Consider the following 46,303-nt stretch of genomic DNA (forward strand, 5'->3'; position numbering starts at 1 on the left):
ACAGAAATCATTTCATATTGGTCACGTTTATCTTCAGCTTTATTTAACATAGAATCAACTCCTAAATAAAATTTCATCTATATTATAAAATGGTTTGTTAATATTTGGTGTTTTTTTAGCGCTGACTCCTGCGGGAACAGCATGATTCGAAGACTACAGGCTGAGAACATGCCCGCGGAAAGCATGCGCATAAAAAAATGCCGGCAAAGTCTAAGACTTTGTCGACACTCTGAAGCAAACCAAATGAAATCATTCATTTGGTTTGTTTTTTTATATTTATCAAAAGTGTAATTTTTAAATTTACGTTTCATTTTAGTACCTATTTAAGAACATTAAAAATATTTTGAACTATTCTTAATAACCTGAAAACTCAATGTTTTTAACAATTTAAAGATGTTTTTTCGTTTTTTTAAATATTTTTAAAATGTACACAAAAATTTAACAATTAGAAAAAAACGCGTCATATCAAAGTTAATTAAATACATCTTTATATTATAACGCTTACACCCTATTTTATAACCTTGTAAATATGTTTAAATCCTTTAAAATTAAGGTCTAGCCATATATATAGGTATATAGAAAATTGGGAGGTAAAAAACGTGGCAAAGTTAAAGTCAATACTTCTCATGTCAACATTAGGTATTTTACTTAGTGGTTGTTCAAATTTAGAAGTATTAAACCCCAAAGGCCCTATGGCTGAAGATCAACATTTCTTAATTATCTTTTCAATTATTATGATGGTCTTTATTGTTATAGTGGTCTCCGTTTTGTTTTTAATATTTATTATTAAATATAGAAAAACAAAAAATGAAACATCTGGTACGATGCATCACAACGTCGTTTTAGAAGTTGTATGGTTCATTATTCCAATCATCATACTTGTGATATTAGCCGTACCAACAATTAAATCATTGTACAATTATGAAGAAGCACCTAAGTCTGAAGAAGACCCAGTTGTTATTTATGCAACAAGTGCTGGCTTTAAATGGTTCTTTAGTTATCCTGATGAGAAAGTCGAAACTGTCAATCATGTAACGATTCCAGAAGGTCGACCAGTTCTATTTAAATTACAATCTATGGATACAATGACAAGTTTCTGGGTACCTCAATTAGGTGGACAGAAGTACGCTATGACTAGCATGACAATGGATTGGACATTGCAAGCTAATGAAACAGGTACATTCAAAGGAAGAAACTCTAACTTTAATGGTGAAGGGTTCTCTAGACAAACCTTTAATGTTAACGCTGTAAGCAACGAAGATTACGATAAATGGGTTTCTAAATCTCAAAAACGTAAAACAATTGATCAAGATACATTCGATCATCAAATTTTACCTACAACTAAGAATGAGGAACTTACTTTTAGTGGAACACACTTAGCATATGTAGATCCTGCTGCGGATCCTGAATACATTTTCCATGCTTATAAACGTTTCCGCTATGAACCAAAAGATCCAAACTTCTATGATGAAAGCGAAGGCGTAACTGAAAAACCAGTATTACCTGCACGTAAAGTGACTGTTACAAACCCTAACTATGAACGTCATGGAATGAAACCTATGATTCTTGAAAATAACGAAAAATATGACAGTGACTTCAAAAAAGAAGAAAAACATCATATGGACGAAATGGAAAAAATGCAAGAAGATGCAAAATCTGATGATGAAAAATCTTCAGAAAAGAACCATGGAGGTGACAAGTAATGAATTTTCCATGGAATGAATTTATCGTTCAAAGTGACTGGATGATAACAATGGCGCAAGTATTACTTGTATTAACAGGTATATGCGTTGTTGGTGGTCTAACATACTATAAAAAATGGAAATGGCTTTATACAGAGTGGTTAACTTCAGTTGACCATAAAAAAATCGGTGTAATGTATATTATATCTGCAATCATTATGTTCTTCCGTGGCGGTGTAGATGCACTTCTTATCCGTTTACAATTAATGACACCTGATAATACATTACTTAAATCTCAGCACTATAATGAAATCTTTACAACACATGGTGTAATCATGATTATCTTCATGGCAATGCCGTTCTTAATCGGTTTAATGAACGTTGTTGTTCCTTTACAATTAGGTGCTCGAGATGTTGCATTCCCTATGTTAAATAACTTAAGTTTCTGGTTATTTGCTGCCGGAATGGGATTATTTAATATTTCATTCGTACTTGGTGGTGCGCCAGCTGCTGGTTGGACAAACTATGCGCCACTTGCAACTGACTTCAGTCCAGGTACAGGTATTAACTATTATTTAATTGCAATTCAAATTTCTGGTATTGGTACGTTAATGACGGGTATTAACTTCTTCGTTACGATCTTAAAATTACGTACTAAATCAATGAAATTTATGCAAATCCCAATGTTCTCAATGACAACATTAATTACATCATTATTAATTATCTTAGCCTTCCCTATTTTAACTGTCGCACTTGCTTTAATGACTTTCGACCGTTTAATGGGAACAAGCTTCTTTGAAGTTGCTAATGGTGGTATGCCAATGTTATGGGCTAACTTCTTCTGGGTATGGGGTCACCCTGAAGTTTATATTTTAGTATTACCGGCATTCGGTATTTACTCTGAAATCATCCCTACTTTTGCTAGAAAAAGATTATTCGGACATCAAAGTATGGTTTGGGCAACTGGTGGTATTGCGTTCTTAAGCTTTATCGTTTGGGTTCACCATTTCTTCACTATGGGTAGTGGTGCATTAGTTAACTCATTCTTCTCAATATCAACTATGTTAATTGCCGTACCAACTGGTGTTAAAATATTCAACTGGCTATTAACCTTATATAAAGGTCGAATTACATTTGAATCACCTATGTTATTCGCATTAGCCTTTATTCCAAACTTCACATTAGGTGGGGTTACAGGTGTTATGCTTGCTATGGCAGCAGCGGACTATCAATATCACAATACTTATTTCTTAGTGGCACACTTCCACTACGTTATTATCGCTGGTGTTGTATTCGCATGTTTCGCAGGTTTAATATTCTGGTATCCAAAAATGTTTGGTCACAAATTAAATGAAAAGATTAATCAATGGTTATTCTGGACATTTACTTTAGGATTCAACTTATGTTTCTTACCACAATTCCTATTAGGTTTAGATGGAATGCCACGTCGTTTATATAAATACACTCAAGCAGATGGATGGTTCTCATTAAACTTCATCTCTACAATTGGTGCATTCTTGATGGGTATTGGTTTCTTAGCTCTAGTATGGAACGTCGTATACAGCTTTGGTAAAGCGAAACGTGAAGCAACTGGTGACAACTGGAATGGTTTAGGTAGAACATTAGAATGGGCTACTGCTTCAGCAATGCCACCACACTACAACTTCGCTATTACACCAAAATGGTATGATACTGAAACATTTGTAGAAATGAAACAAAATGGTAAACACTATCTTGACGATAGAGATTATAAAGATATTCATATGCCTAACAATACACATGTTGGATTCTGGATGGCAGTATGTTTCTTATTCGGTGGATTCTTCCTAGTATTTGAAACATATATACCAGCAATTATCTTTGGTATTGGCGTATTAGCATGTATGGTTTGGAGAAGTTTCGAAAAAGACTACGGCTACCATATTCATGCTGAAGAATTAGAAGAAAATGAAGCAAAATTACGCGAATTACGTGAACAAGAATTACAGGAAAAGGAGGACAATAAAGATGAGTAATGAACACCACAATACAATTGATACTGTTAATGAAACAGGACAATTAAATAAACTCGGATTTTGGGTCTTTCTTACTGCTGAGGTTGCGTTATTCGGTACATTATTTGCAACATTCTTAGTATTACAGAAAAGTGGTTCATACGGTGGTTTCACTACACCAGAATTATTTGAATTACCATTAGTTATGATTATGACATTCCTATTACTTGTAAGTAGTTACACTTGTGGTATCGGTGTTTACTACATGCGTAAAGAAAATGTCAAAATGATGATGGTATGGATGATTATTACACTTATCTTAGGTGCCGGATTCGTAGGATTTGAAATTTACGAATTTACTCACTATGTTCATGAAGGTGTTACACCTCAATTAGGATCATTCTGGTCTTCATTCTTTATACTTTTAGGAACACATGGTCTCCATGTTACTTTAGGTATATTCTGGATTTTAGGTGTATTAATCCAAATCCTTACACGTGGATTAAATGAACACAATGCACCTAAAGTATTTATCGGAAGTTTATACTGGCATTTCCTTGATGTTGTATGGATCTTTATCTTTACATTAGTTTATCTTGTAGGGATGGTGAGTGGATCATGAATAAAACAGTCGTTACACATACAGTCGGTTTAATATTCTCAATTGTATTAACATTAGTAGCTGTTTATGTCATGTTATACACTGGCATGTCACTACAAGTAAGAACATCAATCATTATTGGATTTGCTTTCTTACAAGCATTAGTTCAATTACTAATGTTCATGCATTTAACAGAAGGACCAGATGGACGCGCAACTGCATTCAAAGTACTCTTCGCAGTAATTATTACTTTATTAGTAATAATCGGTACTTATTGGGTTATGGTTGGCGGACACAGCGCCCATATGTAAAACCTATATATTTAAAGCTGTTATTAAAGTCAGAGACTTTAATAACAGCTTTTTTATTTTGAATAGAATTAATTAATGGTATGGAGAGTGAGTTGGTTGGTTAGATGGGGATTGGTCAGTATTGGTTGGATGGCTGGGGATTTGGGATTGTATTGAGGTTGCTATGTTGCTAGTTTGGTCAGTCTTGCAATATTCGGGGGCTCTATGTTGCTAGTCATGCCCCACTTGCAATGTTCAGACCCTCAATATTGCTAGTCATGCCCCACTTGCAATATTCAGACCTCCTATTTATCTAGTTTGATGAGTCTTGATAAATACAGAGCTCCTATTTATACTATGAAAACAAAATCAATTCTACTAATAAAAAAGTACCTTCCTCAAAATTATTTTCTGGAAGGTACTTTATATTATATCTACTTTACAGCTAAACTCTACAAGATCAGATTTTCAAAGTTACGACTGACTTGGGATACTTTTTCTTGGTTTCCGACTTCTCTATAATATAGGATTGCTTTTTGATACATTTCGATTGCTTTTTTTCTGTTTTTTTGTGATACGTATATTTCAGCAAATTTGTTAAATCCGTCTCCCATTATTTCAAAATCATATCTTACTACATTTGCTTCTAGATCTCTTAGTAACATCATTGCTTCTCGTTCATTACCTACTTCAATAAAATTGCTAACGCGTTCTATACTCTTTTTAATATACATCTTACAATTACTCCTTCTACCGTTACTATCTTAATTATATAATTGTAATCCCAATATTTACAAAACACAAGTTACTAAATATAATTGATGACTACTTCAAAACACATAAAAAAGGTCTTCCATGCCGAGGCATGGTAGACCTTCTGTTATTTTGTATCAACTTGAGTTATTGAATGCTCCAATGGTACAAATTGATTATAGACTTCGAGTAATTTTGATTTTTCATTATTCCAATTGTAGATTTCTTTAGCTTGTTTAGTGTTTTCACTTAATTGATTTCTTAAGCTTGTATCTTTTACAAGTTGATTCACTGCATTAGCTATTTCTGAAGCGTTATGTGAATCCACAACTAAACCGGTATTAGTTTCTTCAACTACTTTCTTAATTTCTGGGAAGTCACAACTGATAACTGGTACGTGAGCCATCATATATTCAAATAATTTATTTGAACTTGCTGAATAGTGATTGAAGCAAATGTTCTGTAACACTTGGAACCCAAGATATGCTTCACGCGTATATGATGGTAATTCTTGAAATGGTACTTTATCTAAGAAATGAATTCTATCAGCTTGTTTGGAAGCTTCGGCTTGTTTTTTTAAAGGTTGCGTTAACTTCCCTCCACCGATAAATAGTAAATGCCCTTCTTCAATTTCATCCATCGCTTCTATAAGCAATTCAAGTCCTCTTCCTTGTTGAAGTCCGCCTTGATAAAGTAAAATTTTCTCATCTTCATTGATGCCTATTTTCTTATGTAAATTGATTTGTGGCTTTTCTTCAATATTGTATTTCTCTGAGTAGTTATATAATGTTTTAGGATAGAATCCATATATATCTTCATTGTATTTTGCTCTTGTATGATTTTCTACAATCATTTGATCTACAAATTTTAACATAAACGACTCAATACGCTTAATTGTCTTTGGATTATAACCAGTTCTGTCAGATTGAACTTCATGACTATCATAAATTAAAAGTTTTGGTTTTAAGCGCAATTTAGAACATACGATAGCTTGAGGCAATGTATTTAAATCATTTGCATGATAAATATCAGCATTTTGTATATAACCTTTTACAATCATTCTCGTAATAATTGCACCATTTATAAACCATTTTCTTATTTTTTTAAACTTTATCATACCTGCAGCAACCACGAGTGATAACAGATAAGCTGCCATTAATGTGAAACTTATATAGAAAAGACTTGGTATAATAACAACTTGGACACCAGCTACAACTAATAAGAATTTCTTACCATGATCTTGATAAGCTTGCAATAACCATGGATATCTCTTCACTCTATGAACTTTAAATGTGTTAGATATTTCTTCATAAGCTGAAATAGCAGGATTTTTCGGATCATTTATCGCAATTAAATTTACATCATATCCATTATCCGCTAAAGTTGTACACTCTCTATTGACTCTTGCATCATTCGTAAAATGATTCCATACAAACATTGTGACCTTTTTCATTTGATAACCTCATTCCATGCAATTTATAGTATCCCTACTTGGAATAGTAGTATATATATCCATGCCACACTCATGATCCCAATCATCGCTAATAAACTTGTTGGTCTTTTTTCTTTTTGTATGACTGAATCATCAACTTCTTTATTACGTTGTTGTTGGATTTTAATACGTTTATATTCTAATTGTTCTTTTTTCGATTTCTTTTTTACTTTCTGAATGAGATTAACGTACCTCGCCACGATATCATTGACTTCACCATATGCAACCATCTCACCATAATGTATCCAAATCGCTTTTTTACACATTTTTTTAATTTGTCCTGCTGAATGAGATACAAAAAATATTGTTTTTCCTTGTTCTTGTAAATCATGCATTTTATCTATACATTTATTCGAAAATGTTTCATCACCTACTGACAATGCTTCATCGACAATAAGTATATCTGGATCTGTATGAATCGCAATTGCAAAGCCTAATCTTGATTTCATACCACTAGAATATGATTTTAAGGGTTGATAAATAAATTCATCAAGCTCACTAAACTGAACAATATCATCAAATTTTTCATTTATTTCTCGTTGCGACATACCGTGCATTAAACATTTATAATGAATATTTTCTTCACCTGTAAATTCAGGATTTAACCCTGCGCCAATCGCAATTAGCGACGGCTTACCATTTGTATAAACTGTTCCAGAAGAAGGTTCAACAACACCGCCTAGAATATTAGATAAAGTTGATTTACCTGAACCATTCAGTCCAATTATGCCTACAGAAGTCCCTTCTTCTACTTCAAATGAAATGTCATGTAAAGCATAATAAGGTTTAGATTTATAACTTAATCCAAAAGTAAATAAAGATAGCAGCTTATCTTTTCTGTTTACATTTAAGTCGTAAACTTTCGAGACATTTTCACATTTTATTTTATAAGTTTTTGTCATCTCTATCACCTTTTCTTAAAAATGTCATAAGCTTTTCAATATTATCTTCCCAAATAAGGTGTTCATCACGATATTCACGTGCATTCTTGGCTTTAATGGATAATGCTTGTTCATCATGTTTTAATGATTCAATTTCGTTTACGATTGTATCTATTGAAGCTTGTTTTCTTGCAAATCCTAGATTATATTTTTGAATAATGGCTTCAGTTGGACCACTAATATTAGATATAGGAGGTGTTCCAACACCAATAGCGTCAACAATTTTTCCAGGCATCACATTCATAAACACATCTGAAGATTCTAAAATTGAAAGTGAAATATGATGTTTAGATATTTCAGTTAAACAAGCTGTACGATCCATAGGCTTTTTCACTTGAATATACTTACAATCTCTCACAGCTTTTCTAAATTTGTCAGCTTGAACACCATAAACAATCGCTGTAACATTGATTTGTTTATCATTTAAAGCTAAGCATATAGAAATAAGTTTATCTACATCTTGGGCATATCCAATATTTCCTGTATAAATAACACTAAAATCATTATATTTTTCTTCACTTATCAGTTCATTTCTTGAAATGCCGTTTGGTAAATAAAATATAGGCACTTTTCGCTGTAATCGCTTCTGAATATGTGACCTAAATGCTTCATTATTAATGACAATTTTATCTGCAGAATTATACATTTTTTTCTCTAAATATTTTAACAGTGGCATAAATAAACTTATGTTAATATGCTTTAATCCATTTACACTGTCTGGCCATAAATCTCTAATTTCTAATACATATGTCGGATGTTTCGCACTTTTAAAAAATAGCGTCGCCCAAGCTAGAAATATATTTGGACTAGAAACATACACAATATCGTAATCGTCATTGTGCATTTTCAAGAAGACTCTTAATCTAACATATTGTTCTATATAATAGACTAACCTCATGATAAAATTACTATTTTGCTTATTACCATGCATTTTCATTCGAATAATTTTCTTCTTTTCTAATTTATTTAAAGATTCATCTGTAAAATAAGATTGGTCTTCAAATAAACTTTGGTTAGGATATGTTGGCTCAGTTGTTAACATTGTCGGGTCTGAACCACTTGAACGAAAAGCTTTGAACATCATTTTCATTCGATTTGCGGCTGACCCAAGTTCTGGATAAAAATTTTGTGAAATCATTAATAATTTCTTTGTCATATTATGAACACCCTATAAGTAGTCTAGTAATTTCCGTTTAAACCTTGAATGAACCAATGAACCTATTAATAATAATATAATTGTTAAAAGCCAAAAATATAAATGATCATGCCATTGTCCGTACACAGATACGTTATCATGCACAAATGCCGTACGATAAACACCTACTAAATATGCAAATGGATTTAGACTTGCTAACCTTTGTAAAATACCATGTGCTTCTTCCATCGCCCAAAAGATAGGTGTCATAAAGAATAGCATTCTTATAACATTTTGTAATAAATTTTTAGTATCGCGAATAACAATAATTAATGTACTCATAATTAATGAAATACCGAAAATAATTGCATAAGATGCGACTAAAAAGTATATAAACCAAAAGTAATGCCACCAAGGTACATAGCCATTAATAACAGATATGACAAATAAAATGGCTGATGTAATCATTAAATTAATCATATTATTTGTTAAAGCTATAGAAATAAATATTGAAGATGGGAACTTCATTTTTGATAAGAGTCCTACATTGCCTTGAATTGCAGATGCACCTGTATTGATCCCTTGTGATATAAATAACCAAGGAAACAAACCTGAAATAAGATGTACTAAAAATGGTACGCCTACTACTTGTGCACTCGCATCTCCTCTTAAACCTAAACCAAACACAAGATAATATACAGCAACTTGTAAGATGGGTTGTAATATATTCCAAAATACACCAAGATAATGATTGGCATATTGACTTTTCATATTATAAATTGCAAGTTTAAAAATTTTAGGTAAATTATTAAATTGTTCTTTAAAGATTTCAGTAACTATCTTCATATATAACGACCTACTTGATTTTTATTTTTCAATAAGTTCAAATTGTGAAGCGCTGATCCATGATGTTTTCTCAATTTTTTTACTTGCGTAGACAGAAATTGTAATTGATGATTGTGGTTCTATCATCAATTCCAAATTGTTTTTACTCAAATCTACTAAGTCGATTGGCTCACTTTCAATATCAAAGTACACCGTATTTCTGCCATTTTTATTATGATAAAATGTTCTCAACTCAAGTGTAATCGTGTTATCCTGCGTATTCGTTAAAATCATTTTCTTTTGATTTTCATTACTAAATTTAGGTGTTAATGCACGAAATAACTTTTTTTCATTTTGTATGACTTGATAGAAATCTTCAGTTTGAATCATTACATGAGCCAAACTCTCAACATCTCTATTTGTGTCTTCTTCTAATTGAATTATTCTATACTCTAATGTGTTCATGTCATTGATTTGAAAATAATTTAAAATTGGCCAATGATGTTTAATCATCAATTTATGTAACATTTGGTTTTGCTTATCTTCCTGCTCAATACTCATAAATTCGAATAAGATATGCCTCGTATTGATTAAGCTAAACACGTCTAAATAATCATCACTTTCTTGAACAATACAGCTATGCCAACCGTTCATTCTAGATTCGTAATACAACGTTTCGTAAGGATGATAACCTAATTCAATCGTCTTATAGAGCTCATTTCTATTAATAAATTCTATTAAATAATCGTGAGATAATTGATCTAGCGGAAAATCTTTAGCCCATTTTTTGATTGCATTTTCATACGGTAAAAATGAGTCTGTTCGTTGTATCCGCTTCGGAATAATGTTTTTAGCAAGTTCAAAGATAGTAGACTTTAAATGTATACAATGATTAAACGACCTATTCTCATGATAATAATTAATTAAATGAATACTATGATCTGTTTCGTATAACCGATATCTATCGATCAAATTTGAATTGACTGCTAGTTGATCCATATTAAATAGCGTATGCTTTAAATTTAAATTATATGCCATTTTTTGAGAGATATATTCATCTATACGATAAATACGAGCAGCATGTTCATGTTCTAATTCATCTATATTTTTTGTATAAGTAAAGAAATTCACATCATTGATATGTTCTTTAATATAAGATAAGGATACTTTAGAATCATGACCAGCAGTGATAGAACAAATCACTTTTTGATTAAATCGAAATAAATAATCAACCGCTGCTTCAATTTCATGGTTAACGATACTATATACTTCTTCTGCTGATTTCTTAACACATGGGTTGATTGGATAAATTCTTTTAATTGTATGGTCTGTTATATTAAATCTTGTGTTGGCATTGAATTTATAAACATCTTTATATTTACTATAGTCTAAAAATCCATATGACTTATGTGCGATTCTTTCACAAGTCTTATCAAAACATAACTTTACGAGTTGATTCACTAATTCAGAATGACTAGCATATAAATCATGAGATGCATGATAATACAATGATAAAAATGACGTTGCATCATTATATAGTAGCAAACGTCCATTATACTCTATTAACATAACATACCTGCCATTATAAAAACTCATCTCTTCAAGAAAAGCATAAGAATCTATTTCGTGAGATAATAATTGGGCGCATATTTCAGGATATTTTAAATCGACATGTTTCGTATGCACAAAATGACCTAATATGACTACTTTGATATCATTCTTTGTATACTCATAAGCACTTAAATCATTTGAAAAATAAATCGTAAAGTCAGTAAATTGAACATATTGACGATAGTTTTTATCTTCAATTGAAATTTGTCGAGGAACGATCATATATGCTTTGTTAAAATTTATGAACGTATTATCCATCATACACACCCCCTTATATCAATCATGCAATTATTGCTGAACTTCTTGCTTTAAATGTTCAACATATTGATTTAAATCATGGTCTTCTGGACGTTTATATTGATCATACAAACTATATATTTCTAAAAATCGTTCTACCGCTTCTTTTCTTTCTTCCGGTTTTACTTTTTCTAATCTTGGCAAATACCAGCCTTTAACGTAAAAATTAAATCTATGTTCTAAGTAGGATGTTAACAATCCATGTTTTTCGTAAAATGGAATTCTTTCAATTTCTAACGTGTAATATTTATCAAATAGCTTCTTAGAAATCGAATTTGTAACTGATCCAGACACAGCAGCATAATACATATGAATAACATCTGTTACAGCTTGTACTTTTTTAGAATGAATCATTAATTCTTGGAAGAATAAAGTATCTTGGCCAGCAGCACCTTCAATCATTCGAATATTATTGTCTTTAATAATTTGTGATTTAATGATTAAAGCTTGAATACTTTGAGCACGCAGACCACATTTTTTCATATATTTTTTAGGGTCTTCGATTAATAATTTTCCATCGTTATACTTCATAACTGTGCCAGCATAATTAAACAATGCTCTGCGCTTATTATCTTCTTTAATAATATTACCGATAACCATATCGACATCTTTATTCGATTCTATTTCTTCTAATAATGTTGCATAACCATCACCAGTAGCTTCGTTATCAGGATCTAAATAAGTAATATAATCTGTAGAAGCAAGTTCAGCACCTTTATTTCTAGGTCTTGAAGCACTACCTGATCCCTCTTCATATGCATAGTAAACGATATCTGGGTATCGTCTTCTTAATCGATTAATAATAGATATCGTTTCAGAATCCGTACTACCATCATTTACGAATATAATTTCCATATCTTTAAATATTGAAGATCTTCTTAAACTTCTCATACACTTGTCTTCTAAATAAGTACCATTATTATGAATTGGAATAATGACACTTAATTTTTTCTTACGGTTACTTTGACCATATAAAGATGCGTCATAAATTTCTGATTGATCTAAATTATAGCCATTTTGAGATTGTGTAATATTCAATTGTTGATCGAATATATTTTTATGATACATTGTTACATATTTATTTTGAGCTTTTTCAATAAATTGATGTGCTTCATGTTGTTTATCTTTCGTAACAAAATCAACATCTACATATTTGAATGCTGTTAATAAATCTTCTAAATAATATTCTTCATATTCGATTGAATCTTTCATGTAAGTTATAAAATCATATTGTGATGCATCTTCTATCGTATCTTGCGCTTCTATAACATCAAACTGAACATGTAATTGTCGATATAGAATATCTTTCATTTTATCGGTTAATGCATCAACAACTACGAGTATTTGTGATTCTTTTTGAGTCGGTTCAATGCCAATATATGATAGAACTTCATCTAAGCGATGATACGTTGTACAGTTTCTCATCACACTACGTATACTTTTAGCCTGCATATCTTCTATTTCATATTCTTGATATTGGTTCATAATTGGTGCCACATCAGTTTTATGATTAATCATAAATACATTTGGAAATTGATTATTAACACCTACTGAATAGTTAGATAAGATTAAATTCCCAAAAGCTTGTAATTCAAAGATTCTATTAGCAAACATCGTTTCTGAATATTTTACTGAATTGACATTTACTGCCCATCTATATACTTTATGCAATTTCATTAGTTCTTCATGATCGATTGGCATAGTTAAAAATGGGATATATTTCATTGGGAATTGGTAACGTCTTCTTCTTAACGGTAAGTTTCTATCGACAATTGTTAAGTCATTTTCATTATTGATTAATTCATCAAAGATTCTTGCAGATTCTTGGTTTCTAACAGGATATTTCTCAGTCCAACTTCCTGCAAAAATAACATCGTTTTTAAATGATTTATTATATGGATTTCTCGTACCTACTGGATTATGGTAATGAGGATTAATACCAAATTGAAGTACATGTACTTTATCATTTTGACAATACTCTTTATAATCTTCTACCACTTCCGCAGCAGATGTCAGAATAATATCGCATTCTGTCGCGATATCTTTGTATAAATGGAAATTGACAGGGTCTTCTTTAGAATAAAAGACTATCGGTATATTGAATTTTCTAGCCTTTTGAATGCCTTCAATGAGCATTCTTCGTTTCTCACTATTTACTGAAGCTAACCCTGTCCAACTTCCGTCTATACCTCTCCATGCTGTCGCAACAATCACAACATCCATATCTCTAGTTAAATCCGTAAATTCACTATCTAAATAAACGATATTACCTATATCTTTAAATGAGTTATATAAAAATTCATCAGCAATGAGACCAACTTTGTATTTATTTTTAATAAATACACGTGACGTATCAGAATTTACAAGTTTTGATAAATGTTGTTGGTGATTTTCAAGGAAATCTAATTTTGCTTCTTCTGCTACTTTTTTATAGTAATTATGATGATTTGTATGATCTTTAACCTTTTTTAATTTATATAGTCCATACATATAATCTTGTTCAACAATATCTAACACTTCTTCTAATTGTTCAACTTTTGTTTTATCATCAAAATTAACTAAAGCCTCTTTAGTGGATTCGATATTACTATTTCGATTGATATTTGTTGGCATATTTGAAGACATTATGATTTCCTCCTATTTCTCCAACTCCAGTATTTCGTTTGAATCTTTCCTAATTTAGAATTTTTCAAATTCATATATAGTCTTTCATACTGCGCTTTTTCTTCTTTTTTATTTGTTTTTTGTAATGAGATATTTTCGTTTATCAAACGAACAATTGCAGATTTTGATTCTTTTCTTTCTTCTTGAAAGTTTGTAATCATATCCAGCTGTTCTAGTGTTAACTCGTTATAATTTTCATATTGCTTAGCTTCTAAATCTTGAATTATACTTTTATCTTCTAAATCATTTAAGCTAATCCAATATTTTTTCTTTTTAATTATGATCCTTACCGATTCTGCCTTTAAGAACACCATATCGATCAAGACGTTATTGAAATCAAATTGTTCTTCATCTAAAGATAAATCGATTGATTTGTGCAATGCACTATCTTGATAAAAAATTGTAGATTCTTCTATCGATACTTTTTTATTAATAGGAATTGCTCTATCTATATCTTTCGTAGGCACAAACCCTGTAAATGTTCCTTTATTAAATACAGCTTCTAACACTTCACCTTCAATTAAATACAACGCTCTAGATGAAAAGTTCTTTTCTTTAAACAACAAATTATAATCAACTTTAAATCCTAGCTCTCTATTAATTTGTGGTGTAGAGAAATGACGTAAATCTACTCTTATCGTATCAATAGGTTTCGAAATTAATTTGATAGAATGATTTAATCTTGTCCATCCTATAATATTCGTACCTCTTACAATTAATCCATATAGTTCACTTTCTATCTCTTTTACAGAAATAACTTTTAATGCTTTATTTAAATAGTCAGATGCATAGCCGACTGTAAGTTCATCATCATCTACATCAAATATTTCTTGATTTTCTGGTTCTCTTAAAATAATTTGAAAGCTCAATCCGCTTTGAATAATTGGACTTTTAACGTCTATCATATGAAGACCCCTCAATCTTTACTTATTAAATGAAAGTGCAATATCTTTTCCGAAAGTATATAAATTACCGTAGTTGTAATATTTAACTTGCTCAAATTGTGATTGAACGACATTTTTCGTATCGAAAATGACTTTGTCTTTCATACCTTCAAAATCTTGATCTACTAAATTTTTGAATTCTGAATGGTCACTCAAAATTAATACAAGAGATGCATCTTTAACTGCTTTTTGAATATCTTTTTGGACAAAGCCTAGCTCAACATGTGGATCATATGCTTCTACTTGAATATCATTTTCTTTTCTCAAATCATTATATATATCAAATGCTGGCGATTCTCTGACATCATCTACATCACCTTTATAAGTTAATCCAAATACAACAACCTTATGACCATTTAAAGTTTCTAAAATTTTCTTAGACTCATTAATAACATATTGAGGCATTGAACGATTAATACGTCTACCTTCTTGAATGAGATTCGTTGTTTCTGGATCTTTAGCGATAATAAAGTATGGATCAACTGCTAAACAATGACCACCAACGCCTGGACCTGGTAAATGAATATTCACGCGTGGATGTTTGTTCGCCATCTTGATAACTTCTAATACGTTAATATCTAAATGATTACATACCATCGCAAGTTCATTTGCTAGCGCAATATTCAAGTCACGGTAAGTATTTTCCATTAACTTACTCATTTCTGCTGTCTTAGCATTTGTTTCAATCATTTCACCTTGTACGAATGTTCCATATACACGTTTACCCGCTTCAACACATTCTGGTGTTATACCACCAATTATTCGATTGTTATGAATAAGTTCATGTAATATTTTTCCTGGTAACACTCTTTCAGGGCAATGTACTAAGAATATATCTTTACCAATTTCAAATCCTTGGCTTTCAAGATATGGTTTCACATGATCGTCAGTTGTTCTTGGTGCTATCGTAGATTCTACAATGACCGTATTACCTTTTTCTAAAAATGGTACGATGGATTCAACTGCACCCATTACTAACGAAATATCACATGATTCATATTGATCATCATTATTTGGAGTTGGAACTGCAATAATAAATGCATCTGCTTTTTCAGGTTGCATACTTGCTTTGAATTTATTTTTAGCTAACACTTCTTCATAAGCTTCTTGTAAGCCAGGCTCTTCAATATGAATTTGACCATTATTTAATTTATCTACTGCTTCTTTATTTATATCGACACCTACAACATCTACACCATGTTTCGCAAACATAATTGATGTTGGTAATCCAATGTATCCTAAACCAATAGTAGTTAATTTCATATTATATCCATCCTTTAATAATTAATTGTTAAGCTATTACTTTCGTAATGTTAAATATATTGTAACTTCTATGAATACAATAAACAGTCGTTTAACAGATACTTAAGGAAGGGTTTACACTCTTTTATCATTGTTTACAATTGCTCAATATTTCGTGTTAAAAATAGCCCCTCGCTCATATAAAATCATATGATTGAGGGGCTTTATAGATTAATGATTAAGTTCTTTAAAGTATTGTTCGATATCTTTCTTTATTTTAGGACCAAACGTTTTAGAATAACTATTTGATATATGTCCTTTATCCATATATACAATGACGTTACCTATAACAGGTGCAAACTTTCCATTTTCTTTGAAATACGATGTATAGTCTACATATTTTGTATTTACCGGCTTTTGTTCAAGCTGGTCCCATTTAGATACTTTTGGCAAACGTTGTTTAGCATTCATCTTCTTAATCGTTTCTTGTTCTCCAAATTTATCTAAAGTTTCTGGAACATTAAACTCATATCTCGGATTATCTCTTATAGCCATAATTGGTGTTTTTGTATTTGTAATGTTTAGATATTGTTTTAATTGTAATGGATCGATTTGTCCATTTACATCTGTACTTGAATCTGCAGTTGTTACAACTAAATCGACATCTTGCTTATCAAGTTCTTTAATTAAATTTTTATTCCACTCTGTACAATCTCGGTCACTGTCATTCGTTGTTAATACACAGCCACTTTTCGTCATGCTTAATACTCTATAATTTCCTTCTTCAGCTGCTTTTTGAAGTGCGCCTAACCAATGTTGTGCGTGAGAGCTCCCTACTAAAGCAATTGTCTTATCATAGTTTTCTTTTTTACCGTACTCACCTACTAGAACTTTTGATTCACCTATTTTTTGATGTACTTTGTCCCTTGTAGAATCTGGTGATTCGTTTCTGATTTTTGAAAACTCTGGAATTGCTTCTACACCTTCTTTAACTTTTACATGCTTTTCTGCAGCCATTGCACCGGGATAATTTTCACTCAACGCTACTTTTTCTTTTTCAAAAGGATTATTAAAGATAATGAAATATAAAGATGCGATTGCCAATAACTGTATCGCTAATCCAATTCCTAATTTTTTGAGTGCAATTTTATCAGAAGATGCTGTTCTGATTGGCTTTTCAATATAACGTGTCATGAAATATGATAATAACCATGATAGTAAAATCATACAAATACCTAATACAATTCCAGGTCGTTCATTATTATGGTACTGATAAAATGATAAAATCACCCAATGCCATAAATATAAGCCAAATGACAATCCGCCAACCTTCACCATAATGGATGATCCTAAGAATTTCTTAACACCATATTTAGTTTCATAGTTACCAGAAACGAGTATAAATACGGCACATAACATTGGCCATAGTGCAATATATCCAGGAAACATTGTTGATACATTAAAAATAATACCCGTTAAGATCAAGCCAATTAAACCTATCCATCCAATCAAACTTGCTACTAGGCGGTTAATTTTAATTTTATTAAGGTTGATTGCTAATAAGCCACCGAGAGAGAATTCCCAAACTCTTGTAAATGTATGGAAATATGCCCAAGGTTGATTGACGTGCGTTAAATAAATAGAATACGATAACGAAACGATAAATAATGTACCTAAACAAAGGTTTATGACATTAATAACTTTAAGGTTAGTGTATTTTTTATATAACATAAAAATCAAACTAAAGATGACAAACCAAATAATATAGAATTGTCCTTGAATCGACATTGCCCAAAAATGTTCAACTGGCGTCTTCATTTGATCTTTATTTAAATAATCTGTACTCGATAAAGCGAGTTGCCAGTTTTGATAATAAAATAAAGAAGCAAAGATTTCTTTTATCGTTTTGCCAAGTATTGATTCTGGCAATAAGAAAAAGCTTAAGATAACTGTTACGAGTAAAACAGTTATAACAGAAGGAAATAATCGTTTAATTAATCCTGTTATGTAAGGTATAAATTTAAATGACCCTGTTTTATTGTATTTAGAAATAATGGAAGTGGTAATTAAGAATCCTGAAACAACGAAAAATACATCGACGCCTCCAGACACTTTCCCAAACCAAATATGATATATCGCAACTAATAATGCTGCAATAACTCTTAGCCCTTCAATTTCAGGTCTAAATTTTTTGTCTAGATTGATAGGATTTGTCTGCATATAAAAATCTCCTTTAAGTAATATACAGTTGTAAGTATATATATAAGGATATTTATTAGAAAGACAATTAATTAATATTTACAATATCTTAACACTCTATTAAAAAATCCCTAACAATTGGATTGTTAGGGATTGAGGTTGTTGCTTATTTAAAATGCTTGTTTAAATCTTTCATGAATTGCTCATAAATGACATCACCGTCGAAATCGTTACTTCTTTCTAGACCTTTTTGAATGACATTTTGAACATCAGGATGATGATAATTTTCAATAACATATGCAAGTTGTGCTCCATATTGCTTAGCATCTTGATAGTCTACTAAATAACCATTTTTTTGATTTTCAATTAAAAATTCTGGACCATAACATCCTTTATAACTGATAACTACATTTCGTTGATACATAGCCTCTAATATAACAAGACCAAAACCTTCAACTCTAGATGGGACAGCCGTAATTTTACTTTCAGCTAATACTTGTGGTAACGCATTAGTAGTCGGCTTAAGCTTCACAATATCTTGAATTTTATATTGATTGATCAATTGATGGAATTGTTCTTTTTCTTGTCCATCTCCATATAATTCTAATTGAAATTGGTATTTTCGCATTGTGTCTTGAATTAAATTGATACTATCTAGTAACAAATCAAAACCTTTTTCATGCTCAAATCTACCTGCAGCAACAATCGTATTATGCTTATCTATGTTATATTGAGTTTCTTTTAGTATATTTGGAACAATAATTACTTTAGTGTGTGTTAAACCTTGTTGATAATCTTGTTGGTCTTCTTTAGTTAATGTCGTAACTAAATCAAGTTGTTCATAACTTTTAAGTATATCTTTTTGATATTGCTCATCATGTGCATGTAAATACATATGTTCCATACCAATTTTAAATACCGACTGACTAGCATATTTGCTAACAAGTATATTGTAACTTGCGCGTGTTCCTACAATAATATCTGTATTCACATTCTGAATGGCTTTAACAATTTGTTGCTCAATATTACTTGAAAATTGATGAAGTCCAGGTTCAGACGGATGAATAATTTTAGGACTCAAAAAAGGTGTATACTTATTGATTCTATTTACAAATATATTTTTCAAACCTTTAATGGTTTTGTTATATTCAATAATGGGTTGAATTTCAATATTTTCATGCAACTTAAAATAAGGTTCATCGCTCGCTTTAAATACTGACAATATTTTTACAGAGTGACCTTTTTCACTTAATTTATTTGCCAAATTAGAAATTGATTTCGTCGTCCCACCCATATGATAAATATTGTGAACTAAAAATGTAAAAGATTTCATATAAATCCCCCTTTTCAGTCCATAGCTTGTTCTATCAATTGCGTGATAGTTTCGTATGACTGATTATTTTTGTTGATAAATTGATCACTAATCGTATGATAATGGTTATTCATAATTGCATTAAACAATAATGACTGATCAAAATATTGATTATCATTGATTGTTTCATAAACTTCTTTATATAAACCACGGTTATAATCGTAATTATTAAAATCTGGTGTATATAAATATACTTTTTTATCAATTGTTAATGCATCAAATACGATTGAAGAGTAATCACTGATTACAATGTCAGAAACAAGTAGTAATTGTTGTGTTTCAAACTGTGTTGTATCGATATAATTATGTTGTTTATTGGCATGATCTTCTTCGTGATATTTATAAATAATGTTATATTTCGCTTTCATCTCATCTGTAAATTCTAATAAAAACTCTTCTTCTTGATTATCTCTCCATGTCGGCGTATACAGAATTGTTTCTTTTTCAGTATTTAAATTTAACTGCTGTTTGATTTTATTTATTTCATTTGAATTTGAGTGTTGCTCTAATAAATACTGATTTCTTGGATAACCACATGCAACAATTTTTGTTTCTTCTAATGGAAATGCAGATTTAAATACACCATTGATAGAATCCACATCCGTTATAAAATAATCTTGTTTAATTAATTTATTATATTTACGTGCTCGATAATTATAAATATCAATATTTTGTTTAGGTTCTTTGCTGTCTAAGAATAGTCGTTTTAAAGGTGTACCGTGCCATAACTGAATGATTGTACCATTAGGTTTAAAATGATCTGGTAAGTAACTTTCAAGTATCACTACATTTGCTTCTTCTATAATTTGTTTCGTATCAGAATGAGATGGTGACACAAAGTGATCACCCTTTTCTTGGTCCGTAATAAAGTAAACCGTATATTTAGGGTGTTGTTTTATTAAATACTCAAATAAATATTTTGAATTACCTCTGTAACCATAATCGAAACCTAAAAATACAATATGTGGCTTAATTTTCGACTGATCTTTGTCATAAATATTAATTGCTTTCATTTGTTTTTGTAGTGCCGTATTATTTAATTTTTGATACGCAATTTTAGGTAATTGAAAATGTGATTTTAACATGACTTTATCAACTGTTCTTGCGATAGAAGGAAGACATGTTTCTTTCGCTTTAAATATTGGCGTTATGCCATTTAAAAGTGCAATTTTGTTTAAATAGAATTTTTCTTCAAAACTGAGACTTTCATTTTTAAATGCTGCTAAACAGCTTGCACTTGGTTTACTTTGATGAACAAAGTCAAATATAACGTGAGGATCAATCTTAATTTCATCCAAGTGGAAAATCGCATTTAATGTGATATCAAATATCGTTTCCCACTTATAATTAGAAATTAGCCATAATAGCTCATCTTTTTTGAAAATAATATTTGGTTGAAGCGTTATATTATTAAACCAATCAGCAACTGTAATAAATGCCTTTCCCATATATCTACTATCGTTTGTATAATAACCATTGTTTGTATAATCAACAATATAAGATTGATTATCCAATTCTAAATTGTTTAATACTTCTTCTCTAACTTGCGTATATTTATCTATTAAAATAATATGATTTTCTTCATGACATTCTGTAATTAAATAATTCTTTAAATTATGCTGGTCATGAACATTTATAATTTTAATCATTTTACACCTCATATATTTTGAACCAAAATATTTAGGATGAGAAAATTAATCTTATCCATCTTTTAAACTTTGTTTCGAATTTACTTTTCTAAAAAACTTTTAGTATACTAATAATTTTTTCTCCAACTCTTTTAGTTGCTTCTCCATCATCAAGTTGATTATATTTATGGTTAAATGTTTTATAAGTGTCTAATTGAGGTATGTCTTCATGTTGCATTGATTTAATATAATCAATTAATGCTTCACTTGTTTCAAAGACTGGTCCTGGTAAATCTGATTCATAAGGTAAATAAAAACCTCTAATATCATTAGCATATTCATCTTTATCATATGCAAAAAATAAGATTGGTCTACGCAAATTAGCATAATCAAAATAAACAGACGAATAATCTGTGATTAATACATCACTCATTAAGAATAATTCATTGATGTCATTAGCATCTGATAAATCATACACATTTTTATAATCATCTAAATTTAAATGTTCAGATACTAAATAATGTGCTCTTATGAGTAATACATATTCATTAGATAACTCTTTACTAAAAGCATCTAAATCAAGCTTCAGTTTAAAATTGTATTTACCAATATCTGTTCGATCATTATCTCTCCATGTCGGCGCATACAATATAACCTTTTTATTAGAAGGAATATCATATTTTTCTTTGAGTTGCATAATATAATTTTCATCATTTAACTGAACTAAGTCATCATTTCTTGGATAACCTAGTGTCATTAGCTGTTCTTCTTTTAAATTAAAAGCAGATTTAAATCGTTTAGTTGCTGTTTCACTCGGTGATATGAGGAAATCCCATCTACTCGTCTCTTTATTAAATTCATAAAGATACTCTTCAAGCCTGACATCAGGTATTGAAATAACTGTTTGATCATTAGCCAACTTCTTTAAAGGTGTACCATGCCATGTTTGAATATATAGTTGATTATCTTTCTTTTCTATCTGAGGTGATAATCTCGTATTAGCAATCCACACTTTAGCTTTTTGATAGGTCTTAAAATATTGCTTTGAATTTTTCTCAACAGTATCAATGTTAGATTCATTTAACTTTTCTTTTAAATTTTGATTATCCGTAACCACAATGTGTTTGTATTCCGGTAAAGCAGTACTTAAATAGAAATAAAGCATTCTCGGAGAATCTGCAAATGATTTACCATTAAACGATTCATATATAATTATCTTGTCTATTTTCTTTGAACAAACATCAGCAACATAATGATTCGAACGAATCGTGGATAAATATTTACGAAATTGGGAAATCATATAACTATATTTATAATTTCCTCGCTTCATAGCTTTGATTTCCATATATTTGAATATACTTTTCTTGGAAGTGTTATAATTAATTTTTCTTAACAAAATTGACAAACTATTTCTATTTTTGAATATAAAGTCAAATTTATAAGGAAATAGAGGATTGAAAACTTTGTTAAAATAATCAAAAAGTTCTTTTTTATTTATATTATCTATTTCTTCTTTATTAATAAAATACATAATTGTATTGTGAAATGAGTTATCAGTCATTAAAAATAATTTATCTTTCATAAATACCTCTTTAACTATTAATTCTTGTAAAATCCATTCTTATTATAACATATTAAGAATTAAAACTTTAAAAGTATCATTATAAGAGATAGTTCTCAATACTTAAGTATGAATAAATTTAATATCTTAATATTCTCGTTATATCCTTTACAAATAGTTTACATTAATAACTATATATATTAAGATTAAACATATAAAATAATGAGGTGAAAAAATGCGTAGAGTACTTACTTATGGAACATATGATTTACTGCATTATGGTCATATTGAACTTTTAAGAAGAGCTAAACAGTATGGAGATTATCTAATTGTTGCTTTATCAACAGATGAATTCAATAAGTTAAAAAACAAAAAGTCATATTATAATTATGAACAAAGAAAAATGATGTTAGAATCTATTAGATATGTTGATCTTGTTATTCCTGAAAATAATTGGGAACAAAAAACAGATGATGTAAAAAACTTTAAAGTTGATACATTTTTAATGGGTCATGATTGGGAAGGCGAGTTTGATTTCCTTAAAGATCAATGCGAAGTGATTTACCTTAAGAGAACAGAAGGTATTTCAACTACTCAAATTAAAAAAGAACTTTATGGTAATGAATAGAACACTTAATTGTGTTCTTTTTTACGATATTAAATGTAAATATTTTGAATTAATGGTAATATAATGTAAAAATATCAGAAGAAAAACATGAAGAATATATATAAACTAATATTAGGTATACTCATCGTATGTCTTATTATTGTTATAAAAGATATATATCAACATCGTGAAGTAAAAAAAGAACAAGTTCAGTCACATATGCATAAAAAACAAAATAAGAATAATCAAACTCAAAAGAAACAACCATCTGATAATGATTTTACCGAAGCAAATGATATTGATAAATATTTAAAATCTCAAGGTTTTAATGGAAATATAACAATTTATAAAAATAAACGTCCCATTATGAGTAAAGCATATGGTTATAGAGATGTTGAAAATGGCATAGCAAATGATACAAAGTCAATGTATCTTCTTGGATCAGCTAATAAATTTGTAACAGGCTTAATGTTAAGAGAGCTTGAAGAACGAGGCGTTATTAATATAAACGATAATGTTAATAAATATATACCAAACTTTCAAAATATATATCCCATAACTGTTAAAGATCTAATGTTGCATAGAAGTGGTCTAGCTAAAGCAAACTTCCCACCTACTGCTAGAGGATTAAATGGTGCAATAGAAAGTATTAAATTAAATGGTGTTGTCCATCAAAATTATCATAAATATTTTTACAATGATGCTAATTACATTACAATTGCTAAAATCATAGAAAATGCTACGCATAAAACATATACTCAAAACTTAAATGAACTCATTATTAATAAAGCTCATTTAAAATATACAGCCCGATATGATTCTATTCATCACCAACAGTATATGGTAAAAGGTTATAAATTGATAAATAATCAGTACATATATTTCTACCCCGCAACTCTCGATAAATACGATGGTGCTGGAAATATATACATATCTACAGATGATATGGCAAAGCTTGTTAATCAATTCAAAACGAAACAAATTTTAAATGGATCATCTACTGATATATTACTTTCACAAATTGATACGCATATTTATCCAAGTTCTTATAGATATGGATTTTATAGATATCCTAATCACCAAAGATATAGAGGTATATTTTATCAAAATGACTTTGTAACATACTCTAACGATCAATACATCGTTTCAATAGCAAGTAATGTATTAAAAGATCATTATCAAAATGATACCGAAGATATACTCAAGCATATCTTTAAAGTTATACTCAAACAAAAAATAGAAAAATAGAGATCGGATTAAGTCCTCTCTCTATTTTTCTATTTTATTTAATGAGATATTTTTTTGCTTTTATTTCTGATGTTTCTTAAGTTCATTTTTGTTTTTAGTTTCAGTAGCTTAAATTTATATGAACGATAAACTTTTTTATCTATTTGCATATCTAAATTACTTGCCACTACTTTAAATCTTTCAAAATTGTAATTCGCAGCAATTGTTAATACGAGTTCTTTCAAATCTTTCACGCTGTTCGTTTGAAGTTGTTGAACGACTTGTAAATACTTAATTGCTGGTTCAATAACGTGATTTAAGTTTTCTACTTTCATGAAATTATTTCGAATTAAAAAGTATATAATGAGATAATCCATTCTATAACTATAGTAGTTACTCACTTTTTCTTTTAAATCACTTAAGATATCCATTGTTCTTTTTCTAACTTCAGTAGCATCATTTAAATATTTTTCTATATTTTTGTAACTTGTCGCTACTATAGAATCTTCAACGCCTATGTTATATAAATAAGCTGAATCATCTAATATTGTAATACGACTTTTTGACCAAGCTTTCAAATTAAAGGTATGCTCTTCACAAAAAGTGATATCTTCATCGAATCTAATATTTTCTAATACTTCATGTTTGTACAATTTACCGTAAGGACCTATAGACTGCGTAACTTCTGGTGTTAAGTTTAATGTCGTACGATCTACAGCTTTTAAATCATTGTATGTTTGTATCGGTCTAATCTGATCACCAATTAAATGAGAAACCTTACCGACCACGATATCTGTATCATTTCTTTTTATAGCTTCAACCATTTTGTCGATAATGCCTTCACCTAATTTATCATCTGCATCACAAAACATAATATATTTACCTTTTGCGATACTAATGCCTTCATTCCTCGTTGCTGCAGCACCTTTATTTTCTCGATTCACAAGTACAATATTAGGATTATTAATTTTGCTAATTACATCTGCACTATTATCTTTAGATCCATCATTAATACAAATGATTTCATGCTCATAATGACTTTTAATTGATTTAATAGTTTGCTCTATTGTATTTTCTGCATTATAAATAGGGATAATAACACTTACTTCCATATTGTTAAGCTCCTTTGTTTATAAAATCAACTAACTTTTGAGTTGCATCAAAGTTTGTATATTGATGCCACATTGGTTTAATTTTATTATTTATTTTATTCAGATTTATAAGTCTATAAAGTGTTTCTAAATCATAAGCTTTGTTCTCTTTAGTCATTTCATAATAGTATTCATTGAGCCCTCTCATTTCATCGTACTTTGCTTCATCATAACTATAGAAAATAATCGTCTTATTTAAAAGTGCCGCTTCAATACTAAGTGAACTGTAATCTGTAATAATGATTTCTGCCATTTCAACTAAATCTTGTATATCTCTCGGATCTGAATCATGTGAAGTAATGCTTGGATGTAATTTAGTCACAAGTTCATATTCAGGGCACATTTTTTCAAATTTCTGTTTATCTATCGTATGAATTTCATTTGTATAATCTCTATAAGTAGGAACATATAAAGCTATTTTTTTGGGTTTATTAGGATACTCATGTTTATCTTTATAGTGGTCTAACCTAGGTAATCCAAATGGTAATATTTGATTGGGTTTGGCATCTAAACTTTTAATAAAAACGTCTTTCATAATATCTGAACTTACTAAATAATAATCTGTAAAATGATAAACTGATAAATAATTTTTTATGAGTTGTTTATGCTCAAGATTAATACTTTTATCTTCTAAGCCAAATTTTTTCAAGGCTCCGGCAGCATGCCATGTTTGAATAACTTTTTGTTCTGGTGTTTTGCTGATACTGCCTAATAATAAATAATATGTATCGATAATTATCATTTTACTACTTTTAATTGCTTTTAACTGTTGTAAGACATATTTATTACTTAAATTGATCACTTTATCTACATCTATATCATTCAAAAAATCAATCCACTTTGGATGCGCAATAACTGTAATATGATATTGTTCTTTCTTTAATGCTTCGATTATAGGTAACACATCTTCTTTAAAAGTCATAAATACCACGACATTTTTACGTTTCACATTACTTTTGAATAATTTATTAAATATAAAAATAACAGAAAGATAGACTTGTTTAATTATGCTTCTTACCACAATGACACTTCCTTATATAAAATTTACTAAAGTAAAAAATAGACCAAAAGCAGCTATATATTGAGATAAAGGCTGAGACAATCATTGATGTCTCAGCCTTTTCATTTATTAATCATTTTAAATAAAGTCAGCAAATCTTTGTCTAAATCTAACATGCAATATTGCACCTACTACAAAGAATAACACTGTCACGCATATATTATAAAGTAATAATTGCCAATGTTCTATGAAGTACCAATTATCATATAATATTGCTGCTCGATACCCTTCTGCAAAGAAGAATACTGGATTTAATTTCATAATCATTTCAATCACTGAACCTTTTTCTGGTACCCAAAGAATTGGCGACACGTAAAATAGCATTCTCAAAATAGCTTGCATCGCCATTTGTGTATCTCGAATAATAACACCTAAAGTGGACGTTAATAAAGAAACTGAAAATGCAAATATGTACACTAAAGGTAAATATATAAATAATTGTAATATATAAATCGAAGGTATAATACCAGTTGGAATACATAATAAAATTATAATTAAAACTAAAATAATATGACCATAAAATCTACTCGTCAGAATATAAGCAGGTATTGCTGACAAAGGAAAATTCATCTTTGCAACTTGATTAAACCTAGTACCTATTGATTTAGTCCCTTCAAGTATACCTTGGTTCACAAAGAACCACATACTAATACCGACTAATAAATATAAGATAAACGGTACACCATCTACTGGACCATTTTGCCGAATACCAAAGCCAAATGCAAACCAATATACAAATATTTGTAGTATAGGATTAATCAGTTCCCAAGCTAATCCTAAATAATTATCATGATTCGAAATTTTTAATTGGAATTGTGCTAATCTTTGAATCAAATAAAAGTTTTTGACGTGCTCTTTTATTACTGTAAAAACAGCATGCATGAATATCACTCTCTCGCTAAGACATTTATAACTCAATCTTTAATATAGCATCAAATGAGCATAGATGATATATTAAACTTTAGGTTAATCTCATAATTATAGAACATATATAATTTACATGATTCTAACAGAATTTACAATAAATTTACTAAACTCATAAAATAATGCATAATAGAAATGTTAATAATTATAAGGAATGAAGTACATATGAAAGAATCAGTTATCATTAATAATCTAACAAAAGAATATAAAATTTTCCGTAATAATAAAGATAGATTAAAAGATGTGTTTTTACCGAAACATCAATCACAAAGATTTTACGCGCTTAAGGATATATCATTTACTGCGTATGAAGGCGATATTATCGGTTTAGTTGGTATTAACGGGTCAGGTAAATCGACATTAAGTAATATTATTGGTGGTTCACTACAACCAACAGACGGTGTAATAGAACGCCACGGTGATGTTAACGTTATCGCAATTAACTCAGGTTTAAACACTCAATTAAACGGAATAGATAATATCGAATACAAGATGTTATTACTTGGTTTCTCTAAAAAACAAATTAAAGAACTTACACCTCAAATTATCGAATTCTCTGAATTAGGTGAATTTATATATCAACCTGTTAAGAAATATTCAAGCGGTATGAAATCTAAATTAGGTTTCGCAATCAATGTTACCGTCGATCCAGATATTCTTGTAATTGATGAAGCATTATCTGTTGGTGACCAAACATTCACTAAGAAAAGTTTAGATAAAATGAATCAATTTAAAGAAGCTGGCAAGACTATTTTCTTTGTCAGTCACAATATAAATCAAGTTAAAGATTTTTGTACAAAAATAGCTTGGATTGAAGGCGGCATACTAAAAGAATTTGGTTCTACTGAAGATGTACTTCCAAAATACCAAGCATTCTTAAAAGATTTCAACAAAAAGTCAGCAAACGATAAAAAAGCTTTTAAAGACGAATTAGATGCTACACGTTTTTATTTTAAATAACAAAACAGGCTGGGACATAAAGTAATGTCTCAGCCTGTTTTAGTATATTGGCAGTAGATGACTGAATTGAAAATGCGCTTGTATCAAGCTTTTTTCAACTCTAGTCATCCTTGCCGGGGCGGGACTACGAAATCTTTTTATACAAATTAGATTTCTGTCCCGCTCCCTTAATTTGCTCTATAATTTCCTCTAATCATTGTGTTAATAGAATTTCTACCAATTATAAATCTAGAAAGTGGTATAAATGATAGAACAACTGCTAAACCGACACTTAATGATAATGCAAAGATATACGTTGCAATATTATACATAAAGAATTGATCTATAAAATGAAATGTATATTTTGCCATGTAATAGACCATAATTTTATGTGTTAAGTAAATAAAGAACGATATTTCGCCAATAAAATATAAAAAGCTTATATTAAAGTTAGCCAGCTTTTTAGAAATAACCAAGATAAATATAAACGCTAATGCTGAATATATTAAAATGTCATAACGGTTAGATTGAACAACTGTTACATCATTTTGATAAATTGAATAAATAACTAAAAGTGTTACCCCAGCTAAACTTCCAACTAACCACATAAACTTTTTCTCCATAAACGATAGAACTTCATTGTAGTATCTACCTAAGTAAAAACCAAATACAAAATAGAATAACCAATAAAGAATATTCGTTCTATGGAATAACGGGTAAAATTCATTCCACCAATTCGTATACGTGTCATTATCGTACATTAGATATGAATGTGCGAGACTAATCGCAAAGCTGATGACCAGCATAACAACTGGATTTGCTTTACTTAATGATTTATGGAAGATTAAATGTAGAATATAAAATTGGAATATGACAATGACAAACCAGCCATACCAATTACCAATTAATAAATTTTCTTTAAACAACTGCCAGAATGTTTCTTCATTTCCATCAACTTTATACTTTGTATACACATAAAATGTTCCAATTGAAAAATAAGGGATCATAATATATTTAAACCGTTTGACTAGAAAGTTTTTCGGTAATTTATCTTTATAAACCATTGAAATTAGTGATTCTGACAAAATAATAAAGCACGGCGTTGCAAACAAAATTAATATTTGAAATGTTAATACAACCATGCGATTATGATCTTGTAATTCTACGTCTCTCAAATAATTTGATAATATATGCACGGCTACTATAATTAAGCAAAATATTGCTCTTGCATATGTAATTTCATGTTTTCTATTCATAAGTACTCCAACTCATAATTTTTTGTCACATATGAAGATTACATGATTTTAAATTAATTGTAGAATAATTATATAACCTGTTTATAATTAAACTTTTGTTAGATATAAATTAACTGCGTATTTTATTGCTTTTCAATCATAATCTTTATCTTCCCATGTTGATTGATACATTTAATTTTATTATCTTGCAAGGATTTTTCTAATGATTCATCTATATAAATTGGATTTTTGTATCTCACAGTATAATGTTGCCACTCAACATCTTCTAACAACCATTCACATACAAGTTGGCCAGGTACAATTTCTTGATGGATTGGATTTGAATCATGAATAATAGTTAAATATTTGTTAACAAGACTAATATCAAATTTCATGCTATACCTCACTTTCCAACGAATGTTTGATTGAGTCGAGTGTATATGTCATTTCCACTTGTAATCGTCAAACTAAATTCGTAAATCGTAAACGACTTTACTTTTTTTATTTTCTCATTTTTTAATTTTGCTTTATAAATTGTATCAACATCTATTGCTTTAAGCTCATCAACTGATGTTTCTTTTAAATAAATCTCTTTTTCTAAAAAACGCTCAAACATTGAAAATTTTGGCCATATACTTGCTAAATATAATACGGGTACTGAAGGTGCATCCTTTTTTATAGGAAGCATTTTTTTATATGCTTCAACATCTTCTTTGTTGAAAATGACGTCAATTATTTCGATTCCATCTTCTAAATAATGTTGCATGTCCCATGCCGCCTCCTATTCCCATTGTTGCTATCGATGTCTCAATATCTTTCATATGATATAAACGTGTAACGAGGCTTGCACCACTCGCTCCATATGGATGTCCAATAGCTAATGCGCCACCATACAAATTAAATTTATCATCCGGAATATTTAGCATATCTTTTGAAGCAAGTACTTGAGAACTAAATGCTTCATTAAATTCAACGCAATCAATATCATTCATTGTTAAATGTGTCTGCTTTAATAAACTTTCAACTGCAGGTACTGGTCCTATACCTAGTAATCTTGGATCAACACCTTTTACAGAACTATCGATAAATTCCAGTCCTTCGCGATAACCTAAAGCAGTCGCCTTTTCTTTACTCATAATTAAAAGTAATACCCCACCGTCATTTTTCATGCAACTATTACCTACTGTTACAGTTCCATCTTTAATAAGTGGTTTTAAACGTGATAACGTCCTTAAAGTTAATTTAGGTTTAACACCTTCATCATGTTGGATCCATTCATTACCTACTTTAATTGGATAAATTTCGTTAGATAAATAACCTTTTTCCATAGCTTCGATTGTCTTTTGATGACTATTGTATGCAAATTCGTCCTGTATTTCTCTAGATATTTGATAGACTTGCGCAACATTTTCAGCCGCTTCAATCATTGAAGGGTCTTTTCCAACAGGCGCAAATGAAGCACGCTCAAAAAATTCTGGTGCATCATAAACTGATTGTGGTCTTTTGATTTTCCAAGGTGCTCTACTTGTACTTTCAACACCACCAGCAATATAAACTTCACCAGCACCTGCTTGAATCATTCTACAAGCATAAGTGACTGCTTCTAATCCTGCGCCACATTGTCTATCTATCGTGACACCAGGAATATCAACCGGCAAACCTGCTTCTAGCAAAGACTTTCTAGCGATATTGCCACCATTACCTACTACGTTCCCTAAAACAACCTCACTTAAATATTCAAGTGCTTCAGCATGATCAGCTAACAAATATTCATATAAAGGTTTCAAGAGTAATTCGGGTTCTAATTGTTTAAAAATACCGCCATATTTACCAAATGGCGTTCTTTTTGCAGCTACAATAACTGGTTCCATGCTTTTCCTCCTAACTCATAAATAGATTTCATCTTATATCTCGCTATCTTTCCACTAGATGTATATTTCATCTGTTTAACTCGTATCATTCGAGACGGTATTTCATAACGACTTAACCCACACGCTAATAAATACTCTTTCATACTTAAATATTGCAAATGATCTTTACCTTTATATAATAGAATAGCAATTTCTCCGAATTTATTATGTTTTTTACTTATAATAATTGCCTCATCAACAATATCTAGATTTAATAATTTTTGCTCAATAATCTCTGGATATACGTTTTTACCACCAATAATTAAACGGTCACTTTCTCGTCCATATAAGCGTAGTTCTTGGTCTGCAGAAATTGATGCCCAATCGCCTATTTTAATCCACTCGTCACGGACTTCTTCATTTAAATAACCACTAAATGTCATGTCACTTTTGACATATAACCTGCCTATATTATTTTCATCTTTGTCTTTAATTTGAACTTGTACAGAAGGAAATAGTTTACCTACAGATTCTGAATCTGCTTGTCCATTAGTATTGTAGCTAATAAAACTCGCTTCAGAGCTTCCAAAGAATTCAATTAAATCAATATCAGGATATTTGTATTTAAATTTTTCAAATATTTGTGTAGATAATTTTGCACCTGATGAAAAAATACTCGAAACATTCATTAAATGGACGTTATGATTCAATAAACTATATAGCATTGTAGGTACAATAAACATCGTTTGATTTTCACTAAATATATTGATTAATTTATTTAGAATTTGTGTATTAAATTTCTTTTGGCCAATAAATGTTCTACCTGTACTTAATGCATAAATCATAGCGTATAGTGTTAAAGAATGTGCATGTGGTCCAGGTGCTATCATAATGTCTGTATGACCATTGATTAAGTCTTCATTATATTTAAATGATTGAATCCAAGATTGATGATTCCTCATATATGCTTTAGGCATGCCTGTCGTCCCAGAAGTAAATCCAATATGTAAGATATCTTGAGGTAATACCGTATTATTTTCTATTTGTCGATATTTTACTTTATTGCTGTCATCTATTAATAATGGAATACGATATAACATTAATAATTCATGCTTCTTCTCTTCAGATATATAAGGATCTAGGACGCACGGTATAAGTTCACACTTTAAAGCTGCAATATACCATTTTATAAACTGAAGTGGATTTTTCATCGAAATACCAATCATGTTATGTTTTGGATATTCTTTTAATGTTGTGGCAATTTTTTCAGATTCTATCAATAAATCGTTATAAGATAAATGCATCTCATCAATATACATGGCAATTTTATCTGCTTTTGTATTTAATTGTTGATTTATAAGTTCCAGTACTTGCATGATCATACCACCTACTTTTATTGTTACCTTTATCATAACATTTAGTTAACAATTAAATAGATAAAATTCTTCATAAAAAAACACCTTAATGTTAAATTTCAACATTAAGATGTTTCTAAATTATCTATTCTTCATATAATCATATTTATTCTTTTTAGGTGTGCATGATTTTTGGAATTGAACTTCTTTTAAAAACAGTGGAATTTTAAGTGCTCTATTCACACGTTTCAAATCAGTTATAATTCTATATAACCATTCTAAATTAAGTTTAATAAACATTTTTGGTGCACGTTTAACATTTCCGCTTATGACATCAAATGAGCCACCTACACCCATCATTACTGTATGCTCAAAGTGATGACGGTTATAATAAATCCAATCTTCTTGTTTAGGAAAACCCATTGCCGCAAAAATAAAGTCTGGATTAAATTTCTTTATTTTCTTAGTTACTTTATAATCTAATACATGTTTATAGCCATGTTTATGATCAAACGTAATATTTGGATATTGTTCTTCTAAAATTTTACGTGTTGCTTTAACGCCTTCTTTAGAAGAACCTAATAAGAATACTCTCTTGCTACTTGCGTTCGCAATATTCAACATTTCTTCCATTAACTCTATTCCCGGAACACGTTCTTTCAATGGCGTATTTAAATATTTTGCTGCTTTAACAATACCAATACCGTCTGGTACAATGTAATCTGCATGTTTAATACGTCGTTGATAGTGATTATTGCTATAAGCATAATGTGCAATTTCAGGATTAGCTGTTACAATAAATAAATTGTCTTTCGTCTCCTGATTTACAAAATACTTAATACGTTCTACCATTTCATTCGCCGTCAGGTTTGCAAATGGCAAACCTAGAACATTAACGGTTGGAGGCTTAATCACATCATACGAATTCTCTCTATTTAACTCTATTTGTTCACTTATACTATTTAAATCTTTTTCTAGTACTTTTGCCATTTGTCTCACCTCTCATTCTTCACTATAATTTACACCATTTCCATAAATTTTACAACAAATTTACATTTTATATTTGATAAGTAGTACACATAATTCATTTAAATTGTTGAATTTTACTTGTATAATCATATATGATGTATAATATGCAAAAATAGATATTTCAAAACACAATACGAATAGAAGGGTAAATATATAATATGAAAAGATTTGCAAAAATAGGTTTACTTTTGATGTCAATAGTACTCATGATTCTACCCGTAGTATTTGGACTCATGCTTTATCTTGAAACTAAAGGTGCGATTAATGATTCATTTCTTGATTCTAAAAAAAGCAAATCATCTTTAAGAGATAAACCAGTAGATCCTAGTTTAGATCATGTGTCGGTATTATTTTTAGGTGTAGATGATAGTACATCAAGACGTGAAGGTGGTCAAAAGGCTAACCAATCTCGTACTGATGCTATGATTTATACAACATTTAATAGAGATAAAAAGCAAATACGTATGGTTAGTATTCCACGTGATACATTAAGTTATATACCAGGCGTAAAATATTATGATAAAATCACGCACGCTCATGCAATAGATGGTCCAGAAGGTTCAATGGAAAGTGTTGAAAGTACATTAAACGTTCCAGTAGATTACTATGCAAGAATTAATATGGAAGCTTTTGTTGAAGTTGTAGATGAGCTTGGTGGTATTGAGTATGATGTACCATTTGATTTAAACGAGCCAAACACAGAAGATAAAGGACGTATTAAAGTTAAAAAAGGTAAACGTAATTTATCTGGTGACGAAGCACTTGCAGTTGTTCGTTCAAGAAAACAAGATTCAGATTTAGAGCGTGGTAAACGTCAAATGGAAATGATTAAAGCCATTATCAAAAAAGCTCAAGAAACAAATTCTATTAATAAATTAGATGACTTAGTTAAAATCGTTGGTAAAAATGCGAAACACAATTTCTCATTTGAAGATATTCAAAACTTAGCAACGACTTATTCATCAAGTAAAGTAAAAATCAAAACAGAACAAATTACAGGAACTGATGCTAATTTCAATGGTGTTTACTTCTTCAATCCTGACTTAGATAATTTATTAGAACTTTCTAATAAACTTAGAAAAGACTTAAACTTACCTAAGACTAAGAAAACAGAATTAATGAATTATCTTATGATTCAAGCATATGGTGATTTAACACCTTATATTGAAGTATCTAAGAAAAGTCTAAAGAGTGGAAGCACATCAGGTGACAACGATTCAGCTGAAACAGTAGAACCAGCTATAGAGCCTGATACTGAAGAAACAACCGAGCAGCAAACTGAACAACCGTCTGAGCAACCATCCGAACAGCCTGTAGAACAACCTGTACAACAAACACCTACAGAAGAAGTACCATCACAAGAAACACCACAACAACCAACACCAGATCTAAGTGGTCAAGCACCAGATCTAAGCGCTCAACAACCTGGTCCAGAAGTTTACTAGGAAAGGAGGCAAATTATGATTCAACGTAAAACATATGAAAAATATGAACAAATCAATACAATGTTTGATGCTCTTGAAAATCAAATCATTCATTCTGGAGATTTGTCTCACTTCAGACAAAATTTATACTATGTTAATCACGAACATCATGAAAATTATGAAGCGTTATTACTATATTATAATCAAGCAAACAACGATCCAATTGTAGATGGCGCTTGTTACATCATTGCCATCCCAGAAATATTTAATGTTATCAATATCTTTGATAACCCCCTACCTTTTTCATGGGTATATACTGAAACAGGCTTAACAGAAGAAATGAAATCATTAAGTGTTCATTTACAATATTTAGTAGCAGCAGCACTAGAAACTAGCCAAATTCAAATATTCACACCGAGCGGATATACAATGGGTATGACAAATTGGAGCATTCACCAATTAAGATTATTCTGGCAATATACCGCAATCGTTAGAAGACAAGCAGTACAAACGATATAAAATAAAAGCTGAACCATATAAAGTGGTTCAGCTTTTTTGTGTGGACAGAAATAAGATGGGAATTATTGTGAAAATATAGTGTGAATGTTGCTTGTTTGGAGTGTCTTGCAATATACGGGGCTTCTATGTTGCTTGTTTTGTGTGTCTTGCAACATACGATGCTTCTATGTTGCTTGTTTGGTGTGTCTTGCAACATACGGGGCTTCTATGTTGCTAGTCAGCCTCGTCTTGCAATATTCAGATCCTCTATGTTGCTAGTCAGCCTTGTCTTGCAATATTCACGCCTCCAATGTTGCTAGTCATGCTCCACTTGCAATATTCAGACTCGCAATGTTGCTAGTCACGTCCCTCTTGCAATATTAGAGATTCATATTTATCTTGTTTAGTCAGTCTTGATATATACAGCGCTTCTATTTATCTTGTTTGGGCAATCTTGATATATACAAGTTCTTTTTACCAAATATTTATTGAGATTTTTTATTTACTACATCAATTAGAATAATCATAATGTATAATAAATTGAATCAAAACTATGGAGGTATCACGATGATTAAAATAGCGGAAAGCGAAAAAGATATACAAGATGGATTAAATATTAGAAAAACTGTCTTCGTTGAGGAACAAGGTGTTTCTATAGATGCAGAGATAGATGAATTTGAAAATGTTTCTAAGCATGTTGTTCTATATCACGATGATAAACCAGCTGCGGTTGGTCGTTTTAGAAATTATAAAGATGGATATGCGAAAGTAGAAAGAGTTGCTGTTTTAAAACCTTATAGAAAATTTGGTTACGGCAAAGATGTAATGAATTTTATTAATCAAAAAGCTAGTGAAGATGGATATAAAGGTACTGTACTTAATGGACAATCTCACGCTAAAGGATTCTATGAAAAATTAGGTTATAAAACTGAAGGCGAAGAATTTTTAGAAGAAAACATTCCTCACTATTTTATGAAATTAACTTTTTAATTAAATTATTAATATCTCAAATATTAAAGTTACATTACATTTCATAAAAAGTTCATCTTTTAATATTAAAAAGCCTTATACTGTTTATAAATAAATACCTATACAAAAGGAGATTGTTTATGGATAAAAAATTCTATTACAAAACCCCCGCACTTGTAGCAATGACTTTAGCAGGTACTACGCTCGTATCACATCAAGTTAATGCAGAAGAACAAACAACAAACAAAGAAAATAAAAACATCATTGAACAACATGATAATGCTAGTCAAATTCAAGATGAACAAAAAGAATTAAAAAGCCAATCTTTAAACGTTTCAGGTACGAAAGAATATAAAGATCCTTCTATCATTGATGAACCAAAACAAGAAGTGGTAAATACAGCTGATGCAACAGTACAACCTACTTCTAACGAAGATGAGCAAGACACTGAAGTTGCTCCTACTGAAGATAACTCTGAAGTTACAAACAACCAAGAAGTTGCTGATGACTCAGTTCAACCTACTTCTAATGAAGAAAATCAAGACACAAAAGTAGCTTCTGATGAAGATAACTCTGAAGTTACGAATAACGAAGAGGTTTCGGATGACTCAGCTCAATCTAATTCTAACCAAGTAGATCAAAACACTAATGTAGCTACTACTGAAAATAATACTGAAGTTACAAAGAACGAAGAGGTTTCGGATGACTCAGCACAAACTACTTCTAACGAAGAAGAGCAAAATTCTGATGTAGCTCCTACTGAAGATAATACTGAAGTTACAAACAACGAAGACGTTTCTAAAAATACAGCACAAACTGCTTCTAACGAAGAAGAGCAAAATTCTGAAGTAGCTTCGACTGAAGATAATACTGAAGTTACAAACAACCAAGAAGTTGCTGATGACTCAGTTCAACCTACTTCTAACGAAGATGAGCAAAATTCTGATGTAGCTCCTACTGAAGATAACTCTGATGTTACGAACAACGAAGAGATTTCTGAAGATATTACTCAAACTACTTCTAACGAAGAAGAGCAAAAATCTGATGTAGCTTCTTCTGAAGATAACTCTGAAGTTACGAATAACGAAGAGGTTTCTGAAGACACAGTTCAACCTACTTCTAACGAAGAAGAGCAAAACACTAATGTAACGTCTACTGAAGATAATACTGAAGTTACAAACAACGAAGAAGTTTCTGAAGACACAGTTCAACCTATTTCTACTAATGATGCTCAAAATACTGAAGCGGCTACTAGTACTCAAAACGACAAAGTTCAATTAGAAACTGCTAGTGTTCAACCACGAGTTAGCACTTTTGCATTTAGATCTGTAAGTAGTGCGCCTGTTGTTAAAAAAGCAGTAGCTACTACTAGTTCTTATAGTCCTACAGTAAGTTCATCAATAAATAGTCAAATTAGAAATAATAATTATGCAGTGCCGACATATGTTGAAGATTTTTCAAGTCATATTCCTAAAATTCCATATCGTAATGGTGTTGGTAAACCTGAAGGAATTATTGCACATGAAACTGCAAATCCTAATTCAACAATTCAAGGTGAAATTGCATATATGAAAAACAACTACGAAAGTGCTTTTGTACATGCCTTTGTAGATGATAATAATATTATTGAAGTTGCGCCAACTGATTACTTAGCTTGGGGTGCTGGTGGTGTCGCAAATGAACGATTTATACATGTTGAATTAGTTCGTGTATATGGTGGAGATCGTTTTGCTCGCTCTATTAACAATTATGCAGATTATATCGCAACTAACTTATCATATTATGGCTTACCATTTGATAGTGCTGAAAATGATGGTACTGGTACTTTATGGTCTCATGATGCCGTTTCAAGATATCTAGGTGGCACGGATCATAGTGATCCATATGGTTGGTTTGCAGAAAATAATTATACTTTTAATGAGCTTGTAGATTTAGTGCGTGAAAAATATTTATATAAAACAGGTAGCGCAACTCAACCTACTACTCCTGTAGTGTCTAAACCTAAGACGACTACACCTGTAGTGTCTAAGCCTAAAACTACTACTCCTGTAGTTTCTAAACCTAAAACGACTACACCTGTAACGTCTAAACCTAAGACTTCTACGCCTGTAGTTTCTAAGCCTAAAACGACTACACCTGTAACGTCTAAACCTAAGACTTCTACGCCTGTAGCGAGTCTTGCTAAAACAGTAGTTGTTAACTATAAAGGTAAAGTTAATACAAATGCATCAGGTGTCTATAGTTCAGTTTATGATACTAAAACAAAATCAGCTGCTAACAAAGTTGGTAAAACATTTAATATCGGTAAACAATCTAACTATAACAACCAAGTATATTATTTATTACAAGATAATAACGGTACACCTTTAGGTTGGGTGAAATCTAGTGATATTCAACTGCAAAATAATACTAAAGCAACTCCGAAACCTGTTGCTTCTAACACAGCGAAACCTAAAGCAACTCCGAAACCTGTTGCTTCTAATACAGCGAAACCTAAAGCAACTTCTAAACCTGTTGCTTCTAACGCAGTGAAACCTAAAGCAACTTCTAAACCTGTTGCTTCTAATACAGCGAAACCTAAAGCAACTTCTAAACCTGTTGCTTCTAAGACAACAAAGGCAAACGCAGTTGCTAAAACAGTTCGTGTTAACTATTTAGGTAAAGTTAATAAAAATATTTCTGGTGTATATACTTCTGTATATGATCAAAAAACTGTACCTGCAATCAACAAAGCAGGAAAAACATTCAAGATTGGTAAACAATCAACTTATAACAATCAAACATATTATCTACTTCAAGATAATAATGCTATTCCATTAGGATGGGTAAACGCTAAAGACATTCAATTGCAAAAAGTAACAACACAACCAAAAGTTGTTAATAAACCAACTGTCGCTCAACCTAAAAAGACTAATGCTATAAAATCAAGTGCTGTTAACAATCAACCTATTGTCTTAAAAGAGAACTATCAAAATTACTTAATTTTTGATAACAGTGGATATTTCTATAGTGAACCTTCAGTATCTAAAAAGACATTACTTGGTTCATTACAAAACTACCAATATTCATACTTTAAAGTGATTACATCTCAAAAAGTTGGTAATGAATTATGGTATAAAGGTTTATTAAATGGTAAAACTGTATGGATTAATGCTAAGTATTTACAACTCGCTACAGAATCAACAAATATTTCAACTAGCCCATACACGTTAGATCAAGCTGTTGATATTCAAATGGCATTAAGAAATGGTACTGAACCTAAAAAAGTATTAGCAAGTGGTATTAGAAATGCTACGAGAGCTGAAGTTAAAGATGCAATGGATACAAGTAAGTATGTAAACGATCCAGTTCAAAAATATCAATTTTTAGACTTAAACAAATCTCAAAATATTTCAGTAACTAAACTAAATGACTTGTTACGTGGAAAAGGAATTCTTGAAAATCAAGGTAGTGCCTTTAGCCAAGCTGCAAAAGCAGTAGGTATTAATGAAATTTATTTAATTTCACATGCATTATTAGAAACTGGTAACGGTACAAGTGATTTAGCTAACGGTGGAGCAATTGACCAAAATGGTAATGTTGATTTAAATGCACAAACAAAATATTATAATATGTTTGGTGTTGGCGCTATTGATAAAAATGCATTATACGGCGGAATTAAATATGCTCAACAAGCAGGATGGAACACACCTGAAAAAGCAATCCTAGGTGGTGCTCAATTTATAGCTAATAATTACATTAAATCAGGACAAAACACACTTTATAAAATGAGATTTAATCCACAAAATCCAGGGGTTCATCAATATGCAACAGGCATAGACTTCGCTAAGTCTAATGCAAAACGAATTAGCGACTTCTATCAACAGATTCAAACAGACGGTCAATATTACGATGTCGACCAATATAAAGCATAATATTAAAGTAAAAACCAATGCCTTTAATAAGGCATTGGTTTGATTTTATAGTGTTAACGAAATAAAATTATTTGTACTTTTGAAAAATTTAATTTATAATCTACATTTCAAGCAAATTGTAGATTATCGTTTTAGGAGAGCACTTTTCATGGCAAACGAAAAAGAAAGAGACCATTATTTTGATAACGCACGATTTTTCTTAATTGTGCTAGTTGTATTCGGTCATTTAACAAGATCTTATGTTAATGAAAGTCATATTTTCAAAGCACTATATATGTTTATTTATAGTTTCCATATGCCAGCATTCGTACTGATATCAGGATTCTTTGCTAAAGGCGTAGGAAAACCAGGTTACATAAAAAAAATTACTATCAAACTGTTACTACCCTATTTAATATTCCAATTATTTTATGGTTTATATTACTACTATATTGATAGAGACGATACATTAAATATTAGTCCCTTCGATCCACAATGGGCAATGTGGTTCTTAGTAAGTTTATTCTCATGGCATATTATTTTGCACTTTGTGAGAAACTTCAATCCATATATCACATTTACAGTAGCAATATTATTAGGTTTAGTTGTCGGTTATTTTGACTTTATTAATGCAAAACTTAGTCTATCAAGAACATTTGTATTCTTCCCAATTTTCCTATTAGGCTATTACATCAATAAAGAACAATCATTTATTTTAAGAAATAAAAAGCATATTTGGTTATCTTCCATTAGTTTAATTGTTATTTTCATTGCTTATTTACTAACTGATTATAACTTTGAATGGTTATTTGGTAGCAAACCTTACTCTGCACTTGAAGGCGATGTAGACGTTTATAGTGCATTAAAAAGATTATTCATATATGTTGTCATTTTCGTTTCAACATTTAGTTTCTTAAACTTAATACCAGAACGTAAATTACCATTAACTTATATTGGTTCAAGAACAATGTTTATTTATTTACTACACGGACTTTTCGTAGGTCTATTCCGTTCAAAAGAATGGGATCAAATGTTATTAGACCAACCTTATGTTTGGGTTGCAATCATTCTTATAACAATTGCTATTGTTTACTTCTTTAGTAGCGATCTTGTAAGACATTACGCAAATCCTGTTGTTAACATTAAAAAGCCACCAAAAAAGAAAAAATAAATATAGAAAAGCCAATCCTTTGAGTACATAACTTAAGGATTGGCTTTTTTGTTTATCTAATTAATGTTGCATACGATATCGTTCCGATAAATTTATCTTCACTATTTAATAAATAGGCTGGTATTTGTACATGTTTATGTGTAATGGGCGCTAACTCATGATTGTTATTATAAAGATTTTCTAATACTTCATAGCTCGCACTTAATAAGTATGTTAAATAATCTACCCACTCTTGCGTATACGGTGTATCTGACTGAATAAATAATATTGGATTCTCTTTTTTAGACGTTGGTTGCATAAAATCAGAAACAAATTTTCTTTCGTCTAACGATAGTTCTTCTTTCACTTTAAATTTAATATGAAATTGCGCATTCTTAATAAGCCGATTATCTTGCCCGAAATAATATCGATGAAAATGTGGTAATTGAGCTTCCGCTCTACAAATATGTATTGAATCTTCTTCAAATGAAACCATCCATTGTTCTTCATTATTTTGTATCAATACAAATGTTGGATGTGGTAACCAATCAAAAATATTTAAAGATAATAGTAACTTTAATCGTTGATTCATATTAGCTAAATTCACCATATAAACATCCCCTATTATTGTAATGTTTCCCTTATTGTAATACGTTTTCTAAATTTTTGCTATATTCATTTATTTGTATGCTTTTTAAAGTTATAATTAAACTATCGTTTTGAAGAGGTGAAAAAAATGCAATTACCATTAAATAAATTTGCATCTCAACTTCAAGTGTCTGGTATTAGAGCGATATCTAACCGTATACCTGAAATTGATGATGTGATTAACTTAACAGTTGGTCAACCCGATTTTCCTGTACCAACAAGTGTTAAAGATGCAATGAAAGATGCAATTGATCATAACTTTACATCTTATTCTCATAATGCTGGTTTACCAGAATTGCGAAAAATCGTTGCACAATATTATAAAAATCGCTTCAATGCTTCATTTGAAACAGATGAAATCCTCATCACTAATGGTGCAAGCGAAGCATTAGACACAACTTTAAGAGGAATTCTTGAACATGGCGATGAAGTATTAATTCCTTCACCAGTATATGCTGGGTATGTCCCCCTTATCGAACTGTTAGGTGCTAAGCCTATATACATAGATACTACCCAAACTGGCCTTAAAATAACGCCTGAATTAGTTAAATCTCATATTACTGATAAGACAAAAGCTATCTTGCTAAATTATCCTAATAACCCTACTGGTATTACGTTGAATAAACAAGAAGTAGAAGCACTTGTTGATGTATTTAAAGATTACCCTATTTATGTAGTCAGCGATGAGATTTATGCTGAGAATACATTTAATCAAACGCATACATCTTTCGCTTCATATGACGCAATCAAAGATCAATGTATTTTACTAGGTGGCTTGAGTAAATCTCATTCAATGACTGGCCTTAGAATTGGCTTTTTATTAGGACCACAATATGTTATGAAACAATTAACATTTGTACATGCCTATAATTGTATTTGTGCGAATGTACCGAGCCAATATGCTGCAATTGAAGCATTAACAAATGCAATTGATTCACCTAAAGAAATGAATAAAGCATATATAGAACGTAGAGATTATGTATACAAGCGATTAATTGAAATCGGCTTTAAATTAAATGAAAAACCTCAAGGTGCATTTTATATTTTTCCACAAATTTCACATTTCGGAATGGATGATTATGAATTCTGTATGAAAGCACTTGAAGATTACCATGTCGCGATTGTACCTGGTTCAGCTTTCACCCATATTGGCAAAGGCTATATTAGAATTTCATATGCTTACAATATAGATGCACTTGAAGAAGGACTGAATAGATTAGAAAGAATGATTCAAGAACTATTTTAAAGGGGCTAGAACACAATGGATTTATTATGGCAAACGTTTGAAGATAGAAGTCATTTACTTAAAAGTTTAGTCAGACATCAATCTATAACACATTCAGAAGGAGAAAAGACTTTTCCTTACTTTTTAAGAGATCAATACTTAAAGTTAGATTATTTTAAGCGTAATGCTCATCAAGTTATGCTGCAACCGACTGGGGATGGTCGTCATGCAGTTCTTGCATATTACAAAGCACCACAATCTAAAAAAACGCTCGTTTGTATAAGTCATTTTGATACGGTAGGTATCGATGATTATAGCGAATATAAAGATGATGCTTTTGATATGGATAAAATTACAGAGAAATTTCGACAAGATATGAAATACTTAACGCCTGATGCTAAAAAAGATATCCAAACGCACAATTATTTATTCGGACGTGGTTCAATGGATATGAAACCAGGTCTTATGATACATATGTCTCTGATAGAAAAAGCAATACATGAATCATGGGATATTAGCATAATCGTTGTTTCAGTACCTGATGAAGAAGTTGAATCTAAAGGTATGCATGCTGCCGTTCAAAAGCTCAATCAAATTCGTAAAGAAGACCATTTAGATATAGCTTTACATTTAAACAGTGAACCTACTTTTTCACAAGCAGAGAATGACCCAAATCATTATGTTTATTCAGGTACAATAGGCAAAATCATGCCTTCAGTATTATGCTATGGTAAAGAAACTCATGTTGGACAACCATTGAATGGTATTAGTTCGAACTACATACAAAGCTTTATTAATAGCAAAATGGAATACTGTACTTTGTTTAAGGAAACATATAAAGATGAAACGACGCCACTTCCTGTCTCTCTCATGAGTAGAGATATTAAAGATCATTATGATGTTCAAACACCATTTAGAACTGTTTCATTATATAATGTATTCTTATTTAACAGAAATGCAGAACAAGCTTTTAAAATTTTTAATGATGTCGTTAAAGATGCCATTCACAATTGTGAAAAAGCATACCAAGAAACATTAAAATCCGAGGGCTTTGATAAAAAGTTATCAATTAATATCTTATCTTTCAAAGAATTAAAAGCACTTGCAATAAAAGAGTATGGTGAAAGTAAAATTAATCAAATCATTGAACAAATTGTTCATGAAATTCCTGATGAAAGAGCACAATCTATAGAAATAACAGATCGATTTATGCATATGTTAAAAGGTTTAGGACCAAGTGTTGTGACATTTTTTGCACCACCTTATTACCCTGCTGCGCACTCTTCTGAAGATCCATTTATTGATGAAATCGTCCAAACTGTTAGTGAGACATCTTTAAAACAGTTTGATAGAGTGTCAAAAAGGCAATATTTCTTTAATGGTATTAGCGATCTGAGTTATGCCAAATATAGACAAGACGATTTAGGATTTGAAAGCTATATTGAGCAAACACCTGTGTTTAATCAATCATACTTTATACCATTTAAAGATATACAAGAAATAAGTGCACCAGTTATTAATATTGGACCTATCGGTAAAGATGCTCATCAAGTAACAGAACGCATCAATATGAAAAGTGCGTTTGAAGAAATACCTACTATTATCGAGCAAGTTATAAGAAAACATTTATTATAAAAATAAGAGTTTGGGACAGAAATGTTCTAGACTCTTTTTCATATTTTCAGAAATATAGTGCTGAACATTGCAAGTGAGGTGTGACTAGCAATGTTGGAGGTCTGAATATTGCAAGTGAGGTGCGACAAGCAATGTTGGAGGACCTTGTATTTATCAAGACTAACCAAACAAGATAAACATACTAAGATTAGCTGTGAAGAAATCTATGACGATAGATTTTTTCACAGCTATTTTTTATAGTTGTAGAGAGAAG

General features: G+C 30.5%; 37 protein-coding genes. 14 read left to right on the forward strand and 23 right to left on the reverse strand.

Going from position 1 to position 46,303, the window contains the following annotated elements:
• Window positions 1-599: 599 nt before the first annotated feature.
• The 4 genes from qoxA to qoxD are packed head-to-tail and all read left to right on the forward strand — an operon-like array spanning window position 600 to window position 4,588.
• The gene (gene qoxA, locus LQ686_RS08325) at window positions 600-1,703 is read left to right on the forward strand and encodes a cytochrome aa3 quinol oxidase subunit II (RefSeq protein WP_107596809.1); all 1,104 of its coding nucleotides are present in this window, start codon (window positions 600-602) and stop codon (window positions 1,701-1,703) included.
• Window positions 1,703-3,697, forward strand: coding sequence for a cytochrome aa3 quinol oxidase subunit I (qoxB, locus tag LQ686_RS08330; RefSeq protein ID WP_025905213.1), 1,995 nt, complete (start codon window positions 1,703-1,705; stop codon window positions 3,695-3,697). The genes qoxA and qoxB overlap by 1 nt, the downstream gene beginning before the upstream one ends.
• A complete protein-coding gene (gene qoxC / locus LQ686_RS08335; protein WP_025905214.1) occupies window positions 3,690-4,298 on the forward strand; it encodes a cytochrome aa3 quinol oxidase subunit III in 609 nt (202 codons plus the stop codon). The genes qoxB and qoxC overlap by 8 nt, the downstream gene beginning before the upstream one ends.
• Window positions 4,295-4,588: a cytochrome aa3 quinol oxidase subunit IV gene (gene qoxD / locus LQ686_RS08340; protein WP_025905215.1), complete on the forward strand. Its 294-nt coding sequence runs from the start codon at window positions 4,295-4,297 to the stop codon at window positions 4,586-4,588. The genes qoxC and qoxD overlap by 4 nt, the downstream gene beginning before the upstream one ends.
• A 431-nt stretch (window positions 4,589-5,019) precedes the next feature.
• Here qoxD and LQ686_RS08345 read toward each other — a convergent pair whose 3' ends face one another.
• From LQ686_RS08345 to LQ686_RS08405, 13 genes are all read right to left on the reverse strand, one after another.
• Window positions 5,020-5,301, reverse strand: coding sequence for a hypothetical protein (locus LQ686_RS08345; RefSeq protein ID WP_103361564.1), 282 nt, complete (start codon window positions 5,299-5,301; stop codon window positions 5,020-5,022).
• Window positions 5,302-5,447: 146 nt separating this feature from the next.
• Window positions 5,448-6,773 carry a glycosyltransferase gene (locus LQ686_RS08350; protein ID WP_107596808.1) on the reverse strand — a complete coding sequence of 442 codons (1,326 nt, stop codon included), beginning with the start codon at window positions 6,771-6,773 and terminating at the stop codon, window positions 5,448-5,450.
• Window positions 6,774-6,796: 23 nt separating this feature from the next.
• Window positions 6,797-7,639 carry an ABC transporter ATP-binding protein gene (locus tag LQ686_RS08355; RefSeq protein ID WP_411814896.1) on the reverse strand — a complete coding sequence of 281 codons (843 nt, stop codon included), beginning with the start codon at window positions 7,637-7,639 and terminating at the stop codon, window positions 6,797-6,799.
• A gap of 58 nt (window positions 7,640-7,697) precedes the next feature.
• Complete coding sequence (locus tag LQ686_RS08360; protein WP_107565825.1) at window positions 7,698-8,909, reverse strand: glycosyltransferase family 4 protein; 1,212 nt, start codon at window positions 8,907-8,909, stop codon at window positions 7,698-7,700.
• A gap of 12 nt (window positions 8,910-8,921) precedes the next feature.
• Window positions 8,922-9,734, reverse strand: coding sequence for an ABC transporter permease (locus LQ686_RS08365; protein WP_025905439.1), 813 nt, complete (start codon window positions 9,732-9,734; stop codon window positions 8,922-8,924).
• A gap of 21 nt (window positions 9,735-9,755) precedes the next feature.
• Window positions 9,756-11,582: a hypothetical protein gene (locus LQ686_RS08370; RefSeq protein ID WP_107596807.1), complete on the reverse strand. Its 1,827-nt coding sequence runs from the start codon at window positions 11,580-11,582 to the stop codon at window positions 9,756-9,758.
• 30 nt (window positions 11,583-11,612) lie between these two features.
• Window positions 11,613-14,246, reverse strand: a complete 2,634-nt coding sequence (locus LQ686_RS08375; RefSeq protein ID WP_107565827.1) for a glycosyltransferase — start codon at window positions 14,244-14,246, stop codon at window positions 11,613-11,615.
• The gene (locus tag LQ686_RS08380; protein ID WP_107590756.1) at window positions 14,246-15,190 is read right to left on the reverse strand and encodes a hypothetical protein; all 945 of its coding nucleotides are present in this window, start codon (window positions 15,188-15,190) and stop codon (window positions 14,246-14,248) included. Before LQ686_RS08380 ends, LQ686_RS08375 begins: the two co-directional genes overlap by 1 nt.
• Before the next feature lie 18 nt (window positions 15,191-15,208).
• Window positions 15,209-16,492 carry a nucleotide sugar dehydrogenase gene (locus LQ686_RS08385; RefSeq protein WP_025905443.1) on the reverse strand — a complete coding sequence of 428 codons (1,284 nt, stop codon included), beginning with the start codon at window positions 16,490-16,492 and terminating at the stop codon, window positions 15,209-15,211.
• A gap of 210 nt (window positions 16,493-16,702) precedes the next feature.
• Entirely contained in the window at window positions 16,703-18,691 is a 1,989-nt protein-coding gene (locus tag LQ686_RS08390; RefSeq protein ID WP_107596805.1) for an acyltransferase family protein, read from the reverse strand.
• Window positions 18,692-18,836: 145 nt separating this feature from the next.
• A complete protein-coding gene (locus tag LQ686_RS08395; protein WP_107596804.1) occupies window positions 18,837-20,003 on the reverse strand; it encodes a glycosyltransferase in 1,167 nt (388 codons plus the stop codon).
• Between the two features lie 14 nt (window positions 20,004-20,017).
• A complete protein-coding gene (locus tag LQ686_RS08400) occupies window positions 20,018-21,691 on the reverse strand; it encodes a CDP-glycerol glycerophosphotransferase family protein (protein WP_239733271.1) in 1,674 nt (557 codons plus the stop codon).
• 88 nt (window positions 21,692-21,779) lie between these two features.
• Window positions 21,780-23,252 (reverse strand): CDP-glycerol glycerophosphotransferase family protein, encoded by a 1,473-nt coding sequence (locus tag LQ686_RS08405; RefSeq protein WP_119475439.1) that lies wholly within the window; start codon window positions 23,250-23,252, stop codon window positions 21,780-21,782.
• Between the two features lie 214 nt (window positions 23,253-23,466).
• On the opposite strand from LQ686_RS08405, the gene tagD reads away from it, so the two are divergent.
• Both tagD and LQ686_RS08415 read left to right on the forward strand, forming a co-directional pair.
• Window positions 23,467-23,859, forward strand: coding sequence for a glycerol-3-phosphate cytidylyltransferase (tagD, locus tag LQ686_RS08410; RefSeq protein WP_025905448.1), 393 nt, complete (start codon window positions 23,467-23,469; stop codon window positions 23,857-23,859).
• 87 nt (window positions 23,860-23,946) lie between these two features.
• Window positions 23,947-25,086, forward strand: coding sequence for a serine hydrolase domain-containing protein (locus tag LQ686_RS08415; protein WP_107596774.1), 1,140 nt, complete (start codon window positions 23,947-23,949; stop codon window positions 25,084-25,086).
• A 38-nt stretch (window positions 25,087-25,124) separates the two neighbouring features.
• Here the strand turns inward: LQ686_RS08415 and LQ686_RS08420 are convergent, their stop codons facing one another.
• The 3 genes from LQ686_RS08420 to LQ686_RS08430 form a co-directional block, all read right to left on the reverse strand.
• Window positions 25,125-26,177 carry a glycosyltransferase family 2 protein gene (locus tag LQ686_RS08420; protein WP_107596775.1) on the reverse strand — a complete coding sequence of 351 codons (1,053 nt, stop codon included), beginning with the start codon at window positions 26,175-26,177 and terminating at the stop codon, window positions 25,125-25,127.
• A gap of 4 nt (window positions 26,178-26,181) precedes the next feature.
• On the reverse strand, window positions 26,182-27,237 hold the full coding sequence (locus LQ686_RS08425; RefSeq protein WP_107596776.1) for a CDP-glycerol glycerophosphotransferase family protein: 1,056 nt from the start codon (window positions 27,235-27,237) through the stop codon (window positions 26,182-26,184).
• A 117-nt stretch (window positions 27,238-27,354) separates the two neighbouring features.
• On the reverse strand, window positions 27,355-28,158 hold the full coding sequence (locus tag LQ686_RS08430; protein ID WP_025905452.1) for an ABC transporter permease: 804 nt from the start codon (window positions 28,156-28,158) through the stop codon (window positions 27,355-27,357).
• 207 nt (window positions 28,159-28,365) lie between these two features.
• On the opposite strand from LQ686_RS08430, the gene tagH reads away from it, so the two are divergent.
• On the forward strand, window positions 28,366-29,160 hold the full coding sequence (gene tagH / locus LQ686_RS08435) for a teichoic acids export ABC transporter ATP-binding subunit TagH (protein WP_025905453.1): 795 nt from the start codon (window positions 28,366-28,368) through the stop codon (window positions 29,158-29,160).
• 167 nt (window positions 29,161-29,327) lie between these two features.
• Here tagH and LQ686_RS08440 read toward each other — a convergent pair whose 3' ends face one another.
• The 6 genes from LQ686_RS08440 to LQ686_RS08465 all read right to left on the reverse strand — a co-directional run bounded on the left by LQ686_RS08440 (window position 29,328) and on the right by LQ686_RS08465 (window position 34,569).
• The gene (locus tag LQ686_RS08440) at window positions 29,328-30,395 is read right to left on the reverse strand and encodes an acyltransferase family protein (protein ID WP_107596777.1); all 1,068 of its coding nucleotides are present in this window, start codon (window positions 30,393-30,395) and stop codon (window positions 29,328-29,330) included.
• A gap of 122 nt (window positions 30,396-30,517) precedes the next feature.
• Complete coding sequence (locus tag LQ686_RS08445) at window positions 30,518-30,769, reverse strand: hypothetical protein (protein ID WP_107596778.1); 252 nt, start codon at window positions 30,767-30,769, stop codon at window positions 30,518-30,520.
• A gap of 8 nt (window positions 30,770-30,777) precedes the next feature.
• Complete coding sequence (locus tag LQ686_RS08450) at window positions 30,778-31,140, reverse strand: hypothetical protein (protein ID WP_107566171.1); 363 nt, start codon at window positions 31,138-31,140, stop codon at window positions 30,778-30,780.
• Window positions 31,103-32,245 carry a thiolase family protein gene (locus LQ686_RS08455; protein WP_107566172.1) on the reverse strand — a complete coding sequence of 381 codons (1,143 nt, stop codon included), beginning with the start codon at window positions 32,243-32,245 and terminating at the stop codon, window positions 31,103-31,105. Before LQ686_RS08455 ends, LQ686_RS08450 begins: the two co-directional genes overlap by 38 nt.
• Window positions 32,227-33,600 (reverse strand): AMP-binding protein, encoded by a 1,374-nt coding sequence (locus LQ686_RS08460; protein WP_107573104.1) that lies wholly within the window; start codon window positions 33,598-33,600, stop codon window positions 32,227-32,229. The genes LQ686_RS08455 and LQ686_RS08460 overlap by 19 nt, the downstream gene beginning before the upstream one ends.
• Window positions 33,601-33,720: 120 nt before the next feature.
• A complete protein-coding gene (locus LQ686_RS08465; protein ID WP_025905458.1) occupies window positions 33,721-34,569 on the reverse strand; it encodes a WecB/TagA/CpsF family glycosyltransferase in 849 nt (282 codons plus the stop codon).
• A gap of 197 nt (window positions 34,570-34,766) precedes the next feature.
• Here LQ686_RS08465 and LQ686_RS08470 point away from each other — a divergent pair, with 197 nt between their 5' ends.
• From LQ686_RS08470 to LQ686_RS08490, 5 genes are all read left to right on the forward strand, one after another.
• A complete protein-coding gene (locus LQ686_RS08470) occupies window positions 34,767-36,053 on the forward strand; it encodes an LCP family glycopolymer transferase (protein ID WP_239733272.1) in 1,287 nt (428 codons plus the stop codon).
• Window positions 36,054-36,071: 18 nt separating this feature from the next.
• On the forward strand, window positions 36,072-36,551 hold the full coding sequence (locus LQ686_RS08475) for a DUF2538 family protein (protein WP_025905460.1): 480 nt from the start codon (window positions 36,072-36,074) through the stop codon (window positions 36,549-36,551).
• Between the two features lie 546 nt (window positions 36,552-37,097).
• Entirely contained in the window at window positions 37,098-37,520 is a 423-nt protein-coding gene (locus tag LQ686_RS08480; RefSeq protein ID WP_103361173.1) for a GNAT family N-acetyltransferase, read from the forward strand.
• A gap of 119 nt (window positions 37,521-37,639) precedes the next feature.
• Window positions 37,640-41,413 carry a glucosaminidase domain-containing protein gene (locus LQ686_RS14200; RefSeq protein ID WP_275584223.1) on the forward strand — a complete coding sequence of 1,258 codons (3,774 nt, stop codon included), beginning with the start codon at window positions 37,640-37,642 and terminating at the stop codon, window positions 41,411-41,413.
• A gap of 148 nt (window positions 41,414-41,561) precedes the next feature.
• Window positions 41,562-42,563: an acyltransferase family protein gene (locus LQ686_RS08490; RefSeq protein ID WP_107565985.1), complete on the forward strand. Its 1,002-nt coding sequence runs from the start codon at window positions 41,562-41,564 to the stop codon at window positions 42,561-42,563.
• Between the two features lie 52 nt (window positions 42,564-42,615).
• On the opposite strand, the gene LQ686_RS08495 is transcribed toward LQ686_RS08490, so the two are convergent.
• Complete coding sequence (locus tag LQ686_RS08495) at window positions 42,616-43,152, reverse strand: hypothetical protein (protein WP_107565984.1); 537 nt, start codon at window positions 43,150-43,152, stop codon at window positions 42,616-42,618.
• A gap of 126 nt (window positions 43,153-43,278) precedes the next feature.
• Here LQ686_RS08495 and LQ686_RS08500 point away from each other — a divergent pair, with 126 nt between their 5' ends.
• The gene (locus LQ686_RS08500; protein ID WP_107573101.1) at window positions 43,279-44,436 is read left to right on the forward strand and encodes an aminotransferase class I/II-fold pyridoxal phosphate-dependent enzyme; all 1,158 of its coding nucleotides are present in this window, start codon (window positions 43,279-43,281) and stop codon (window positions 44,434-44,436) included.
• A gap of 15 nt (window positions 44,437-44,451) precedes the next feature.
• Window positions 44,452-46,050, forward strand: a complete 1,599-nt coding sequence (locus LQ686_RS08505; protein ID WP_107565982.1) for a M20/M25/M40 family metallo-hydrolase — start codon at window positions 44,452-44,454, stop codon at window positions 46,048-46,050.
• The last annotated feature ends 253 nt before the right edge of the window (window positions 46,051-46,303 follow it).

Origin of the sequence: Mammaliicoccus sp. J-M41 (assembly GCF_022385935.1) — a bacterium.
Lineage (GTDB): Bacteria > Bacillota > Bacilli > Staphylococcales > Staphylococcaceae > Mammaliicoccus > Mammaliicoccus sciuri_A.

What these genes read in the sequence shown, in the direction of transcription:
- LQ686_RS08500 (WP_107573101.1), top strand. Translation starts at nt 43,279, where the DNA reads ATGCAATTACCATTAAATAAATTTGCATCTCAACTTCAAGTGTCTGGT.
- LQ686_RS08415 (WP_107596774.1), top strand. Translation starts at nt 23,947, where the DNA reads ATGAAGAATATATATAAACTAATATTAGGTATACTCATCGTATGTCTT.
- LQ686_RS08370 (WP_107596807.1), bottom strand. Translation starts at nt 11,582, where the DNA reads ATGGATAATACGTTCATAAATTTTAACAAAGCATATATGATCGTTCCT.
- LQ686_RS08480 (WP_103361173.1), top strand. Translation starts at nt 37,098, where the DNA reads ATGATTAAAATAGCGGAAAGCGAAAAAGATATACAAGATGGATTAAAT.
- LQ686_RS08350 (WP_107596808.1), bottom strand. Translation starts at nt 6,773, where the DNA reads ATGAAAAAGGTCACAATGTTTGTATGGAATCATTTTACGAATGATGCA.
- LQ686_RS08440 (WP_107596777.1), bottom strand. Translation starts at nt 30,395, where the DNA reads ATGAATAGAAAACATGAAATTACATATGCAAGAGCAATATTTTGCTTA.
- LQ686_RS08455 (WP_107566172.1), bottom strand. Translation starts at nt 32,245, where the DNA reads ATGGAACCAGTTATTGTAGCTGCAAAAAGAACGCCATTTGGTAAATAT.
- tagH (WP_025905453.1), top strand. Translation starts at nt 28,366, where the DNA reads ATGAAAGAATCAGTTATCATTAATAATCTAACAAAAGAATATAAAATT.
- LQ686_RS08465 (WP_025905458.1), bottom strand. Translation starts at nt 34,569, where the DNA reads ATGGCAAAAGTACTAGAAAAAGATTTAAATAGTATAAGTGAACAAATA.
- LQ686_RS08385 (WP_025905443.1), bottom strand. Translation starts at nt 16,492, where the DNA reads ATGAAATTAACTACTATTGGTTTAGGATACATTGGATTACCAACATCA.
- qoxB (WP_025905213.1), top strand. Translation starts at nt 1,703, where the DNA reads ATGAATTTTCCATGGAATGAATTTATCGTTCAAAGTGACTGGATGATA.
- LQ686_RS08445 (WP_107596778.1), bottom strand. Translation starts at nt 30,769, where the DNA reads ATGAAATTTGATATTAGTCTTGTTAACAAATATTTAACTATTATTCAT.
- LQ686_RS08360 (WP_107565825.1), bottom strand. Translation starts at nt 8,909, where the DNA reads ATGACAAAGAAATTATTAATGATTTCACAAAATTTTTATCCAGAACTT.
- LQ686_RS08375 (WP_107565827.1), bottom strand. Translation starts at nt 14,246, where the DNA reads ATGTCTTCAAATATGCCAACAAATATCAATCGAAATAGTAATATCGAA.
- LQ686_RS08460 (WP_107573104.1), bottom strand. Translation starts at nt 33,600, where the DNA reads ATGCAAGTACTGGAACTTATAAATCAACAATTAAATACAAAAGCAGAT.
- LQ686_RS08450 (WP_107566171.1), bottom strand. Translation starts at nt 31,140, where the DNA reads ATGCAACATTATTTAGAAGATGGAATCGAAATAATTGACGTCATTTTC.
- LQ686_RS14200 (WP_275584223.1), top strand. Translation starts at nt 37,640, where the DNA reads ATGGATAAAAAATTCTATTACAAAACCCCCGCACTTGTAGCAATGACT.
- LQ686_RS08430 (WP_025905452.1), bottom strand. Translation starts at nt 28,158, where the DNA reads ATGCATGCTGTTTTTACAGTAATAAAAGAGCACGTCAAAAACTTTTAT.
- LQ686_RS08390 (WP_107596805.1), bottom strand. Translation starts at nt 18,691, where the DNA reads ATGCAGACAAATCCTATCAATCTAGACAAAAAATTTAGACCTGAAATT.
- LQ686_RS08495 (WP_107565984.1), bottom strand. Translation starts at nt 43,152, where the DNA reads ATGGTGAATTTAGCTAATATGAATCAACGATTAAAGTTACTATTATCT.
- LQ686_RS08505 (WP_107565982.1), top strand. Translation starts at nt 44,452, where the DNA reads ATGGATTTATTATGGCAAACGTTTGAAGATAGAAGTCATTTACTTAAA.
- LQ686_RS08405 (WP_119475439.1), bottom strand. Translation starts at nt 23,252, where the DNA reads ATGAAAGATAAATTATTTTTAATGACTGATAACTCATTTCACAATACA.
- tagD (WP_025905448.1), top strand. Translation starts at nt 23,467, where the DNA reads ATGCGTAGAGTACTTACTTATGGAACATATGATTTACTGCATTATGGT.
- LQ686_RS08420 (WP_107596775.1), bottom strand. Translation starts at nt 26,177, where the DNA reads ATGGAAGTAAGTGTTATTATCCCTATTTATAATGCAGAAAATACAATA.
- qoxD (WP_025905215.1), top strand. Translation starts at nt 4,295, where the DNA reads ATGAATAAAACAGTCGTTACACATACAGTCGGTTTAATATTCTCAATT.
- LQ686_RS08345 (WP_103361564.1), bottom strand. Translation starts at nt 5,301, where the DNA reads ATGTATATTAAAAAGAGTATAGAACGCGTTAGCAATTTTATTGAAGTA.
- LQ686_RS08400 (WP_239733271.1), bottom strand. Translation starts at nt 21,691, where the DNA reads ATGATTAAAATTATAAATGTTCATGACCAGCATAATTTAAAGAATTAT.
- LQ686_RS08470 (WP_239733272.1), top strand. Translation starts at nt 34,767, where the DNA reads ATGAAAAGATTTGCAAAAATAGGTTTACTTTTGATGTCAATAGTACTC.
- LQ686_RS08365 (WP_025905439.1), bottom strand. Translation starts at nt 9,734, where the DNA reads ATGAAGATAGTTACTGAAATCTTTAAAGAACAATTTAATAATTTACCT.
- LQ686_RS08380 (WP_107590756.1), bottom strand. Translation starts at nt 15,190, where the DNA reads ATGATAGACGTTAAAAGTCCAATTATTCAAAGCGGATTGAGCTTTCAA.
- qoxC (WP_025905214.1), top strand. Translation starts at nt 3,690, where the DNA reads ATGAGTAATGAACACCACAATACAATTGATACTGTTAATGAAACAGGA.
- LQ686_RS08395 (WP_107596804.1), bottom strand. Translation starts at nt 20,003, where the DNA reads ATGAAATCTTTTACATTTTTAGTTCACAATATTTATCATATGGGTGGG.
- LQ686_RS08490 (WP_107565985.1), top strand. Translation starts at nt 41,562, where the DNA reads ATGGCAAACGAAAAAGAAAGAGACCATTATTTTGATAACGCACGATTT.